This is a genomic window from Streptosporangium oxazolinicum (assembly GCF_039537505.1).
In the GTDB taxonomy this organism is placed as follows: domain Bacteria; phylum Actinomycetota; class Actinomycetes; order Streptosporangiales; family Streptosporangiaceae; genus Streptosporangium; species Streptosporangium oxazolinicum.
In genome coordinates, this window is the sequence record NZ_BAABAQ010000007.1 from 171,340 (window position 1) to 229,010 (window position 57,671).

Consider the following 57,671-nt stretch of genomic DNA (forward strand, 5'->3'; position numbering starts at 1 on the left):
TCGCCCATGTCGCCGCCGCTGTAGCTGCCCTCGTTGAGGTTCTGCAGCACTCGCGCGGTGTTGCGCGGGTTGGTGCGGTAGTTGTACCACTCGTCGCTTCTCGACCAGGTCGCCCCCAGGTGGGCGGTGGCCGCGTGCGCGCGGTCCTCGGTCCTGATCGTCGCCTGCTGGGGGGCCGGATGTCCCTTGAACCAGGCGCCCACCAGGGTGCCGTAGTACGGCCAGTCGTACTCGGTGTCGGCGGCGGCGTGGATGCCGACGTAGCCGCCGCCCCCGTTGACGTAGGACTCGAAGGCGGTCTGCTGGGTGCCGTTGAGCACGTCACCGGTGGTGCTGAGGAACACCACCGCCTTGAAGCGCGCCAGGTTGGCCGTGGTGAAGGCTCCCGCGTCCTCGGTGGCGGTGACGGTGAAGTTGTTGGCCGCGCCCAGGTCGCGGATCGCCTGGAGGCCCGCGGGGATCGAGTCGTGCCGGAAGCCTGCCGTCTTGGAGAAGACCAGCACCTGGTAGGCGGGGTCGGCGGCCTGGGCCGCCGTGGGGACGAACAGGGCCGCGCCGACCATCGCGGCCACGACGGCCGCCATACCGCGCCGGACGAGGTTCCGTACGCCTGTCCTCGCGGCGGGCGGCTCCGTGGTGAACGGCCTGCTCCGGGGCTGGGAACGTGGTGACATGAGATCCTTTTCCTGACTCGGAGGGGTTAAGTCAGGCAAGGCGCGCGCCGCCGCGCTTGTTGCCGTGGTGCTCAGTGCCGTGATGCTCGGTGCCATGGTGCTTGACGCCGTGGTGCTCGACGCCGTGGTGCTCTGTGCCGCTATCTGGCTCGAAGAACGATTAGTGGGGTTTGTAACACGCAGATGTCGTCCCGCGCACCCCCGCGGTAGGTAACGAATCGGTAACCGCCGAAGGCGCCGCAGGTCGGCGGGGAAACAACGGGCCACCGGATCGCCCCGTCGCCGCGTACCCCGGGACCGGCATGCTCGGCGCCATGCCGCGCTCCTTCCAGCGGATCCACATGCTCGCCACTCCTACCCTCGCCGTCGTGTTCGACACGACGGGATCGGCCACCGGGCAGAACCGGTCCGGCGGACCGGGTCAGGTGACGGCGACGATCCGCGCCTCGACGAGGCGGCCCTCCTCGACGCGCAGGACGCCCAGGGTGCCGTGGGGCTGACGGCGGCGGTCGGTGGGCGATCCCGGGTTGAAGACGCGGAACTCGTCGTCGCCCTGGACCAGCGGTATGTGGGAGTGCCCGAACACCACCAGGTCGGCCTCGGGAAACCGGCGCCGCATCCGGGCGAGCCGCCCTCGCGCCGGCCCGCTGTCGTGGATCATCGCCACCCGCAGCCCGCCGAGATCCAGCTCCAGCGTCTCGGGGGCCACCACGTCCGGCCCGTCGTTGTTGCCCTTGACCGCGCGCACCGGGGCGTAGCCGGCGAGCTCGTCCAGCACTTCGGCGACACAGACGTCACCCGCGTGCAGGATCAGGTCCGCGCCCCGCAGGTGCCCGGCCACGGCCGGCGGGCACGCCTTCCACCGCCGGGGCGCGTGGGTGTCGGACAGCACCACCACGTTCATGTCTCCATGCTCCCACCGGTGCCGAGGGGAACCCCCTTCCCCTCCGTCGATGCCCCGAGCGCCCGCCGGCGTGGTGCGCCGTCCGGCACGGAACCCGTGTCCCGGGACACGGGTTCCGTGCGGCCGTCAGGGAGGGCGCGTTCTCAGACGGCGCGGGCGACGGCGATCGTCGACCCGCTCCGCTGGCCCGCCTCGTAGAACATGTACTCCACGCCGCCGTCGGTGCCGAAGGAGGGCGCGGCGCTGCGACCGTTGTCGGGGGCCCCGGTCAGGGGCCGGTGGAGGACGCCGAGGTGGACCTCACGGTCGAAGGCGTTGCCCACCTCGGTGAGGAACATGTTCCCGCTGCCGCCGTGGTAGACGACGTACGTCGTGCCGTTGCGCTTGACCAGGGTCGGCCCGGAGAGATCTCTCTGGCCGTCGAGGCTCGGCGTGACCAGCGGGGTCGGGTCGAACTGCCAGTCCTTGCCGTTGGACGACCAGCCCCAGAAGATCTTGCGAGTGCCGCCGGTGACGCCCATGAAGACCATGACGTACTTGTTGCCGAGACCGGGGACGGCGTGTTCGAAGACCCGCGCGTACGAGGTCTCCGTCGCGCCGGGGATGAGCCCGGTGTGGAGCACCGTGCCGTGGTAGGTGAAGCGCACGCCGTCGGTCGACCAGGCCATCCTGGTGGTGTTGTTCTCGCCGTGGAAGTACATGTAGAACTGCCGGTTGGCGGGGTTCCAGAGCATGTGCGGCGATGAGACGTGGCTGACCGAGTAGTGCGGCGACCAGGTTCTGGAGATGACCGGGTTGTTCGGGTACTCGGTGAACGGGCCGCCGAGCGAGTTGCCGTAGGCCAGGCAGATGCCGCCGGGCGCGTCGTGCGGGGCGTAGTAGAGGTAGTAGCGCCCCAGCGGGCTCGCGATCTTGTCGTACATGCCCCGAATACAGGGGAAGATCAGTTCGTTGGTCGGGTTGTAGCGCAGGCTCGCCTTGTTGAACGGCGTGCCGACGTACTGGTACGTGGGGAATCCGGCGGGTCCCAGCGCGGAGGCGCCCGCGACCGTCGCCGTGGCCACCCCGGGGAGGGCGAGCCCGAGACCGCCGGCCACGCCGGCGCCGACCGCCGCGCGCAGGAGCCCGCGACGATCCAGGAGGGGTTCAGACATTGACCGTCCCTTCGCGACAACTTTCACCGTGAGTGATGGTGAGGGCATCTCTCTGATCGCAAAGGTTCAAGCAGGCGCGCCCGCCCGTCAAGGTGCTAATACGGATTATCACCGGCGGAATTTCCATGACGTGATCCCGGTGTCCGGCTCTTGACAGGGCCGCCGGTTGATTGCAGGATGACGTCCCAACTCCGCTAATGCGCATTATCACCAGACGGGACGCTACGGATCGTGATCTCCCCCGGCCGCCGGCTCACTCAGCAGGACATCGCCCGCATCGCGGGGGTGAGCCAGACGACGGTGTCGCTCGTCCTCAACAACCGGACCGACGCCGAGGTGCGCATCGCCCCGGAGACACGCGAGCGGGTGCTGAGGGTGATCAGGGAGACCGGATACGTCGCCGATCCGGTCGCCCGGCGGCTCGCCGAGCGGCGCAACCGCATCCTGGGAGTCTTCACCTACGAGGCGGTCTTCCCGACCGCGAGCGCCGACTTCTACCATCCCTTCCTGCTCGGCATCGAGGAGTGCGCCGAGGAGATGGGCTGCGACCTGCTGCTGTTCACCAGCGCCAGGGCGGCGGGGGAGCGGCGCCGGATCTTCAACGAGGACAGCCGGGTGCGGCTCGCCGACGGCTGCGTGCTCCTCGGGCGCGCCGTCGACCGCGACGACCTGGCCCGGCTGCTGGCGGAGGGCATCCCCTTCGTCTCCATCGGCCGCCGCGACGACGCGGGCGCCCCGGTGCCGTACGTGGGCGCCGACTACTCGCCCGCGGTGCGCGCCCTGGTCGACCGGGCGGCGGGGCTCGGCCATCGGAGGATGGCCTACGTCGGCACCGGGGCGGGTGCCGAGTCGCCGGCCGACCGCATGCGCGGCTTCCGCGAGGCGGTGGCCGCCGTCGGGGCGCGGGGGTCGCATGTGCCGGTCATCGGCAGGACCCCCGAGGAGCTGCTGGGGGAGCTGTCGGCCGCCGGGGTGACCGCGGCCTTCGTCGAGGAGCCCGCCGACGCCGTGGCGATCATGCATGCGGCGGGCGAGCGGGGTCTCGCGATCCCCGGCGACCTGTCGATCCTCGCGCTGGGCGCTCCGACCAGGCCCGTCCGCGTGGACGTCGATCTCACCGGGTTCCGCATCCCCCGGCGGGAGATGGGCCGCAGGGCCGTCGAGCTGCTGGCGGAGCTGCTGGAGAACGGCGGGGGGACGCCGCAGGAGCTGCTCGCCTGCGAGCTGGTCGAGGGATCCACGCTCGCACCGGCCCGGAGCTGATCACCCCGTAAGCACACCAAGGACACCAAAAGCGGTGAGAACGATGATGATGGGAGAGACCCCCGACGTGGTTGAGATATCGGCGGATGCGGTGGTCGTCGGCGGAGGGCTGGGCGGCGTCGCCGCCACCCTGGCGCTGTTGCGGGCCGGACGCACCGTGATCCTGACCGAGGAGTACGACTGGCTCGGCGGGCAGCTGACCAGCCAGGCCGTGCCGCCGGACGAACACTCCTGGGTGGAGCGGTTCGGCGTCACGGCCTCCTACCGGGCGCTGCGTGACGGCATCCGCCGCTACTACCGCGACCACTACCCGCTGACCGACCGGTCGCGGGCCTGGCGGGAGCTGAACCCGGGCGCCGGACACGTGAGCCGCCTCTGCCACGAGCCGCGCGTCGCGGTCGCGGTGATCGAGGCCATGCTCGCGCCGTACCGGGGTTCGGGGCGGCTGCGCGTGCTGCAGCCGTACCGACCGGTCGGCGCGGAGGTCGACGGTGACCGGGTGCGGGCCGTGCGCCTGGAGCACCGGAGCGGGGGAGGGGAGGTCACGGCCGTCGCGCCGTACGTGCTGGACGCCACCGAGACGGGTGAGCTGCTGCCGCTGACCGGCACCGAGTACGTGACGGGGTTCGAGTCGCAGGGCGACACCGGCGAGCCGAGCGCGCCCGCCGAGGCCCAGCCGATGAACATGCAGGCCGTCTCGGTGTGCTTCGCGATCGACCACGTCGACGGCGACCACACCGTCGACAAGCCCGCCGCCTACGAGTTCTGGAGGAGCTACCAGCCCGACTTCTGGGGTGACCGGCTGCTGTCCTGGCGCTGTCCGCACCCCAGGACCCTGGAGATCGTGGAACGTTCCTTCACCCCCAACCCGGACGACGACCCCCTGCTGGTGGAGGCCGACCAGCGGCTCAACCCCGGCGACGCGAACCTGTGGACGTTCCGCAGGATCGCCGCGCGGCGCAACTTCGCCGACGGCGCCTACGACAGCGACATCACCCTGGTCAACTGGCCGATGATCGACTATCTGGAGGGGCCGGTCATCGACGTGCCGGACGCCGCACGGCACCTGGCCGCCGCCCGCGAGCTGTCCCGCTCGGTGCTGTACTGGATGCAGACCGAGGCGCCACGCGCCGACGGCGGGACCGGCTTTCCCGGCCTGCGCCTGCGCGGCGACGTCACCGGCGGCGACGACGGGCTCGCCCAGGCCCCCTACATCCGCGAGTCGCGCCGGGTCCGCGCCCTGTACACCGTGGCCGAGCAGGACCTGTCGCTCGCGGTGCGCGGCGACAAGGGCGCGGTGAGCTACGCCGACTCCGTCGGGGTGGGGATGTACCGCATCGATCTGCACCCCTCCACCGGGGGCGACAACTACATCGACGTGGCGAGCTCGCCGTTCGAGATCCCACTCGGCGCGCTCGTCCCGCAGCGGATGACCAACCTGCTGCCCGCGTCCAAGAACATCGGCACCACCCACATCACCAACGGGGCCTACCGGCTGCACCCGGTGGAGTGGAACGTCGGCGAGGCCGCGGGTGCCCTCGCGGCCTTCTGCCTGGACAACGCCACCACCCCGCACGCCGTACGCGAGGACGAAGGCCTGCTCGCCGGCTTCCAGCGAAGGCTCACCCGCGACGGCGTCGAGCTGCGCTGGCCGCAGGTGACCGGTTACTGAGCCTCGTCCGACCGGCCGCCGACCGGTCACCCACCACGACCGCCGGGGGATTCCCAGCAAGGAGATCGGACCATGAAACCATTCGGAAAGCCCGCGGCCGTCGCGCTGGCGGCGCTGCTCACCCTGACGGCGTGCGGCGGGGGAGGCGAGGCCACCCCGGCCGCGCAGGGCCCGCAGCCGCTGCGCATGACGATCTGGACCTCCAACGAGGCACACCTGAAGCTGTTCAACGAGATCGCCGCCGAGTACAGGAAGACCCGTCCCGACATCGGCGAGATCAAATTCGACCCCATCCCGTTCGAGAACTACACCACGACCCTGACCACCCAGATCGCCGGGGGCAACGCCCCCGACCTGGCCTGGATCCTGGAGAGCTCCGCGCCCGACTTCGTCTCCTCCGGCGCGCTGGCGCCGCTCGACGACACGCTGAGCACGGCCCAGGGGTACGAGTTCGGCGACCTCACGCCGTCGGCCGTCAAGCTCTGGCAGAACGGGGGCAAGCTGTACGCCTACCCGTTCTCCACCTCGCCGTTCGGTGTCTTCGTCAACACCGACCTGCTCAAGAAGGCGGGCCAGAAGACTCCCGCCGAGATGATCGAGGACGGCACGTGGACCTGGGAGAAGGTCGCCGCCCAGAACGCCGCGGTCGCCTCCAAGACCGGCAAGGCGGGCATGGTCGTCCGTGACTTCGACTACAAGGGCTGGGACAACCTCGCCTCAGTGTGGGGCGGCTGGGGCGCCCGCGCGTGGAGCGAGGACGGCAGGACCTGCGGGTTCGACAGCCCCGAGATGGTCGAGGCCATGACGTTCCTGCACAGGTCGATCTTCACCGACAAGGCCTTTCCCGGCCCCGGTACCACGGCCGACTTCTTCGCGGGCGACTCGGCGATGACCATCACCCAGATCTCCCGCGCCTCGCTCCTGCAGGACGCGAAGTTCGGCTGGGACCTCGTGCCGCTGCCCGCCGGGCCCAGGGGCGAGTACTCGGTGATCGGCCAGGCGGGCCTGGGCGTCCTCAAGAAGTCCCCCAACGCGGCGGCGGCCACCGACTTCCTCGCCTTCTTCACCAACCCCGCCAACTCCGCCAAGCTCGCCGCCTACTTCCCGCCGCCCCGGGCCTCCCAGCTCACCGCGGACACCATGGCCAAGAGCAACCCGCTGCTCAAGCCCGGCCAGCTGCAGAAGGTCGTGATCAGCGGCATCGAGAAGGGCGTCGTCAAGCCCAACCACACCGGCCAGGCGGAGCTGTCGCAGACCGTACGGGCCGCGCTCGACCCGCTCTGGCAGCCCGGCGCCGACGTCAAGGCCGTGCTGGCCGGTGTGTGCGCCAAGATCCAGCCGATGCTGGGCGCGTGACGTGGCCTCGTCACACGTGGGATCCGCGGTGACCGGCCGGGCCGACGCCCGGCCGGCCCCCGGCGGGCGGGCCACGAGGGGCGGCGGGGCGGTTCGCCGGATTCCCGGCGGTGACGGAGGCCGGGTGTTCTGGACCGTGCGCCGCCGCGACAACCTGGTCGGATACCTGCTCGTCACCCCGCAGCTCCTCGGCAGCGTGCTGTTCGTGCTCCTGCCGCTCGGGCTCGTCCTCTGGTACAGCCTCCACGAGTGGAACGTGCTCGCCGGGACCTTCGAGTTCGTCGGCGGGGAGAACTACGACAGGCTGCTCGCCGACGCCAACCTGCGCGAGGTGCTGGCGGGAACCGCCCTGTTCTCCGTCGGCCTGGTCGTGCTCAACCTCGGCCTCGCCCTCGTCCTGGCGATCCTGCTCAACCAGCGGCTGCGCGGGACCACCTTCTTCCGTACGGTGTTCTTCTCGCCGGTGGTGGTCTCGCTGGTCGCCTGGACGATCGTGTGGCAGTTCCTGCTGCAGGACGACGGCGGTCTCAACGGCCTGCTCGCCGCCGCCGGGGTCGACGGCCCCAACTGGCTGCGCGGCGAGGGCACGGCGATGCTCTCGGTGGTCGTCGTCCAGGTCCTCAAGAACGTCGGCCTCAACATGGTGCTGTTCCTGGCCGCCCTCCAGGGGGTGCCGGCCCCGCTCTACGAGGCCGCCGAGCTGGACGGCGCCGGGGCGTGGACCCGCTTCCTGCGGATCACCGTTCCCCTGATCAGCCCGACCATCCTGCTCACCTCGATCATCACCGTGGTGGGGTCGCTGCAGGTGTTCGCGCAGATCGCGGTGCTCACCCAGGGCGGCCCGGGAATGTCGACGACCGTCCTCGTCTACTACCTGTACCAGCAGGCGTTCCAGTTCCATCACTTCGGGTACGGCGCGACGCTGTCGGTCCTGCTGTTCGCGATCGTGGCGCTGCTCACCGTCGTGCAGTGGCGGATGCGCAGAAGGTGGGTCTTCAATGAAACGTGAGACACCGGTGCGGCTGAAGACGCTCCTGTACGGCCTGCTGTGCGTGTTGTGCGTGCCGTTCGTCTTCCCGACGTGGTGGATGGTCACCTCGTCGCTCAAGCCGGTCAGCGAGATCTTCGCCTTCCCGCCGAGGCTGCTCCCCACCGACTGGGACCTCTCGGCCTACGGGCAGGTCTTCCGGCTGCAGCCCTTCGCGGGCCAGTATCTCAACAGCCTCTACATCGCCCTGATCGTCACGGCCGGGACGATGGCGGTGGCGGCCATGGCCGGCTACGCCTTCGCGCGCATCCGCTTTCCCGGCCAGAACGTCCTCTTCGTCGTCGTGCTGCTCGGGCTGCTCATCCCGAGCGAGGTCACGATCGTCCCGCTGTTCCAGATGTTCCACGGGCTCGGGCTGACCGACACCCACTGGCCGCTGATCCTGGTGCCGATCCTCGGCGCGCCCGGCGTGCTGGCCACCTTCATCATGAGGCAGTTCTTCGTCAGCCTGCCCGGCGAGCTGGAGGAGGCGGCCAGGGTGGACGGGCTCGGCCGGTTCGGCACCTTCTACCGGGTCGCGCTGCCGTTGGCCCGGCCCGCGCTCGGCGCCGTCGCGATCTTCACGTTCCTGCACAGCTGGAACCTCTACCTGGAGCCCATCGTGTACCTCTCCTCGCCGGAGAAGTTCACCCTTCCGCAGGCACTGACCCAGTTCGTCGACGCCTACGGCGGGCCGATGTGGAACGTCCAGCTCGCCGCCGCCTCGATGACCGCCCTGCCGGTGCTGGTGGTGTTCGTGCTCGCGCAACGGCAGTTCATCGAGGGCCTGGCCCACACCGGCCTGAAGGGCTGATCTCTGGACGCCCACCCGCCGATCGTGTCGAGCTCCTGGAGGACGTCGGCGGGCGGCTGCCCGGCCCCAAGCCCGGCCCAAGCGGCGGTTCAGGCGCCTGAACCGCTCGCTTTCCCGCGCACTGCCTGCTCGCCCCGCCGCACCCCGCCTAGAAGCCCGCGGGCTTGGTGACGGACCAGCCGATCGTCCGGAGCGAGGAGCCCTGCAGGTTCGGGTTGGTGTAGAGGTAGAGGTAGACGGAGGGCTGCTCGTGGGTCCTCAGGGTCCGGGTGGTCCACACTCCGTTGCACTCCTTCGCGGTCGGGTCGGCGTCCCCGAGGACGTCCGTGCTCAGCCTGGCGCAGTGGCCGTCGCCGGGACCGGTGTCGATGATCTGAGCCTTGATCGTCACCCAGCGGAACCCGTCGGCGGTGTTCTTGTGCCAGGTGACGACCCCGTTCCTCAGCCTGGCCCGCACCTGCCCGTTCACCGTGAAGGTCTTGGCGGGGAAGGCCACGCTCTTGGACACCACGGCGCTCCGCGCCGACGCGGCCGGAGCGGTCACCCCCATGGAAACGAGTACGGTCCCTGCGGCGAGCGCGACAGCCAATGTTCTCTTCACGGACTTCCTCCAGCGTGTTCACGTGTCGGACCCCGTCAGGCGGGCACCGCCGGCCGCTCTTCACCGTGGGACGAGCCGGATCGACACCCTCCAGGGGATCATGTTCCGCGTGATTAGATGCGGGGTGCCGCCCAAGAGTTCGCGATATTCATGATGATTTATGCGGGTAATTCAGGAGGCCCGGAACCGTGGCGTTTTCCGGGGCATCCGGTGACACCACTCCAGCCGGCACGTCCCGCGGGATCCGTCCGACGATGTGCCCGGTGAGCGGGGGCCGGTGTCACGTGGCGGCCGGTGCGCGCCCTCGTCCGGCCCGCCCGCGCCGGGCGGGGGAGCGGTCAGGCCCGGGGATCGACGTGGATCTTGGGGCCGGGACCCGCCCCCGCGGGACGGGAGCCGGAGAGGATCTCGCCCACCTCGCCGAGCCCGACGACGGCCGCCACCAGCGGGCGGGGGTCCACCGCGCCCGAGGCGTAGTGCTCGATCGCCCCGGCCAGGCCGGGTGAGGCGCTCAGGACGCCGACGGCCGTGACGTCCTTGAGCACCAGCACGCGGGTGTCAACGGCGCTGGGGGCCGGCGCCAGGCCGATGTAGACCACCCGCCTGCCGGGCTCCACCAGGTCGACGGCGAGGGAGGGCAGCCCGGGGGCGTTGGAGGCGTCGATGACGGCGTCGAACGGGAGATCGGGAAGCCGGTCGGAGGTCCACGCCCCGTGCACCCCGAGGGTGCGGGCGAACTCCAGCGACGGCTCCGACAGGCCCATGATGTGCACCTCCGCCCCGTGCGCCAGGGCGAACCGGGCGGCGAGCAGGCCGATCGTCCCCGGTCCCATCACCAGCAGCCGATCACCGGGGGCGAGGGCCGCGGCCTCGACGGCCCGCAGCGCGTTGCCGCCCGGCTCGACCATCGCCCCGGCCACCGCGTCGACCGTGTCCGGCAGGACGTGCAGCGCCGTGACCGGCACCGGGAGCCGCTCGGCGAGGGCACCGGGCCACCCGCCCCGGATGCCGATCTCGAAGCGGTCCTCGCACACGTGCTGCAGCCCGCCCAGGCAGCGGCGGCACCTGCCGCAGCCGAGCATGGTGTCGCCCGTGACGCGGGTGCCGACCCAGCCGCCGTCGACGCCCTCGCCGACTGAGGAGACCGTCCCGCACCACTCGTGGCCGAGCCGCATGGGATAGCGGGCGTTGTGCTCCTCCTCGAGATAGGCCATCTCGCCGCTGAAGAACTCCATGTCGGTGCCGCACACCCCGGCCCGCTCCACGTCGACCACGACCTGCCCGGGGCCGGGAACCGGCGGCTCGACGTCCAGCACGGCGAAGCGGCGAGGCCCGGTCACGACGAACGCTCTCACGGATGGAACCTTCCAGACGGCGCCGCCGGGCGGGGCCGGAGGTACAAGAATCGGGTTCCGTAGACTACCGTTCGGCAAATGAGGCTGAGAACGTGACGGCCGGGCGGCGCAGCGCGCAGTGGTACGCCGGAACCGACCGCAACGCCTACATCCACCGGGCCTGGATGCGGCGCGGGCTGCCCTCGCACGCCTTCGACGGCCGGCCGCACATCGCGATCGCCAACACCGCCTCCGACCTCACCCCGTGCAACTCCCATCTCGGCGAGGTGGCCGAGAGCGTCAAGCGGGGCGTCTGGGAGGCGGGCGGCGTCCCGATGAACCTGCCGGTCGTCTCGCTGGGCGAGACGCTGGTCAGGCCCACCGCGATGCTGTGGCGCAACATGGCCGCGATGGCGACCGAGGAGATGCTGCGGGCCAACCCGATCGACGGCGTGGTGCTGCTGGGCGGCTGCGACAAGACCATCCCGTCCCTGCTGATGGCCGCGGCCTCGGTCGACCTGCCCGCCGTGGTGGTCCCCGGGGGGCCCATGCTCACCGGCACCTTCCGCGGCGCGCAGCTGGGCTGCGGCACGGACGTGTGGCGGCTCAGCGAGGAGGTCCGCGCGGGCACCCTGAGCGAGCAGGCGTTCCTGCGCTCGGAGTCTTCGATGATCCGCAGCAGGGGTCACTGCAACACCATGGGCACCGCCTCCACCATGGCCTGTGTCGCCGAGGCGCTCGGCACCACCATCCCCGGCACGGCGTGCACGCCCGCCCCCGACAGCCGCCTGCTGGAGGGCGCCCACGAGGCCGGGCGGCTCGCCGTCGAGCTCGTCGAACGGGATCTGCGCCCCAGCACCCTGCTGACCAGGGGATCCTTCCTCAACGCGATCGTGGCGCTGGCCGCCATCGGCGGATCCACCAACGCGGTGGTGCACCTGCTGGCCATCGCGGGCCGGCTCGGTGTCGAGCTCTCCCTCGACGACTTCGACCGCACCGGCGCCGGGGTGCCGCTCCTGGCCGACCTGCAACCGGCGGGCCGCCACCTGATGGAGGACTTCCACCGCGCGGGCGGGCTGCTGGCCGTGCTGCGCGAGGTGCGCGACCTGCTGGACCCGGACGCGCTGACGGTGACCGGCAGGCCGCTGGCCGACCACCTGGACGACGCGGGGATCTGGGACCAGACCGTCATCCGCCCGCGTGACCAGCCGCTGCGGGAGGCCGCGGGCATCGCCGTCCTGTACGGCGATCTGGCGCCGTCCGGGGCCGTCATCAAGCCCGCGGCGGCCTCGCCCGAGCTGATGCGCCACCGGGGCCGGGCCCTGGTCTTCGACAGCGTCGAGGACATGCGCGCGCGGATCGACGACCCCGATCTCGACGTGGACCCCTCCTCGGTGCTCGTGTTGCGCGGGTGCGGTCCCAAGGGCTACCCGGGGATGCCGGAGGTGGCCAACGTGCCCCTGCCGGCCAGGCTCCTGGAGCGCGGGGTGCGTGACATGGTGCGGATCTGCGACGGCCGGATGAGCGGGACGGCGTACGGCACGGTGGTCCTGCACGTGGCGCCCGAGGCCGCGGCGGGTGGCCCGCTCGGCCTGGTGCGGACCGGTGACCCGATTATCCTGGACGTCGAGGCCAGGCGCCTGGACATCGACATCCCGCCTCGGGACCTGGCCGGGCGTCGCCCCTCGGACGCCATGCGGGCGGCCTTCGCCGCGCCGTCACGGGGCTGGGAACGCCTGTACGTCGACCACGTGATGCAGGCCCACCGGGGCGCCGACCTCGACTTCCTCGTCGGCTCCAGCGGTGACGCGGTCGCCCGCGAGTCCCACTGACGGCGCTGACGGCGCTGACGGCACCGACGTCGTCGACGGTGTCGACGGTGTCGACGCGGCGTGCCGGGCCGGGCGTGTCCGGTGCCGGGCGGCCGGTTCGGGCTCCGTATCGTTCCAGAACCCGTCGATCCCGGTCAGCCGCCGGTAGCGGGAGTAGGCGATCTCGTACGGTTCCCGCCGCCCGGCGGGCGGGAACGGCCGAGGCCTGAACGAGCGGCGGACCACCTCGCGCAGCTCGGTGAGGGAGCCGACGCGGCCGTCCGCCATCGCCTGGACGAGCAGGTTGCCCACGGCGGTCGCCTCCACGGGGCCCGCGAGCACCGGCCGCCCGGCGAAGTCGGCGACGAGCCGGCAGAGAGTGTCGCTGGAGGCCCCGCCCCCCACGAGGTGCACGGCCTCCACCCGCCGGTCGCTGAGGAACTCGGCACGCTCCAGGGCCCACCGGTAGGAGCAGGCGAGGCTCTCCAGGACGCAGCGCACCGTCCGCGCGCGGCCCTCGGGCGGCGCCTGGCCGGTCGAGCGGCAGTAGGCCGCGATCCTGGCCGGCACGTCGCCGGGTTCGAGGAACCACGGATGGCCGGGGTCGATCAGGGGGCCGAACGCGGGCGCCGAGGCGGCCTCGGCGACCAGATCCGCGTACGAGGCGCGCACCCCCCAGGCCCTGCGGCACTCCTGGAGCAGCCGCAGGCCGTTGAGCGCCCGGGTGAAGCGCACGGTCCCGGTGACGCCGCCCTCGTTGGTGAAGCCCGCCAGCCTGGCCTCCCGGCTCGTGACCGGCGCGTCGAGCTCCAGCCCCGCCAGCGAGCGGGGACCGATGGAGATGTAGCCGACCGAGCCGGACGAGACGGGAAGCGCCGCCGCGGCGGAGGCGGCGTCGTGGCCGGCCACCGCGACGACCATGGTCGGGCGGTGCCCCCTCCCGTTCCTTCCGCTCCTCCCGTTCCCGCGAGTCCCGCGGGTCCTGCCGTTTCCGCCGGTTCCACCGGTTCCGCCGCTTTCGCCGCGCAGCGGGCCGGCGACCGTGCCGGGCTCGGTGAGCCGGTCGGCGAACAGGTGGCGGGGCAGGCCCAGGCGGGTGACGAGGTTGCTCGCCCAGCGGCCGGTCCTGACGTCCAGCAGCTGGCTGGTGCTCGCGATCGTCCGCTCGGCGAGCATCTCGCCGCTCAGCCAGAACGTGAACAGGTCCGGCATCATCGCCAGGTGGTCGGCCGCCTCCAGGAGCGGGGACCCGGCGTGCGCCAGCAGCTGGCAGGCCGTGGTGCCCGGCCCCGGAAGGACCCCGGTCAGCTCGTAGTGGTCCTGCCAGGAGACGAGCCCCGCCAGGCCGGAGGTGTAGGGGTCAAGGTGGTGGCGGGGGTTGGCCAGCAGCCGTCCGTCGCGGTCGAGGAGCGCGAAGTCGCCGCCCCAGGCGTTCACGCCCACGCTGGTGAGGCGGCCTCGGGCGGCGGCCAGCGCGATGCCCCCGCGGGCCTGGGTGAGAAGTCCGAGCACGTCCCAGTAAAGGCCGTCGAGAACGCGGACGGGCCGGTTGGCGAAGCGGTGCACTTCGCGCACCGCGAGCCGTTCACCATCGAATTCGCCGGTCAATACCCGGCCGCTCTCAGGTCCGAGATCCACGGCCACGTAGACGGGCACGGCCCAAGAGTAACCACAAAGTATTTCCCGATACGGGAGATATATCAGAGACGATAGGTGAAACGAGTTGATGTCGCGGTGTCAGTCGCCCAGGAGGTTATGGCGCCCGGCGGCCGTCCGGTCTCCGGATTCAGCCGCGCGGGGCGTACATGATCAGGGCGACCCCCACCAGGCACACGCCCGCGCCGATCAGGTCCCAGCGGTCGGGGCGGAAGCCGTCGGCCAGCATCCCCCACAGCAGGGACCCGGCGATGAACACCCCGCCGTAGGCGGCCAGGACCCGGCCGAAGTTCGCGTCCGGCTGGAACGCGGCGACGAACCCGTACGCCCCCAGCGCGACGACCCCGGCGGCGATCCACAGCAGCCCCCGCTGCTCGCGGACCCCCTGCCAGACCAGCCAGGCGCCACCGATCTCGGCGACGGCGGCGAGAGCGAACAACAACAGTGAACGGGCGATCGTCATGCCCGGAAAAATAGCGGTCCCCGCGCCCCGGCCCCGCCCCGGCCCGCGTGTCATCGCCCCGGCCCCGCCCCGGCCCGCGTGTCATCGCCCCGGCCCCGCTCCGGTCCGCGTGTCATCGCCCCGGCCCCGCTCCGGTCCGCGTGTCATCGCGCCGGGCCGTCCCCCGGTGGGGTCCGTCACCCCTGTGCGGGGAAGGCGGGACGGCTTCCCAAGAGGTGATGGCACGAAGAACGCGCCGGTGTCCGGCGGATGTCGGACCGGGGCGGGCCGGGGAGGTCCCCGGCCCGCTCCGTGTCACCGAGGGCCGGGTGGCGGCACCCGCTACCCGGCCCCTACCCGGCCCCTCGCGTACCCGGACGGCCCGATGATCGTCCGGGCGCCTTTTCGCGCGCCGTACGGCCCGCCTCCTGGCGGACGACGGCCACCTGATGCACCGTTTACCTCGGCCGCCACGGGTAGGCGGGGGGCCACACACATCGTGAACGAGGAGAGCCCGCACATGACGAACGAAGGACTGTGGAGCTATCGCGAGGGCGTTTACGGTCCCGACGAGACGATGAGCGTCATCGGCTTCGACGTGGAGGCCGTCGACGGCAAGGTCGGCCTGGTGGAGGAGGAGAGCAACATGACCGACGACAGCTACGTCGTGGCCGACGTCGGCTCCTGGCTCTCCGGCAGGAAGGTCGTGCTCCCGGCCAGCACGGTGACCCGGATCGACCGGCACGAGCGCAAGATGTACATCTCGCGGACCAAGCAGGAGATCCAGGACGCGCCGGAGTACAACGCGGCGACCTACCGGCAGAGCGTCTACCGCCAGGAGCTGGGCGGTTACTACGGAAACTTCTCCGCCGCGCTCTGACCGGTACGGCGACGAGGCGGCGCGGCACAGGGACAACGGCGAACAGAGAGGCGTGGCGCGAGATGCCGACGATAGGCCTGGTGGGAACACTGGACACCAAGGGATGGGAGTACGCCTGGCTCCACGACCGGTTACTCGCCCTCGGCTGCGAGGTCGTCCTGGTCGACGCGGGCATCGGTGAGGCGCGGGTACCCGCCGACGTCGGGAACGACCGGGTCGCGCTGGCGGCCGGGGCCGACGTCGCGGTGCTGCGCGCGACCGGTGACCGGGGAGCGGCCGTCACGAAAATGGGGGAGGGCGCCGCAGCCGTCCTCGCCGAGTTGTACGCCCAGGGCCGTCTCGACGGCGTGCTCGCGGTGGGCGGCAGCGGCGGGTCCTCGATCGCGGCGCGGGCCGTCAGGGACCTGCCGATCGGCCTGCCCAAGCTCATCGTCTCCACCATGGCCTCCGGAGACGTGTCCCCCTACGTGGGGGCCAAGGACGTCACGCTGATGTACAGCGTCGTCGACCTCGCCGGGGTCAACCGCGTCTCCGTGCGCATCCTCGGCAACGCCGCGGCGGCGATGGCCGGCATGGTGAGCATCGCGTCCCCGGTCGTCGAGGACGACCGCCCGCTCGTGGCCGCGTCGGTGTTCGGGGTGACCACGCCCGCCGTCGACGCCGCCAGGGAACGGCTGGACGAGCTCGGATACGAGGTGCTGGTCTTCCACACCACCGGCTCCGGCGGACGGGCCCTGGAGTCGCTGGCCGGGAGTGGCCTGATCTCGGGCGTGCTCGACCTCACCACCACCGAACTCGCCGACGACCTGGTCGGCGGGGTCCTGTCGGCGGGCCCCGACCGGCTGACCAGGGCCGGAGCGCGCGGGGTGCCCCAGGTGGTCGCCCCCGGCGCGCTGGACACGGTCAACTTCGGTCCCCGCGACACCGTCCCCGAGCACTTCGGCGACCGCCTGCTGTACGTCCACAACCCGGCCCTGACCCTGATGCGGACCACGGCCGAGGAGATGGGCGAGCTCGGCCGCCGGATGGCCGCCAAGCTGAGCGCGGCCAACGGCCCGACCGCGCTGTTCGTCCCGCTCGGAGGCGTCTCCGCCCTCGACGCCGAGGGGGCGCCCTTCCACGACCCCAAGGCCGACGAGTCCTGCTTCGAGGCCCTGGCCGAGGGGCTGCGAGGCTCGGCCGTCGAGGTCGAGGAGCTGGACCTGCACGTCAACGACCCCGCCTTCGGCCGCGCCATGGCCGACCGGCTGCACCAGATGATCACCGCGAGGTACGCGACATGACCCACGACCATCGGCTTCGTCGGGATGCGTAACCGCCCGGCCGCCGGCGCGTACGACGGCGTCTTCCGAACCTGGTCGAGCGCCTGCCAGGGTGTTGTTCATGCGTCATGGTGGGGCGAGGCGGAGGATCTGCTCGCGGACGGGGGTGACCAGGTCGGCCTGGAGCAGGCCGTTGTTGATGGCGGGGGCGCAGTCCATCGAGATCGTCACCGCGGCGGCGGGTCCTTGCGGGTAGTCGAATACGAGCCGGATGCCGCGTTCGCCGGGGCCTCCGAGCCCTTGGCAGCTGTTCTGGCTCGGCACGGTGTCCAGGGAGTTCAGTGTCGCGGCCAGCGCGCGGGCGATGTCCCTGTTGTGTCGTTTGCGGTAGGGCGGTCTCGCGTACGTGGCGTCCCTGCACACGGTGAGGCGGCCGGGGCGCCCCGGAACCATCAGCTCCTCCTGACCCCGGCGGTCGCCGGGACCCCGGCAGGGGTCCTTCGGGGGTACGGGCCGCCAGACTCCGTTCTTGTAGGCGGCGGTGATGGCGGGCCCGGCATAGGAGTTGCTGACGGCCGTGCCGTTGGTGATCCTCCCGCAGCGGTTGACCTCCTCGGCGCCGCCCACCCACAGGGCGCGGCCGTCGGGGTAGGCGAACCGGATGAGGTAGTTGGTCATCGGTCCCCCCATCGCCGTGCATCCACGGCCGACGTCGGCGGTGGCCACCGGGAGGTAGGCGAGGTCACGGGCCATCACCGCCGCCTGGTCCGTCAGCGTTCGCGAACCGGCCAGCCGCTCACCCCCCGGATGCGCGTTGTCCCCGGGGTAGGCGCAGATGAGGGCACTCACCGGCGAGCCGGGGACGAGCGACTCCTCCACGCCGTCGATGTCGGCGGCGGCGGGCACCCAGCCGCCGATGTCGTTACCGTCCCAGCGTTGCGGGCAGGTGGCCGGTACCGGCGGTGACTCGCCGACCGTCCCTGAGAGCACCACGGCCGTCGCGCACACCCCGGCCGCCGCGAGGCCGAGACCGATCGAAGTGGAAAGCTTCACAGTTCATAGACGTTGATCCCGGTCGACCGGTTCGCTTCGCCCGTCGCCCGCGAACCCGGCCTCCCGGCAGGCGTGCCGGGCCTGTTCCGGGCGGGGGGCGGAGCCGGACTCCTCCTCGGAGCCCGCTGTGCCCGCCCCATCGCCGGACGGCTCGGCCACGGCCGCCCTCTCGGCCTCGTCGGCCTGTGCCCGGCGCCCGCGGGACTGCTCGTCCCGCTCGTCGACGTCGGTGTACTCCCTCGTCGATCTTCACATGCGGTGCGGTCAGGAGGATGATCGGGCCTTGCGGCACAATGGTCACTCCCGAACGCCCTCGTCGTGTTCGCGGGACCGAACGCCCGGAGGCGGCCGGGCCGAGGGGAAGACGATCGGTGATGATGCGGAGAACCGGGCGGCTGGTGCTACGCCGCTGGCGCGAGGAGGATCTGGAGGCGCTGGTCGCGATCCACGGAGACCCGGAGGTCATGCGCTTCATCGGTGATGGCTCGGTCCGCACCGGGGAGCAGACCGCGGACGCGCTCGCGTTCATGGAACGGGAGTGGGACGAGCGCGGTTTCGGGATGTTCGCCGTGGAGCTGTGCGAGACCGGGGAGCTCGCCGGCTGGACCGGGCTGACGATTCCCGGCTTCCTGCCCGAGTTGCTGCCGGCGGTGGAGATCGGCTGGCGGCTGGGACGGCGTTTCTGGGGCCGGGGCATCGCCACCGAGGCGGCCGGAGAGGCACTGCGCTTCGGCTTCACCGAGGCGGGCCTGGAACGGATCGTCAGCGTCTGTCACGTCGACAACCACGCCTCCGCCCGTGTCATGACGAAGCTGGGCATGCGCCAGGAGCGGGAGACGGTGGTCCCGGCCAACGGGCGGCCGGTGCGGGTTATGGCGATCACCCGTGGCGAATTCGACGCCGTCCACGGCGGCTGACCCGCGGGCCGGTGCCCGGCGAAAGCGGCTTTGATCCGCCGGCCGTTGCTGGCGGTGGCCTGACGCCGGACGTGGCGGTCCCGGCCGGGCACACCCGGGTGCCGGGCGCGTTGCGGGTCCGTGCCGAGGTCACCGTCGCACCGGCCGCGCCGGCCTCAGGTGTCGAGCCGGGCCGGTTCGTCGGTCCAGCTCGACAGCAGGCGCAGGGCGTGCTCGGAGGGGGAGCCGGGTTCGGCGGTGTGGACGGCGAGGGTCTGGTCGGGGTCGCCGTCGGGGGTGAGGGCCTCGTAGTCCAGGGTGAGCTCGCCGACCAGGGGATGGTGGTAGCGCTTGGTACCGAAGGTCCGGCGGTGCACGTCGTGCTCGGCCCACCAGCGGCGGAAGTCTCCGTCCCGCAGGGACAGCTCGCCGATCAGCTCGGCGAGGCGGGGGTCACGGGGGTGGCGCCCGGCGTAGAGGTGCAGCGCGGCGACGGTGCCGCGGGCGGACGCCTGCCAGTCGGCGTACAGGGCGCGGGCGGTCTCGTCGAGGAAGACGAAGCGGGCCATGTTGCGCTCCCGGTGCGGCAGCGCGTCGAAGTCGGTGTACAGGGCGCGGGCCATCCGGTTGGCGGCCAGCACGTCCGTACGGTGGCCGAGGATCAGGGCCGGGACGTCGCCGAGGGTCTCCAGCATCCGGTACAGGCCCGGCCGCACCCGCTGCGGCGGCATCGGCCTGCTCCGCCCGCGGGCGGGCCTGGCCACGGTGAACAGGTGGTCACGTTCCGTCTCGTCCAGGCGTAGCGCGCGGGCGAGAGCCTCCAGTACCGCCTCGGACACGTTGACGTCGCGGCCGCGCTCCAGGCGGATGTAGTAGTCCACGCTCACCCCGGCGAGCAGGGCGACCTCCTCCCGGCGCAGGCCCGGAACCCGGCGGGTTCCCGGCTGCGGGGGCAGGCCCGCCTCCCGTGGGCCGATCCGGGCCCGGCGCGAGCGCAGGAACTCCCGCAACTCGGCATTGCCCCCGGCGGAGGGGGAGTGGTCGCTCATCTCCCCAGGTTAGGCGAGGGGTGGTGGTGCGCCGCCGCCCGTGGGGGGTACCGCTGGACCCCCGGTCGGCCGGACCCCGGGTGGGAGGGGGCCCCTTCCCCGTACCGGGACCGGGGGCCGCCGGTGGTTGGTTGAAAGGGGGGCACCGGGCCCGGCGCCCCCGCTCCCGGAGCCTGGGCCGGGGTACGACAGAAAGGCAGTCCCATGATCGAACCAACGTCCCCCGTCACGCCGTTCACCGCCCGATCGACCGCCGCCGAGGTCGCGTCCGGCGTCGACCTCACCGGCCGCCGCGCCGTCGTCACCGGCGGGGCGTCCGGCATCGGGATCGAGACCGCCCGCGCGCTCGCCGGCGCGGGGGCGGAGGTGACCCTGGCGGTACGCGATCTCCTGGCCGGTGAGCGCGTCGCCGCGGAGATCGGCGGACGGGTCCGTGTCGCGCCGCTCGACCTCGCCGACCAGCGGTCCGTCGCGGCCTTCACCGCCGCCTGGGAGGGCCCCCTGCACATCCTGGTCAACAACGCCGGGGTGATGATGACCTCCGAGCTGCGGACGCCGCAGGGCTGGGAGGTGCAGTTCGCCACCAACCACCTCGGCCACTTCGCGCTGGCCACCGGACTGCACCGGGCGCTCGCGGCGGCCGGGCGGGCCCGCGTCGTGGCGCTCAGCTCGGTCGCGCACCTGCGCGAGCCGGTGAACTTCGACGACCTGCACTTCCGGGTGCGCGCCTACGACGCCAGGGCCGCCTACGCCCAGTCCAAGACGGCCAACGCGTTGTTCGCGGTCGAGGCGAACCGGCGCTGGGCCGATGACGGCATCACCGTCAACGCGGTGCATCCCGGGGCGATCCTCACCAACCTCACCCGGCACATGGATCAGGAGGCTCTCGACGCCTCCATCGCGGGCGGCGGCTACACCTTCAAGACGCCCGAGCAGGGCGCGGCTACGTCCGTGCTGGTCGCGGCCTCGCCGCTGCTGGAGGGTGTGGGCGGCCGCTACTTCGAGGACTGCGCCCCGGCCCGGCGCCACGTGCCGGGAACCCCCGGCGGCGTCGCGGACCACGCCCTCGACCCCGGCGCGGCCGACCGGCTCTGGCGGGTCTCCCTCGACACGCTCGGCGCGTGACACGGTGACGCTCGGCGCGTGACGCGGTGACGCGGTGACGCCGACGGCCCTTTGGTGAGAGCCCGCTGTCAGCGGCACCACGACCCGTGGGTACCGTTATTACCGGTATCGAGGCCGTATCCGGAATTACCTTGGTCCCTCAGGGCGACCGGGGGTGACGGCTCACCACCAGTGCTTGCCCACGGAGAGGAAACGACCGCTGTTGTCCGTCAGATAAGGCTCGTTAACCAAGAATTCGATGGATGGCGGAGCGTTCTCCAGTATGCGCAGGCATCCACTGTAGGAGCCCGCGACATACCAGCGCCAAGGCACCATGGTGCCGCCCAGCGTGCGACCGTCGGGAACGCTGCCATTGCTCTCCAGGCGCACCTGTCCCTGCCGGACGCGCATCAGCAGTGCGAACTGCCGCAGTCCCGGTGCCGGCCAGCCTCCCGTCGTGGGCGCGTTCACCGGATCGCCGTCAGGCCCCTTCACAGCGCCCGCTCCGGGTTGAACGTCAATCGACCCTGTCGTCCGGAAGCTGAGAAGGTCGTTCGGCAGATATCCCGGCGGGCTCGTATAGGGAAAAAGCCCAGTGCCGGGGATATTGAAAGTGTTCTGGTACGAGCTCAACTCGTGCAGGCATCTCTCCAGCGGGTTCACCGCTCCCGCGACGGCCGGAGCGGCGGGAACGACGGCCGGTGGCACGGTGGTGACCAGCGTGAATACCACGGTGGCCAATGACAGGCGCCAGCCACCAAAGAGCATCACCATATGCCATATACCTCACACCGGGAAAGGAATGTCAACGGCAGCGAGAAAGCGATATCCCCGGGACGCCGAGGCCATGGACGGCTGGAAGCCCTCTCGGGAGGATTACGGCGAAGGGGTGAGCCGCTTCGTCAAGTCCGTCGACGGGAGAGAGTCCGGCTTCTCCGCGTGGGTCGTGGAGGACGGGCGGTACGGCGACGAATACCACGTGGACGTGACCTCCTCCACGACCGGCGGCGGGGGCTGGTGCTGACCTCGAACGCTGAACCGGCCCGTACCCAGGTGCGTAGCTGGGGGTGTCAGAAGCGTGAACGTCCGCCAGGAGGAGGCCCCAGTTGACCGGTCCCACCGATCGCAGCCGAGTGCGCACCGCCGCGCACAGCCCGTCGTACTTCTCGCTCATCCGGGCCGCGCCGGAGGAGGGGGAGGAACCGATCGACTTCTGCATCCCCTGCAACCCGTACTTCCCCACCCCCGAGGCCTTCGCCGTCCTGGAGCACAACCTCGGCACGATCCTGAAGTTCTACCCCAGCGACGCCGACACGATCACCGCCGAACTCTGCGGGGTGCTGGGCCTCAACCCGCAGACCGTCGTCATGGGCAACGGGTCAACGGAACTGATCACCTGGATCGACCACCTGCTGGTCAGGGAGAGCCTCGCCGTGCCGATCCCCACGTTCGGCCGCTGGACCGACCAGCCGATGGAGACCGGCAAGCGCGTGGACATGTACCCGCTGCCGGAGAACCAGGGGTTCGCGCTGGACGTGGACGCCTTCGTCAACTTCGTCCGGCATCGCGGCTCCCGGGTGGCGGTCATCTGCAACCCGAACAACCCCGACGGGGGCTACCTGCGCCGCCACGAGGTCATCGCCCTGCTCGACAGGCTCGTCGATCTCGACCTGGTCGTGGTGGACGAGTCGTTCATCGACTTCGTCGACGCCGAGCCGTACCCGAGTGTCGCGAACGAGGCCGCCATCCGGCCCAACGTGGTCGTGCTGAAGAGCCTCGGCAAGAACTTCGGGCTGCACGGCATCCGCTTCGGCTACATGGTGGCCAACCCCGCACTGGCGGGCAGGGTGCGGCGCGCCCTGCCCAAATGGAACCTGAACTCCCTCGCCGAGACCGTGGTCTTCATGATCCGCCAGTACATGTCCGAGTATCTGGACAGTCTCCGCCTGGTCGCCCTGGACCGCGAGTCGATGCGCCACCAGCTGACCCGGGTCCCCGGCCTGACCGTCTTCCCCTCCCAGGGCAACTTCCTGCTGGTACGGCTCCCCGGGGGCAGGGACGGCGCCGCCCTGCGCGACCAGCTGCTCGACGAGCACCACTTGTTCGTCCGCGAGTGCGGCGACAAACTCGGCATGACCAGTCAGTTCATCCGCCTGGTGGTCCGGCCGGAGCGGGACGTGCGGCGCCTGATCAGCGGGCTGTACGCCGTCCTCTACGAGAGCGGGAACAGGTCGCTGAGCCCCGTACCCCCGCCACTCCCGATCCCTACGCCGATCCCGACGCCCACGCCGCTGTACGACCCCCTGCCCGCGTCCCTCTCGACGCCCACGCCCCTGTACGAGGGCGACCGCCGCTTCGACATGCTGTCGGCCCTGCCACCCTCTATCTGAGACGCCCGCGCTCACTTTCCCGAGGTGTCGGCGTACTGGGGGCCGCGATGGCGCGCCATCCGTTCTGGAGGATCGGTTCGAGGCGCTTTGACGGCATACTCTTCTTATTGTAGTAAGAAGCGGACAGCAGACGGATCTCGGCGAGGAGGCGCGCCCATGCCCGACACGGTATGGATCCTGGGCGGCTACCAGAGCGACTTCGCCCGCAACTGGTCGCGGGCCGGTCAGGGGTTCGCCGAACTCACCGGGGAGGTCGTGCGCGGCACCCTCGACGACGCCGGTCTCGCCCCCTCGGACATCGACGTCATCCACGTCGGCAACGCCTTCGGCCAGCTCTTCACCGGCCAGGGCCAGCTGGGCGGCATGCCCGCCACCGTCGAGCCCGAGCTGTGGGAGGTCCCCTCGGCCAGGCACGAGGCGGCCTGCGCCTCCGGCGGCGTCGCCGCGCTGGCCGCGATGGCCGACATCGAGTCCGGGCGCTACGACTGCGCCCTGGTCCTGGGCCTGGAGCTGGAGCGCACCGTACCCGGCGACCTCGCCGCCGGACACCTCGGCGCCGCCGCGTGGGTGGGCCACGAGGGACAGGACGCGAAGTTCATGTGGCCCCACATGTTCAGCGCCCTCGCCGACGAGTACGACCGGCGCTACGGCCTCGACGACGCCCACCTGCGGGCCGTCGCCGAGCTCAACTTCCGCAACGCCAGGGCCAACCCGAACGCGCAGACGCGCGGGTGGACGTTCACCGAGGCGAGCTTCGCCGCCGACGACGAGGCCAACCCGGTGGTGGAGGGCAGGCTGCGGCGTACGGACTGCAGCCAGATCACCGACGGCGGCGCCGGGGTGGTGCTGGCCGGGGAGCGCTTCCTGGCCCGCCACCCCGAACTCGCGCGCGACGGCCGTCTCGCCAGGGTGCTCGGCTGGGGGCATCGGACCGTCGGGCTCCCGCTGGCGATGAAACTGGAGCGCAGCCGCGACGAGCCGTACACGCTGCCGCACGTGCGCAACGCGGTGCTCGACGCGTTCTCCCGCGCGGGTGTCGACGGCGTCGACGACCTCGACGGCATCGAGACGCACGACTGCTTCACCATGTCGCAGTACGCCGCGATCGACCACTTCGGCATCACCGGACCCGGTGAGAGCTGGAAGGCCGTCGAGAACGGCGACCTGGAGATCGGCGGGCGCATCCCGGTCAACCCGAGCGGCGGTCTCATCGGCGGCGGCCACCCCGTCGGCGCCACCGGGGTCCGGATGCTCCTCGACGCCGCCCGCCAGGTCACCGGCCGGGCCGGTGACTACCAGGTCGAGGGGGCACGCCGGTTCGGCGCGCTCAACATCGGCGGCAGCACGACCACGACCGTCAGTTTCGTCGTCGGGTCCGGGTAGGTCCGAGGAGCGGTCACCTTCGCGCGGTCTGGTCACACAAGCGCCCGCATGGTCCGGTCACGCGAGTGCCCGCGCGGTCCGATCACACGCGTACCTGCGCGGTCCGGTCACACAAGCGCCCGCATGGTCCGGCCACGCGAGTGCCCGCGCGGTCCGGTCACCCGAGGAGAGGACCCATGGACGTCATGGACGTCGAAGTCGCCGGACGCTCGCCGTCACAGGAGACGCGCGTGCTCGTGCACCCCGTGGACCGTCCCACGCGGCTCCCCCCGGGGCACACCAACGCCGTCGGCCTCACCCTGGGACTGATCGGCGACGAGTGGAACCTGCTGATCCTGCGCCACGCCCTGCTCGGGGTGCGCCGCTACGGGGAGTGGCGGCAGGAGTTGCCCATCTCGCACGCCGTACTGACCAGGAGGCTGGCGTTCCTCACCGAGATGGGCGTCTTCGAGCGGGTCGAGTACCGGAGCGGAGCCAAGCGGTTCGAGTACCGGCTGACCAAGCGGGGACGGGACCTGTGGCCGACGCTGCTCTCGGTCTGGGCGTGGGAGTCGCGCTGGGTGCCCGAGCACCGGGAGTCGCTGCCCAGGATGGTCCACCGGAGCTGCGGCCGGGAGTTCCTGCCCATCCCCACCTGCGCGGCCTGCTCGCGTTCCGTACGGCCCCGCGACGTCGTCGGCGGTTTCGGGCCGAGCGGCACCTGGGAACGCTCGGTGCCCGCCGCCACGACCCGCCGCCGCTCCGGCTCCGGCGCCGACGGCGGCGCGGGCATGTTCCCCGAGACGATGGCGCTGGTGGGCAACCGCTGGTCGGCGGCAATCCTGGGCGCCGCCTTCCAGGGACTGCACCGCTTCCGCGACTTCGAGCAGCGCCTGGGTGCCCCGCCCACCATCGTCGCCGACCGGCTCCGAGTCTTCTGCGAGCTCGGCGTCTTCGAGCAGATGCCCGGCGCCGACCGGCCGGACTGGCTCAGCTACCACCTCACGGAGAAGGGCCGCGCCTTCTTCCCCGTGACGATGACCGGCATCACCTGGGGACAGCGATGGTTCCGGGCGGCCGAGGGACCCGCCCTGGTCTACACCCACCGGGCGTGCGGGCGCGACTTCCAGATCCAGCTGACCTGCGACGCCTGTACGACACCGCTGCGCGGGCACGAGATCGTGGCGCGCCCCCCGGCGTGAGACGCCCCGTCAACCCGACAGGTGTCCGGGCGGCGATGCCCGCTACATGTGCCCCGCCGCCGGTTTTTGGTTAACGCGCTGCCCCGCGCTCTCTCGGGCAAGGTCTTCAAACGCGAGCCGCGCACCTGGTGCGAGGGCACCGACCGCCAGATCGGCTACCCCCACGCGGCGACCGGCCCACCCCGGCCAGACGACACCGAGGCCGCCAGGCCGGGGGAGGACGCATCAGAGGTCGCCAGGTCCCTGGAGGCGCCTTGCGGCATAACCGCCCCGGGTGTTGAGCTGGATCTGCAGGCGGGTCATCGCGCCGTCGACCAGACGCGCGAGATTGCCCAGGTCGCTGAGCATCCGCTGGCGCTCGACAGCCTCGCGCGCCGCGATGGCCTCACGGATGTCGTCCGGCTTGGCCATGACGATGACATCCCTGCCGTTGATCGTCTTCATGGCCATCTCGCCCAGGACGATCCAGCCGTACGCGGTCACAGTTGGCGCCTTTTCGCGAGGATGACACCCAGGACCTTCTCCGGCTGATCACGGCGCACCATCTCAACAGCGGTGCCGTTGCCAACGGAGACGAGATAACAGCCGGAACGCTCCCCGATCGTCACCGTCACACCCGGCCAGCCATGGAGCCCGCGCACGGACAGCACAGGCGGATGCCGTTCTATCGACGACTTCACAGGGGGCTGATCGGGCCACTGAGCCGCGCGATCGGCGACCAGTCCGAGACTGATCGTGTGGTGACGGTGCGCGCGAATCCCATGCTGTCGCAACAGTCGCTGCACGACGGCCAGCGCCCTGTCATGGTTCTCCACCACCGCCTCGTCAACGAGGGATGGAACAGATTCAGGGTGATCCACGGATCGCACCTCCAGCGTGCGGGCTAGGACTCGCCCAGTGTTGGCGCACTGAAGCGGGTCCGCTATGTCGGTGTCGTGGCTTTCCCTCTGCTCGCGGGAGTGCGGGCTCGGGCCATGCCATCGGCCTATATCGCTTACCGTGCTGAACCCGTGTCTCTCTGTGCTCTCACTTCGGCCGAAGGGAGCACGGCTTCTCGGGTGCCTATCCAGACTCGCCGAGGGGCAAGGGTCTTCCCATGTCTCCTTGTGGCCCCAGCGCTGAACTCCCACTGCACTTCGGGCTGTCCCGCGATTGTCGCTGGTGTAAGAATCAAGGCATGACGGAACTCAACGGAACGCCGGTGACCTCAGAGGATTTGCAGGCGCTGGCCCTCATCAACTACGGCCACTTCACGTCTATGCGTGTTCACGGTCAGCGCATTAGGGGTTTTTCTCACCACTTGGACCGTCTTGTACGCGATTGTCAACGCTTGTTCGACGTGAGCCTAGACAGGGAGCGGGTCCGGGAGTTTGTTCGGCGTGCCGTCAGGGGAGAGTCGGGGGCGTTCGTCGTTCGCGTGACTGTTTTTGATCCCGCCCTTGATCTTGGGCACCCTGGATCGTCGGCGGAGCCGAGCATATTGGTTACCACTCGGCCCGCTATGTCATGGCCTCCTGCCCCGATCCGTGTGCAAACGGTTTGTTACCGCCGCGACCTGCCGGAAGTGAAACATGTGGGGTTGCTGGGATCCGTATGGCATCGGCGGCAGGCGCAGATGCAAGGATATGACGACACGCTTTTCGTTGACAACGCTTCCTTCGTGTCCGAAGGGGCAACGTGGAACATCGGGTTCTTCGATGGAGAGCGTGTCATCTGGCCAGACGCCGAGGTGCTCCCGGGGGTGACGATGAGGCTGCTGAACCAGGTTTACGACAATGCGATAACCGCTCCGGTGAATATTCGTGACGTTCCTGCCATGCATGCCGCCTTCGCCACAAACACCACGATAGGCGTGCGGCCGATTTCCACTATCGACCGGGTGCGACTGGTCGATGATCATCCCATTTTTGAGACACTCAGAAAAGAGTACGAGGAAATCCCGCCGGAACAGCTGTAGGTGAGGAAATGATGCCGATAGTTCGGATATGGTCCGGTGTGGAGATAAGGGCACTCCGTGAAGCGAAGCGAATGAGTATCCGGGCATTCGCCGCACATCTCGGAGTAAGCGAGCGCATGGTGTCAAAATGGGAGGCGGGAGCCGAGGGCATTCACCCGCGTCCCGTTAACCAGGCCGCTCTCGACTCATCGCTGTCCGCCTCAAGCTCCGACGTTCAGGCGAGATTTTCCGGCCTGATAACCGCTTCAGGTATTCAGTCGTCCGATGAGGCCACAGACGTGGTGCCTTCCGGCTCGGGGATCCCTCTGCCCGGCGGGCAGCATCAGGTGCGTCACCCCATTGACGGCAAGCTGATGACGCTCATTGACGCTGGGATCCACCTCCATGGCCCTGCCAACGAACCAGTCTATCTGCCAGCATTTTACAGCGATGTATTTCCCACAACCAATGCCGACTATGCGCGTTTCGTTGCGGCCACTGACCACAGAAGGCCGCAACACTGGGGCGGCGACGGCGGGCCTTCCGATGAGATTTTTGACCATCCGGTCGTGTTCGTCACATGGCGCGATGCCTCTGCTTATGCAGAGTGGACAGCCAAAGTGCTGCCGACCAGTGAGCAGTGGGAGAAGGTTGCGCGAGGCGTCAGAGGTGATGTCTATCCGTGGGGGAACCAGCTCACTCCCGCGAAGTGCAACGTCCGCGAAGCGGGAATCGGTAAGACCACGCCGGTAAGTCGTTACCACAGCGGCGCCAGCCCATATGGCGTGTACGACATGTGTGGCAATGCCTGGGAATGGTTGTCCACCAGCTCCGGTCAAGATCGATGCGAACTCAAGGGAAGCGCTTTTACGAGTCCCTTCGTTAGAGCTACTCCGTCCACATTCAATGACGCGTCGATCGACATGATGGACGATGACACCGGTTTTCGATGTGTTACGCCCGCCGAAACAATGCGCGCTCTACTAAAGATGGCGGGGTAGTCTCAGCCCCCGATCTCTCCGATACCGCCGCACTGGTCCGGGCTGTCGCCACGATCGAACAACCACTCGCCTGTTGACACAGAGGCGTCAGGCTGGGCGGAGTAGGTGTAAGCGAGGTCCCATCCGCTTTGACGGTCACTGGTGTCCGGATCTCATGATCTGGCGCTCTTTCCGCGCATGATGATGGCGAATGCCGGGACGCCGATCAGGGCGGTGAGTACCCCGACGGGTACCTCGCGCGGGGAGAACAGCGTGCGCGCGGCAGTGTCGGCCCACAGCAGGAAGATCGCCCCATACAGCGCGCAGGCCGGGAGCAGCACGCGGTGGCGGATGCCCACCAGGAAGCGGACGGCGTGCGGGACGACCAGGCCCACGAACCCGATGGCGCCGCTCGCGGCGACGAGGACCGCGGTGCTCAGCGCGGTGGTGACGAGCAGGACGAGCTGCGTTCTGCCCGGGGCGACGCCGAGCGAAGCGGCGACCTCGCGTCCGAAGGCCAGGGCGTCCAGGGCGGGGGAGGCGGCCCAGCACACCGCCAGGCCGACCACCGTCACCCCCGCGCAGAGAAGGGCGGTTCCCCAGGTCGCCGAGGCGAGGGAGCCCAGCAGCCAGAACGTCACGCCCCGGGTGCTCTGCGCGTCACCGGCCCAGATGACGACCAGGCTGGTCAGCGCGCCGAACAGCTGCGAGACCGCCACCCCCGCCAGCACGACGCGGAGGGAGCCGCCCGGTGTCGCACCGGCGAGGATGAGCACGCAGCAGAAGGCCGCCAGGCTTCCGGCGAAGGCGCCCGCCGTCAGGGCGGCCGCGGCCCCCGACCCCAGGCCGAGGATCAGGACGGCCACCGCCCCGGTGGACGCCCCGGAGGAGATGCCGAGCAGGTAGGGGTCGGCCAGCGGGTTGCGGGTCAACGTCTGCAGGACCGCCCCGCACATGGCCAGGCCGCCACCGACCAGCGTCGCCAGCAGCACCCGTGGCAGGCGCAGTTCCCAGACGATCGCGTCCCGCAGCGGGCTCGGGGACTCCACCGGGAGGCCGAGGTGCGCGGCGATGATCTGGCACACGTCGCCCACCGACAGGCCCGCCGCCCCGACGGTCACCGCGAGCGCCACCGACAGCGGCAGCAGCACCAGCCCCGCGCCGCCCGCCGAGAGAGCGCGTCGCCGCCGGGTCCGTGAAGCCGCGACGGTGCCCCGCCGCGCCGCTCGTGAAGGCGTGGCGGGTGCCTCGGGATCGGCGGGTACGGCCGTCGTGGTGGTACGCACGGAGTCGTCAGAGGTCACCGCTCACCCCGGCTCCCCACCGGGGCTTCGGGATCCGGTGTCTCGGTGGTACGCGAGAGGTCATCGGAGGTCACCGCCGGGCGAAGACGACGTAGTCGTCCAGGTACTGCCAGACGGTTCCCACCTCGGCGAAGCCCGCGGTGCGCAGCGCCGCGAGGTGGAACTCCAGCGGTGCCGGGGGCTGCGGCGGGCGGTCGGCGAATCGTCGCTCGCGTTCGGGCAGCAGGGGAGCCAGCTCGGGGTGGTGAGCCGTCATGGCCCACCACCGTTCCCACGTGGCGGCGCCGTCGGCGAAGGCCGCCCGCTGTACGGCGGCGTCGTGGGCGGCCGACAGATGCCGCAGCGTCGGATGCCCGTCGCCGAAGCGCAGGTGGTCGGCGTTGAGGAACACGGCACCGGGCGGCAGCAGCCGCGCCAGCTCGGCGTACACCTCCAGGAGCTGCCCGGGGGAGAGCCAGTGCAGCGCCGTGGAGGTCAGCACCACGTCGAAGCTCGATCCGGGCAGCGCCGACGACCAGCCCGCGTGCGCCAGGTCTGCCTCGACCACGGTGGCGCGATCGTCGTGGCGCGCCAGGACCGAGCGCGCGAGTTGTGTCAGTACGGGGTCGTAGTCGACGGCGACGGCGCGGGCCCGGGGAAAGCGGCTCAGTACGCGTTCGCTGATCGAGCCGGGCCCGCAGGCCAGGTCGAGCACGGTGGGCTCGTCGGGGCAGTGCAGATCGAGCACGTCGAGCATCACCTGGAAGCGGTTCTCGCGGTGGGCCACGTAGGCGGCCTGCTGCTCCTCCCAGGAGGAGAACAGGTCCCGCGAGGTCACGGGAGCGGCGGAGGGAATGGGGAGATCGGTGGGGGTGGTCATCATGCTCTCCGGGAAGGTCGGCGGTAGTGCGGCGGTGCGGTCGTGCGGCGGTGCGGTCACATGGTGTGCGGTCGTACGGTGGTGCGATCATGCGGCGGCATGGTCACACGGTGTGCGGTCGTGCGGTTCTGTGGTCCGCGAGGTGCGGTGTGCGGTGTACGGGGTCAGCCGTAGAGGTCCCGCAGGCCCTTGCCCACCTGCTCCACGGCGCTGACGCTTCTGATCGAGGGGTCCATGGCCGATCCGGGCACGACGATGAAGCGATTCTTCCTAACCGCCGTGAGCCGGGAGGCGACGGGGTCGGAGCGCAGGAAGCTCATCTTGGCCTCGGCGCTGTCGCCGTCACCGCCACGGGTGAGGTCGGCCAGCACGATCACGTCCGGGTCGCGCTCGGCGATCTTCTCCCAGCTTCCCTCGGACCACTGCTGGGTGATGTCGGAGAAGGCGTTTCCCGCGCCGAGGAACGTGCCGGTGGTGTCGGGCAGCCCGCCGCGGCCCGCGATGGCCGGGGTCTTCGTCCCGGAGTAGTACCACATCAGTTTCACGTCCGGGCTCGCGCCGGTCACGTCCTTGGCCATGGTCTTGGCCGTGTCGAGCCGCTTGCGCAGGTCGGCCACCACGCTCTCGCCACGCTCCGGGATACCGAAGATCTTCGCGATGTCGCCGATCTCACCGAAGATGGCGTCGAACGTGACGGAGGAGGGGATCAGGCCGGGGTCCTCGCAGTCGTTGGAGGAGAGGTAGGCCGGTATCCCGAGTCCGGCCAGATCCTTCCTGGCCCCACCGGCGTCCGGCGCGTAGGCGGAGGCGCGCATCGAGTAGACGAAGTCCGGCCCCGCGGCCAGCAGGGCCTCGCGGCCGGGGTACTGGGCCGCGAGGACGGGAACCTTGTCGTAGTCGGCCTTGAGGTCGGGGAGCACCGGGTCCGTCCGGTACGCCGTGCCCACCATCCGGTCGGCGAGTCCCAGCGTCAGCATGATCTCTGTCGCGTTCTGTTCCATGGAGACCGCCCGGCGCGGCGGTGCGGCGACCTTGAGGGGCAGGCCGCAACTCGTCAGCTCCGTGACGACGGGCGTGGGTGCGGATACGGGCGTGGGCGTGGCTTCGCCGACGGCACCGGTGGACGTGCCGCTCGCGCTCCCGCAGGCGGCGAGCACGAGGAGGAGGGGACCCACCATGAAAATGGGAACGGTTTTCATGGTGGGTGACTGTACAGCAGGGAGAGAAGGTGTCGAGAAGGAGGGGGCCTTCGTCCCCGCTTGCGGGTGGCATGGATCTCGGCAGGTCGCGGGCGGGAAGGACCCATCGCCGTGCCCGGAGACGCGGTCTTCGAGCCGTCGTGGCGTCCGGGTCTCTCGCTCGGTGCCGCGCCGGAGATGGCGCCTCCGGCAGAGACGGCCCGGACGGGTGCGCACCGATCACCTTCTTCGGCGCCGGGCGCGGGAGAACCGGCCCGCCGTCGGCGGTCTTTCCTCACGGGCGCTGTCGGAGATCGCCAGGATCGAGCGCGACAGGAACTGTCTGTGGCCGGGTGTCACGGCCGCCGTACGGCATTGGCGGAATTTCGTTCGTCATCCGTATCACCGGCTCCGGATCGACGAAGACGGTGGCTGCGGCATATGGGAGTGCTGCGGTGATCCTCGTCAGGCGCGGGAGTTCCTGGAAGCCGTGATGCTGCCCATGACCCGCCGTGCCGACCGCGAGCTTCGTACCCTCGTCGGGAAGCTCGACGAACTCCACTGAGTGAGCTACGCGGCGAGGACGAACCGCTCAGGTCTCGTCTCGCAGGCCCACGGTCAGGGTGAGGGTGCCCGGGATCGCGGTGAAGGCGTCGCGGACGTGGGCGGCCAGCTCGGCGCGGGTGCCCGAGCCGGGCCGGGCCGCCCACGTCTCCAGGGCGCGGTTGAACGCGGCGACGATCATGTCGAGGGCGAGCCGTGGGCGCAGGTCGTACGGGTCGGCCAGGGTGAGCCTGCGGTGCAGGATCGCGAGTGCGGCGCGGCTGGTGCGATCGCAGAAATGCAGGCCGTGCGCGCCCATCGAAGGGGTCTTCTCCGCGAGCCGGTGGCTGAGCCGGACACGGCGCGCCCAGTCCTCGGTCGTCATGCGATCAAGGGTGGCGAGCAGGGTGTCCTGCAGCATCTCCAGGACGGGACGGCCGCCGGGGTCGCAGGATTCGAGGTCGTCGAGGAGGGCCGTCCACATGTCGTGGAGGGGGGCCGTCGCCACGTCCTCCTTGCTGCTGAAGTTGCGGAAGAAGGTGCGTTTGGAGACCTCGACCGCCTCGCACAGGTCGTCGAGCGTCGTGCCGTCGAAACCCCGCTCGGTGAACAGCTCCAGGGCGGTGTCGATCAGTGCTTGGCGGGTGCGCAGCTTCTTGCGTTCGCGCAGTGGCAGCCGATCGGCCAGGGCGATCGGTGCGAGAGGCGCGGCTGCGGCGGCCGGTGAGGGCGGCGAGGGCTGGGTGGTCATCACGGCCAGTGTAGCGGAACGCAAATGCCTCTTGTAGGTTTATGCCACTCAGTGGCGTTATCGTGGTTGTCGATGTCCTCCGCGAAAGGTGTATGACCCATGCGTGCTCTGCTTGTCGATCGTTCCGCGCCCGGGGGGCTGCGGTCCGGTGAGGTCCCCGACCCCGATCCCGCCCCGAACCAGGCGCTGATCCGGGTGACGGCGACCTCCCTCAACTACGGCGAGGTGAAATCCGGTCTGGAGAACGCCCCCGAGGGCACGGTGCCGGGCTGGGACGCGGCCGGGGTGGTGGAGCGGGCCGCCGCCGACGGCTCCGGTCCGGCCAAGGGCACCCCGGTGGTGACACTCGCCGGTGACGGCGCGTGGGCGGAGTTCCGGGCCGTCGACACGGGGCTGATCGGTACGGTGCCGCGCGGCGCCGACCTCGGCACGGTCAGCACGGTCCCGGTGGCGGGCGCCAGCGCGCTGCGGGCCCTGCGACGGCTCGGTCCCATCCTCGGGAAGCGGGTGCTGGTCACCGGCGCCACCGGCGGGGTCGGGCGGTACGTCGTGCAACTCGCCCGGCTCGGCGGCGCGCACGTGACGGCATCCACCGGTGACCCGGCCGCGCACGGGGACGGCCTGCGGGCACTGGGCGCGCACGAGGTGGTGACCGAGCCCTCCGGGGTCGGCCACCCGGTGGACGGCGTCGTGGAACTGGTCGGCGGACCCCAGCTGGTGGACGCCTTCGGCAAGCTCGCCGCGGGTGGCACGCTGGTGTCCGTCGGGCACGTGACGGACGAGGCCGAGCACTTCCCGCCCGGGGCGCTGATCGGCGACCAGGGCCGCCACGACCGCTCGATCGTCACCTTCTACCTGCTGCCCGGCCCCGGGCTGGACACGGACCTGACCTGGCTGGCCGGGCAGGTGGCGACCGGCGACCTGGATCCGCAGGTCGCCTGGCGGGGTGGCTGGGATAGGGCCGCGGAGGCGATCGAGGCCCTCCTCGGCCGACGGCTGCACGGCAAGGCGGTCCTCGACATCGGCTGAGCCGGATCCGGTTCCCGCCCGGTCAGGAGGCGGGAGGCGGCGCGCTTCCGTTGTAGAACGGGTTCTCGGGCAGCCGCTCGGGCGTGACGAGCAGCCGGATCGTCCCGGCCTTCACCTGCCAGGCGTTCCAGACGGTCCAGTCACGTCCGACCCGATCGGCGGGGAGCGGCTCGAAGGACAGCCCGCCCGTCTTCGCGTCGATCCGGACGAGGCTGAACACCGTGGCCAGGTCGCGGTTCCGCGCCTCGGTCAGGATCTCGTCCAGCGGACGGCCGTTCCTCAGCCGGACCCCCGCGAACATCTCACCGGGGGCCATGGCCAGGTCGAAGTTCGCGTACTCCTCTCCCTGTCTCGCCTGGCGCCCCAGCCTGACGTCCACCCTGCCGGTGAAGCCGGAGGGAATCCGCATCACCATCACGCAACCGGCGTCCTTTCCCGGCTCGCATCCCTTGGGGGCCGTCTCCATGGTGAGGGGGACGCCGCCGAACCGGGGGCCGGAGGGATCCGGCGTCGCGCCCCTGTCGGGTTCGTCGTCACCCGTGATGATCATTCCCATGATCTCTCCCACGCTGCCCCGCGAGACGGGTACCGGGCGCAGCGTGATGTTCAGGCCGACCGCGCGGAACGCCTCGGTGTACCTGGCGTGGTCGGCGAACGGGTCCTTGATGCGGGCGACGTACTGCTCGCCGTCCAGCACGATGTCGACGGCGGAGTTCGCGTAGCTCGTGGCGCTCCCGTCGCGCAGCAGGCCGGGGCCTGCGACGACCCCGGCGACGAGCACCCCGGCGGTGAGTGCCCCGGCCACCAGGCGCGCTCGCCACGCCCGTCGGCGCGACGGCGAGGCCGCGGGGACCTCGGACCCGGATGACGGCGAGGCCGCGGAGATCTCGGACCCGGATTCGGACGTGATCGACGCCAGCAGCGCCCGCGCCCCTGCGGCGGACGCCTGTCCGGCCAGTTCGTCGTCGCGAACGCGGGCCGGCGGGATCACCGGCTCATCGGTGTGCTTCACGAGGACCTCCATGTCGGGACCCGCGCGGCCCGGCTCGTCGGGGTGAATTCGATCCCGGCCCTCGCCAGCCCGTGCGAGAAGCGCTTGCGGGCCCGGTGGAGCCGGATGCGTACGGCGTTGCGGGAGCGGCCCAGGGCGGACGCGATCTCCCCGGCGTCCAGGCCCTCCCAGGCCACGAGTGACAGCAGCTCGCGATCGTCGTCGGACAGTTCACGAAAGACCTGTCCTATCGCCCTGAGCTCCGACTCTTCCCCGGTCGGGGACGTGTGGGCGTAGAGATCGGCGATGTTCTCGCGTAGTGCCGTCTGGTGGGTGTGACGGCGTATCAGCCCCCGGCGGTGGTTGGCGAGGACGTTGCGCGCCACGCCGTACAGCCACAGCCTGGCCTGCTCGCCGGGCGGCAGGTCGTCCACCCGGCGCCACGCGATCTCGAACGTCTCGGCCACCACGTCGGCCGCGTCCTCCGGGGAGTCGCAGCGGCGCATCGCGTAGCCGAGGATCTGTTCGTACGTGTCGAGATAGACCTTCTCGAACCGGGTTCTTCGGTCGTCACGCACGGGCGGTTCCCATGGCAGGACGCCTCCTCTGATGGGGTTCGTGGACACCCGTCCATGTCGAAGGCGCCAGCATCATTTCTCCCAGACCCGGAAATTTCTGGAAATGCCTCTCCGGCGAGTGGCCCGGTGCCGGACCGCCGCCGGGAAGCGGGCGGTATCAGGACCCCGCGGTCCCGGCGTGGTCGGGGCTACTCCTTCGCTCCCCAGTCCCGCGACACGAGGATGCTTCGGTCCTGTGCCGCAGGAGCCGGGGCGGGATCTCCGCCCCGGGGTGATCGGCGTCCGCGCGAGAGTCGGACTTTAGGGGCTAAACGCCCCTTGTCGTTCTAAATGCCATCAAAGTTCCTAGGTTAAAGTGTGGCGCGCCTCGTACCGTGGCCGGGAAATCGCACACCGTATCCGTGGTGTGCTTCCCCGCGTAATGTGCGAGGTATTGGATACTTCGTGTCACCGCATACTTACCGAGCGCAGAAAACGCCGATCGCGCGAAATCCGCGTCGCGCGTGCGGTAATCAATGGTCGCGACCTCTTTGTGGTCGGCCGTATCCGTGAACCGCCGTTCCTTTCCAGGGGAAACCCGCATGGAACCCGGTGAATACCAGGTGGCGAGGGGCGCCGGAGATCTTCCGGGTGACGGATTCCCAGTGTGTCCGGGTGGTCGCAGCCTGTTTCCGAAGGCGTCCCGCACCCGCGAGGACAGGGGAATCCAGCGGGTGCGCGGACAATGTGAAATTCATTCGGATCCGTTTTGTGAAAAATCTTCAGATGAAATCCATGCCGACAGGTTGATTCCTGAACCATAATCGCCGTCAAGAACATGTGAATCGTGAAAAAGGGAGCGCTGCGTTGTACGGCAGAACCTCTCCGCTGTTCATCGGCCGGAAGCGGGAGCTCGACTTCCTCGGCGAGGCGTGGGGGGAGGCCAGACGCCGTGACGCGCGGATCGTGGGGATCCGGGGGACGTCGGGGATCGGCAAGACCGAGCTGGTCGAGCGCTTCCTGCGTACCGTGCCCGGCGTGCGGACCGTTCGCGCCTTCGGCGACGAGGACGCGCTCGCCCACCCCTGGGGTGTGCTGGAACAGATCGCCGAGCAGCTGCCGACCCCGGTGCTCGCCAGGACACTGGCGGGCCAGGCCGAGGCCGCCTTCATCGGCCAGGCCCTCGCGGCGGAGTTCGCCGCCGCGGACGCGCTGATCGTGGTCGTCGACGACGCGCACTGCGGCGACCGGCAGTCGATGGCCGCACTCCGCCTGGCGGCCCGGCGCCTGCGCAACGCCCAGGTCATGCTCCTGGTCGTCCACCAGGCTCCCGGGTACGCGACGGGAGCGGTGCCGGACGCGCCCCGCCTGGAGCTCCACGAGGGCTGGAGCCGCATCTTCGACTCGGCGCAGGGGCGCCTGCTCCAGGTCGAGGGGCTTCCCGCCGACGATCTCGTGAGGCTCGCCGTCGCGAGCGGCCACGACGGGCTCACCCCCTCCGGCGCGAGGAGGCTGCACGAGCACACCGACGGCAACGCGCTGCATTCGCTCCTCCTGCTGGACCAGGTGGAGATGCACTCGATCAACTTCGGCAACGGCCCGCTGCCCGCCCCCCGCGGCATGACGCAGGCCGTCGTGGCGCGGCTGGCGTCGTGTGAGCGCCGTACCCGCGAGGTCGTCGGCGCGGCGGCGGTGCTCGGCCGCCGCTTCGGCCTGGCCGACCTGCGCGCGCTCTCCGGCATCGCCGACGCCACGACGCCCCTCGCGGAGGCCGTCGGCGCCGGGCTGGTCAAGGAGATCCCCGGGACGGCGGGGCAGGAGTTCGCGTTCACCACCCTCCTCGTCTGGGACCGCATCTACTACGACTCCGGCGTCGAGCGCCGCCGCGCCCTGCATCGCAGCGCCGCACTGCTCGGCGGTCCCGGCGCGCTGTGGCACGGGATCGCGGCGTCCGGCGGCGGTACGGACGGCGAGCTCGCCGCGCTGGCCCAGGAGGAGGCCCAGTCCCTGCTGTCGCGGGGCAGGCTTCCCCTGGCGGCGGTGTACGCCCGCCACGCCGTGGAGCTGACCCCGCCCGGACCCGACCGGGTGGCCCGCCTGCTGACGGCGGTGGAGACCCTGCTCGTCTCCGGTGACGCCACCGTCGCCCGGCGCTACGAGAGCGAGGTCCTCGCCGCGCCGCGAGGTCCCTGGCGCGACTACGTCGCCGGTTACCAGGCCCTGATCTCCGGGCGCGTCGCGGAGGCCAAGCTGCTGCTGGTCCAGGCACTGGGCGCCGCCGGACGCGACAGCGAGGAGAACCCGCACGCGCCCGCGGACCTGCGGGCGCGCGTCGCGGCCCAGCTGGCGATCATCGGGGTGGTCGAGATCTCCTACCCCGAGATGGTCGAGTACGGTACGGCGGCCGTCGCGGCGGGCAGCCACGAGCCGTGGGTGCGCGCGTTCGCCTGGTTCGCCCAGTCCCTGGGCTGGACCCTGGCCGGGCGGGCGGAGGAGGCGCTGGCGTCCCTGACGGACGCCGACCTGCCGGGTTCGGTGGCCGGGCTGGACGGGCTGGTGGCCCGAGGGATGATCCGGCTGTGGACCGACGACCTCGAAGGCGCCTCCACCGACCTGCGCGACAGCGTCGCGCGGGCCACGCGCGGCGAGGCGCTGCGGGTCGGCCAGGCACTCGGCTTCCTGGGCGAGGTCGAGTACCGGCGGGGCAGGCTCGACGACGCCGTCCAGTTCACCCGGCTCGCCGTCGGCGACGCCGAGGAGAACGAGCGGGTCTGGGACTACGCGCTCCTGCACTCGCTGGCGTGCTTCCCCCGCGCGGCCCGGGGCGAGTGGGACCTGGCGCGCGCGCACGCCCGCCAGGCCGCGGAATGGGCGCCGATCGTCGAGAGCAGGGTGAGCCTCGCCTACGCGGCGGGCGCGCGCGCGTCGATCGCCCAGGCCCAGGGCGATGTCCGGCGGCTGCTCAGCGCGGCCGAGGCCATCGAGTCGCACTACGACTCCCTGGAACCGGGCACCCACCTGTTCGGCCCGATCGGCGCCGACGCGCTCTCCCAGCTCGGCCGGATCGAGGAGGCCGAGGACTCGCTGGGCGTCTTCAGCGACAGGGCCGCGTCGAGCGGGCGCCGCTCGACGCTGATGTCCATCGCCAGGGTGCGGGGCCAGATCGCCGCCGCCCGGGGAGACCACGCGGGCGCCGTACGGGAGTGCGAGGAGGCCCTCGCCCTGGCCCGCGAGGTGGGCCTGCCGATCGAGGCCGGAAGGATCGACCTGGTGATGACGCGCTCCCAGCACGCCCGGGGCCGCCACGCCGAGGCGGAACGGCTGCTGAGGCGGGCACTGGTCGCCTTCAACCGCACCGGCGCCGCGGCCTACGCCGCCCTCGCGCTGAAGACGGCCGAGGAGCTCAGGCTTTCCGTGGACGGCCCCAACGCCGCCTTCGGCAACCTCACCCGGGCGGAGCGCGAGGTCGTGGCGATGGTCTGCGAGGGGATGACCACCCGCCAGATCGCGCAGAAGCGCTCGGTGGTGATCAGCACCGTGGAGACGCAGCTGAACCGCATCTACGCGAAGCTGAACGTCACCAACCGGATCGAGCTCCGCGCCGTCCTGTCCGATCCGGAGGAATAACCGGCTCATGGGTCGCGGCTCATGGGTTGTGGCTTTTGGCACCAGGTTCGCGGCACTCGGTTCGCGATTCCTGGTTGGTTTCCGGCTTGCGGCCCCTGGGTTGCGGTTCCTGTTGCTGCTCCGGGCTCCCAGTACCCGGCTCCTGGCACCCGGTTCGCGGGTTTTGGTTCCCGGCATCCGGCTCGCGATTCCCGGCGTGCGGCTTGCGGTGTGCGGGGAACGGTGCCGCGCTCGGGAGGCGGGCGTGTCGAAGTCCGTCATGCCATCCGTAGGGGTGGTACCTGGACGCCTTCCCGGTTCCCGGCGACTACCGTGGGCGCCTGCCAGAGCGCCGGGAGAGCGGCGCCGCCGACAGGAGGCCGGAATGCGGTTGACCATCGACGTCCAGAGGACCGCCACCGGTCATATCGCCGGGACGGTCGAGTCCGACGACTCCGCGCCGCCTGTCCCCTTCCACGGCGTCATCGAGCTGGTCACCCTTCTGGAAACCCATCTGGACGGGTGACCGTACGAGGGGACGCCGTGCATCCTCCGGTGCCGGAGGCAGTCGTCCATGGAGTGTCACGCCAGGGGGGAGAGCATCAGATGGGCATCACATCCCACCTCGGGAGGGAACACCGTCGGCGTCGTCGACGCCACCACCACCGTGGACCGGCGTCGGGCCACGCGTACCGTCGGCCACCGGTCGTGGCGATCCCGCGGGCCGTACAGGCCGTGCGGGTTGTACAAGCCATGCGGGTCGTACAGGTTGTGCGGGTCCCGCGGACCGTGCGGGTCGTACAAGGCGCGACGGTCGTACGTGCCGGGGGGAACGGGCACGCCGGGTCGGCCGGGGCGGTCGTGTGAACGCCACCCTGACGGCCTTCGTGCCGCCGACCGAGAGCGGCCACGACCTGCTGGACAACTGGATACGGCCGATCTGCGCGAGGCTGGGGATCCGCCTGGCGGTCGCCCTCCCCGGCGCGGGCCAGGCCACCGCGATCGCGGCGCAGCGGGCGTCGACCTTCGTCGTGTGGGACTGCTCGGTCGAGGGACCCGAGGACGTCTACGGGGCCTTCAACACGCGCGCCAAACTCGACCCCGGCAGCATCATTCTCAGCCGTACCCCGCTGCCGCGCAATGTGCTGACCCGCGCCAGCCACGCCCCCGTCCACGGCGAGACCCTGAGCAACCCGGAGCTGGGCGTGTGGCTGGAGCGGCGTCTGCGCCGCGTGCTGGGCGTGGCCCGGACGCCCGCGCCGCGCCTGCCCGGCCCCGGGGGGCACTACTGGATGTTCGACGACCCGGCCGACTACTTCCTCAGCTTCCACGGCGAGCGCCGGCAGGAGGCCGGGGAGTGGCGCGCGGCCTTCGAGAAGGCCCACTCGGTCACCGTGCGGATGGTGCCGCCCCGCGAGTACTCCTATCCGGCCGAGGTGGTCACGCGGCAGCAGATGTGGGAGGGGGTGGCGCGGCTGATGTACGAGATCATCGCGACGGGCAGGGCCATCGTCCATCCCGCGCCGGACTACTTCGCGTCGTTCTGGACGGTGAGCGAGCTGCTGGCCACGCTGTGGCTGCTGCCGCGCGGCTCCACGCCACCCATGATCACCTCCGCGTACGCCGCCCGGCCCTCGGGGGGCATCCGGCGGCTGGAGCACCTCAGCGCCCGTGCCGTCCTGGGCGTCCCGCTCCTGGGCGACGCCCAGGCCGACCGCTTCGCCAGGCTCATCAACCACTCCGACCCGGTCACCACCGCCCCGCGGTTCCGGAGACCCCCGGAGGGCACGGGCAGGACCGGCGCCGGGACGATGAAGCACGTCGGCCACCACGATCCCGAACTGGCGGTCTCGCGGTTCTGGGATGAGATGCGGGTGCCGTGCCCGGTCTGCGCTCCCCGGGGCAGGGCACCCGCGAAGGTCGACTGGGACCGGCACATGAACCTGTCGTGGGACGAGCGGGGTGTGGACCACTACGGCTACTTCACCGCCCGGCGCGAGGACCTCGGCACGGGAGGGATCCGCTGCCCCGGGTGCCGTACCCACCTGAAACTCGTCAACGAGCACGGCGTCCGCACACTCTGGACACCGGTCCCGGAGGGGGAGTTCCAGCGGGACCTGCCGGTCATCCAGCGCGATCCCGTCTGGCAGGTGCTGCCGGACGGCCCGCGGGGCGCGGAACCGCTCCCCGGGAAGAAGGACGTCGACACCGCCTCCGGCCTCCGGGGCAGGGGGTCTCCCACCGGGAAGAGGTGGCTCTCGACGCGCTGTTTCGTATAGCGGGGCGAGGAGCCCCGGGGGTTCGCCACCCCGGGAATGGGAGCGTTCCAAAACGTTGGAGGACCTGGCCATCGCCGCAGATGGGCTCGGTTCGGTGAAAGGAAGCGAGACGGATCCCGTTGACACCGCTCAAGGAGAGTCCCCCACGCTCAAGGAGAACGGATGAACGCCACCCCTTTCCGGTCCGCGGACCGGAGCACCCGGGGGAGACCCCGGTGAAGGCGGAGGACGGCGGGGGAGCCGCGCGACTCCCCCGGGAACCGCGCGGGAAGCCAACCGGATCCCCGGCGGGGAAATCAGCCGGGTCCCCGCTTGGAAAACGGACCGGATCCCCGCTCGGGAAACCAGCCGGGAATCCAGCGGGGAAACCGGCCGGATCCCCGGCGGGGAAACCGGTCGGGGATCCGGATTCCGGCGACGCCGCCGGTGCCCCGGGTACCTCCGGTGAGCCCGGCGGGATCGCGGACCGCGAGCGCCGCCGGGCACTGTCGCTGAGCCGCCGCTCCAGCGCGCTCGGAGCCGCCGGACGCCACGGGGAGGCGCTCGCCGCGAGCGAGGAGGCCCTGGAGATCACCCGGCGGCTGGCCGAGGACGACCGTGGCACCTACCTCTCCGACCTGGCCCTGTGCCTGGCCGGTGCGGCGATGCGGTACGTCCGGCTGGGCCGTAGGCACGACGCGGTCGACGCGGGGCGCGAAGCGGTGGCCGTCAGGCGCGAACTGGCCAAGGCGCGTCCCGACGAGTACCTGCCCCACCTCGCGGGCTCGCTGAACGGCCTCGCCTGCGACCTGGGCCGGATCGGCGAACCGGAGGCCGCCCTGGACGCCGCACGCGAGGCGGTCGGCATCTACGAGGGGCTCGCCGTCCGGAACCCGGTGGCCCATGAGCCGAGTCTCGCGATGGCGCTGCACACCCTGGCTCAGCGGACGGCGTCGCTGGGGTGGCTGGAGGACGCCGTGCTCCACAGCACGAGAGCCGTCTCGATCCGGCGCAGGCTCGCCACGGAGAACCCGCCCGCCTACTCGGTGGCCTTCGCCACCGCGCTGCACGGCCTCGGCTGGCAACTGGCCGCGCTGGGACGCCGTGAGGAGGCCATCGCCGCCTACGCCGAGTCGGTGACGATCCGCCACCGGCTGGCCCGCTCGGAGAACGCCCAGGCCGCCGACCACGACTACCTGGCCGCCGTGGCGGGGGAGTGGGCGGACCTCCTCATGGACGCGGGCCGCCTCCCGGCGGCCATGGAGCCACTGGAGATCGCCAGAACCGCCTCCCTGCACGCCGGTGACACCGAACGGGCGGACCGCCTGGCCGCCCTGATGGAACGTGCCGGAAGCATCCGCGTCTGAACCACCGGTTCTCGTACGGGGATCCGGTTCCCGTACGGAGGAGGCGTGGGAGTGAGGACGGGATTCGTGCCCCGCGCGGGAGGAGGGGACTCGCGCGGGGCGGGGCCCGCGTGCGGGAGGGGAGACCCGCACGCGGGCCGGGGGATGAGCGCGGGCGGATCGATCCGCGTACAAGGTCCGCGTACAAGGTCCGCGTGCGGGGTTTGTGTGCACAAGGTCCGCGACATCCTGGAGTGGTGTGAGCGACACCGGTCCGGCGGGTGAGGGGGTTCACGACCCCGGCCCAGATGACCCCTCCATCACCCAGGCCGGGGTCCTACCCGGCGGTGGGCCGGGTGCTCTGGCGGTCGCGAGCTGGGATCGCCCTCGTCACGCGAAGCATCCCGCCACGCCCTGGCGCGCGCCCCGGTTGAAGGCGCCCAGGCGCTGCGCGGCGGTGCCGTGGTCGCTCACGTCGGTCCAGGGGGTGTCGTCGGCGTGTGCCCGCAGGGCCGCCGCGATCTCCTCGGTGTCGCCGGTCTCGAAGAACAGGACGCCGTCCTCGGCGGCTCCGAAAAGCGTCGCTCCGGCGAGGCAGTCGGCCTGGAGTTCGAGCTGCCGGGACAGCAGCCTTTCGGGAATGCGGGCTTGGACGGCGTGGGCCCATTCGTGCGCGATGATCAGGTAGACCCAGGCGTCCCCCTGCCGGTATCCCATTCGCATGAGGTCGACGTCCCACGCGACGAAGTCGTAGGGCGGCCAGCAGTACAGGGCGTTGTCATCGGGAAGGGGATATCCCCGGCACGTCACCGCGTTGCCCCACGCGCCGTCGTACGCGCCGAGAACGCGCGGGGGTGAATACCTGCCGGGAAAGAACTCCGACCAGTGCGTTGCCCAGAACCTGTTGATGATGTATTGGGCGCTGCGGATGTCCTCGTTGATGTCGTCGAGGCTCCTCGCGGTGGAGGCGCTCACCGGGGCGTTTCCGCTCGTCGTGGCGGTCGCGGTGCCCGTGGAGCCCGCGATCAGAACGCAGGTGAGCAGCACGGCGAGTGCGAGACGAGCTGTTCTCCATCGTGAAGCGGCCATGGGCTTCTCCCCTGTCGCTGGCGGCCACATACCGGATGCGATGGTTTATCGCAGGATGTTTTCGCAGGGCACGGTCACCATATGGGGAAAGGTAATACGAGAGAAGCGCTATCGCGAGATCGTATGCAATATCGCGTTAATTCGTCGCTGGATTCGGGGGATTAGAGGCACGTCGTAATCGGTGCGAAGCGGGAGCGGCCACCTCGGGGACTTTCCGGCACCAACACCAACACCAACATCAGCATCAGCACCGGCGACGCCGACGCTCCCGAGGAGCCTTTCCGGCACCAACATCAGCACCATCACCAGCACCAGCGACGTCGACGCCGACGCTCCCGAACGGGCCCGGTGCCCAGGTCGGCCTCCCGTTCCGTACCATCTCTGCGCCCGCCTCCGTGACCCCGGGGTCACGGAGGCGGGCAGGGGACTCAGCCGCAGTGTTCGAAGGGGCTGTCGTAGGTGGTGCTTCCTGCTTTGCCGCCCCATTTGACGCAGGTGCCGGGGGCGGCGGCGCGGACGGGGCCGGCGTAGTAGGCGAAGTTGCCGGTGTCGGTGATGCGGGTTTTGCCGTGGACTTCGAGGTAGGCGGTGGTGGCGGTGGCGGTGCCGAGGGAGGTGCGTTTGACGGTGGTGACGCAGTTGTTGCCGTTGGTGGTGTTGTAGAGCAGGTAGACGGTCGCGGCCGTGCCGAGGGCGGCGCTGTCGACGACGTCGTAGCCGCTGCCGCAGATCTCCTGCGGGGTGTACGGATTGGTGGGGCTGCCCGTGACCAGCTGCATGTACCTGGTCCAGTCCCAGTGCGGGCCCGGGTCGGTGTGGTCGGCGCCCGGCACCTCGGAGTGCCCGACGATGTGGGCGCGGTCCTTGGGGATGCCGTACCGGCCGGCGATGTCGCGGGTCAGCGCGGCCGAGGCGCGGTACATCGAGTCGGTGAACCATGAGGCGTTGTTGACGAAGCCCTCGTGCTCGATGCCGATCGACCGCCGGTTGTCGTTCCCGGCGTGGAAGGCCCGGTCCTTCTCGCGGACCGTCTGGGTGATGTCCCCGTCGGAGGAGCGGACGACGTAGTGCGCCGAGGTCGCGTTCGACCTGGGCCCGGTCTGGAACCAGGAGATGGTCCCCGCGTAGGAGCCCTGGGCGACGTGGATGACGATGCGGTCGATCCTGTCACTGGACGGGCGGTTGGAGACGGCGTAGTTGCTGGGGTGCGCCGGTGCCCAGTGGGCCTGCGGATAGTCGACGGCCGCGGCGGCGAAGGTCCTGTTCAGGTCCTCCACGCCGGCGTACGCGCCGAGGTCGGGCCGTACCGCCCGCGCCGTCACGGTGATGGTCTCGCCGCCCGGGGTGACGGCGCGGACCCCGTCGGTGAGCAGTTCGTAGACGGCGTCGGCGTACAGCCGGGCCAGCGTGGGCGAGGAGGCGTTGCTATATCCGGCCACGGCCGGGTACCAGCGTCCGATGTCCTTCCTGGCGGTCGCGTCCAGCCCGAGCGCGTCGGCGTGGGCACGCAGCACCGCGGCGCCACCCATGATGTTGGCCGAATCGTCCGACCTCAGCGTGGCGACCGGTAGCCCCGTCAGCTTCGCGGCCCGCTCCAGCGTACGGGCGGCGGGGCTGCTGACCAGGTGCATCATCCCGTACCCGCCGCTGGCGCTCGGCGCTCCCCCGTGGTTGTCGAGGCGGGTTTCCGCGTACCCGAGGGTGACGAGCAGGTCGCGCGGGACGTCGTGGGTCGCGGCGGCACGGGTGAACGCCTCCGCCACCGGGCTCGCGGGCGCGGCCGACGCGGCGGGAACGGCGGAGGCGCCCACCGGCTGCCCGGACAGGCAGACGAGGGGGATGAGCGAGCCCGCCAGCAGTACGGCGAGACGTCGGAGTCGGGCCATCGGGGATTCTCCTCGGGATATGGGGGTTCGCGGAAGGGTCTCGCGGGTTCGTGGGGTGGGCCGCCCCGGCGGTGGAGGGAGCGTCCCGCGCGCGCGTTTCTCCACCGGAGGGGTTCGGGGCGATGCGTGGGAGCGCGGCGGGGGAGGGGCCGCCGGTCGTCAGCCGCAGTGTTCGAAGGGGCTGTCGTAGGTGGCGTTTCCTGCTTTGCCGCCCCATTTGACGCAGGTGCCGGGGGCGGCGGCGCGTACGGGGCCGGCGTAGTAGGCGAAGTTGCCGGTGTCGGTGATGCGGGTTTTTCCTTGGACTTCGAGGTAGGCGGTGGTGGCGGTGGCGGTGCCGAGGGAGGTGCGTTTGACGGTGGTGACGCAGTTGTTGCCGTTGGCGGTGTTGTAGAGCAGGTAGACGGTCGCGGCCGTGCCGAGGGCGGCGCTGTCGACGACGTCGTAGCCGCTGCCGCAGATCTCCTGCGGGGTGTACGGATTCGCCGAGCCGCCGCCGCACGCGGTCAACGTCTGGGCCGGGTAGCCGAAGGTGACCCCGTCGAAGACGGCCTTCTGGATGTTGCCCGGGTAGCCGCTTCCCAGCCGCACCTCGTAGTGCAGGTGAGCGCTGATGTTGTTGCCCGGCGCGCTGGTCTTGCCGACCGTGCCGATCTGCTGTCCCTTGGCCACCTGGGCGCCCACGCTCACCGAGCGGGAGTTGAGGTGCGCGTAGTAGGTGGACCAGCCGCCTTCGTGGTCGATCCTGACCAGGTTGCCGAAGCGGTTGACCGACCCCTGGTGAGCGGAGATGCCGACCGTGCCCGCCGCCGCGGCGACGACGGTGTCCCCCAGGTCGGCGTCGGCCGAGTCGCCCCGGTTGAAGTCGATCTCCCACGAGCGGTGCGCGCTGCTCGCGCTGGAATTCCCCGCCCAGGCCTGGCCGCAGGGGAAGGGCAGCTGGAAGGCCGGAGCCATGCTCGCCGTGGCCGCCCGCGCCGGAGTCGCCTGTGCCGGGGCGACCGCGCCGCCGGTATGGGCCGGGCCCGCCGGAGCGGCCCCCGCCGGGCTCGCCGCGACGGCTCCGCCCGCCAGGGCCAGCAGCAGGGCGAACCCCGTTGTGAGCACCCCTGTGAGTCTCATGCGGATCCTTTCTCGCAGTACCGGTGGGCAAGGTATTGACCGCACCGTGCACTATCTGTTGGATCTCTCTGAAGAGATCTTGCCGAGGTCCAGGGTCCGGTCAGGCCGTATAAGAAACCTCCAAAACCGGCATAGAGCACCATCTGAAACCGGTACAAAGAGCTGCCTGCCTCGAACGACGCGGTCCGCTCGAACAGCACGACCCAACTGAACGACTGAACGGTTGCAACCCCTCCACAGCAGGAGTAGGTGCGGTCATAGTGGTTGATCAGCCCGTATTCAGCGTGCTCGGCCCGCTGGACGTCCGGATCGCGGGCCACCCGGCCCGCGTCGGCGGCACCAAGCCCCGCCAGCTGCTGGCGTCGCTGCTGCTCGACGCGGGCCGGACGGTCGGCGCGGAGCAGCTCGTCGAGGTGCTGTGGCCGCGGCGCCCGCCGAGGTCCGCCCATGCCAACATCCGCACCTACGTCAGCTCGTTGCGCGGCGGCCTCGGCGCGGCCGGTGTCGCGATCCTGGCCCGCCCGCACGGTTACGCGATCGAGGTACCGGTGGAGCGGCTCGACCTGCTCCTCTTCGAGGACCTGCTGGCCGGGGCGCGGGCCGCGGAGGACGCGGGGGACGCGCACGGGGCTCTCGGCTCGCTGCGCGCTGCGCTCGCGCTGTGGCGTGGCGTTCCGCTGGCCGACCTGCCGGGCAGTCCGCTCTGGGACGGCCGCCTGCGAGTCCTCGCCGAGGCGCGGCTCGCCGCCGCCGAACGGCTCGTCGACCTGGGCATGGCCCTGGGCCGGTACGCCACCGCGGCCGGTGAGCTGCGCGGGCTGCTCGCGGAGCATCCCTTCCGGGAGGATCTCTGGCAGCGCCTGATACTCGCCCTGCACCGGAGCGGCCGCCAGGCCGAGGCGCTCGGCGCCTACGCCGAGATCAGGCGGCGCCTGGTCGCCGAACTCGGCGTCGAACCCGGCACCGAACTCCAGCGGGCACACACGGCCGTCCTCTCGGGAAACCCGGCGCACCCGGCCGTCCTCTCAGGAGACCCCGCGCACCTGGCCGTTCCGACTGGAGAACTCGCGCACCTGGCCGTTCTCGCCGGAAACCCGGCGCACCCGGCCGTCCCCGCAGGAGTCCCGGTGACCGCGATGGCCGCGCCGACCGCCTTGCCGCCGTCGCCGACCGCCCTGCCGCCGTCGTCGGCCGGGGGAGGCCCCCCGCGCCAGCTGCCCGCGGACGTGCCGGACTTCACCGGGAGGGCCGGGGAGGTGGCGGCGCTCACCCGGGCGATCACCCCCGATAAGGGGCAGCCGGGCGGCCCGCCCGTCGTCGCCGTGGTGTCGGGACCGCCGGGGGTGGGCAAGTCGGTGCTGGCGGTGCGCTGCGCCCATGCCGTACGGGACGCCTATCCCGGCGGGCAGCTCTACCTGCGCCTCGGCGGCACCGACCGGGAGCCGGCCGATCCGGGTGAGCTGCTCGCCCAGGCGCTGCGGGCGCTGGGCGTCGGCGACGCGGCCCTGCCGCGCGGCACGGACGAGAGGTCCGCGCTCTACCGGTCCCTGCTGGCCGGGCGGCCGATGCTCGTACTCCTCGACGACGCCGAGGGAGCCGCCCAGGTGCGCCCGTTGCTGCCCGGCAGCGGCTGCGCGGTGCTCGTGACGAGCCGGCGCCGGATCGCGGAGCTGCCCGGCGCGCTACGGCTGCAGCTGGAGGTACCGCCGCCGGAGGAGGCCGAGGAGCTTCTGGGCAGGATCGCGGGCGCCGAGCGGGTGGCCGGGGAGAGGGAGGCGGCTTCGGCGATCGTGCGTCACTGCGGGTTCCTGCCGCTGGCCGTCAGGATCGCCGGGGCGCGGCTGGCCGGACGGCCCGGCCAGCCGCTCGACGTGCTGCGGCGGCGGCTGGCCGACGAGCCCGGCCGGCTCGACGAGCTGCGCGCCGGTGACCTGGAGGTGCGGGGCAGCGTCGAGCAGAGCTACCGGCTGCTGCCCGACGACGCCGCCAGGACGTTCCGCGCGCTCGGTCTCCTCGGTCCCGGCCCGCTGCCCGGGTGGGTGGCGGGCGCCGTGCTCGACCGGCGGCGGGCCGACGACGTGATGGACGTCCTGGTGGACGCGAACCTGGTGCAGCTCGCCGGGACCGGCCCGCTGGGCGAGCCCCGCTACCGGTTGCACGACCTGTTCCGCCGCACCGCGGAGGAGAAGGCCGCGGGCCCCGCCGAGCGGCACGCGCTCACCCGCGTGCTCGGAGCCTGGACGGCCACCGCGGAGACCGCCACGGCACGGCTGCCCACCACGATCTTCGGCATGACCGCGAAGAGCGCCGTCCGCTGGAACCTGCCGGACGACACCGCGGAGCGGCTCACCGCCGACCCGCTGTCGTGGCTCGACGCCGAGCACGACGCGCTGGTCGGCGCGGTGGGGCTGGCCGCCGACGCCGGGCTGGCCGGTTCGGCCTGGGGACTCGCCGCCGCCCTCGTCCCCTACTTCGACCTGCGCTGCCACTTCGACGCGTGGCAGCGCACCCACCGGACCGCGCTGGAGGCCGCGCGCCTGGCGGACGACCGCCAGGGCGAGGCGGCCATGCTCCGCGGCCTCGCCCAGGTGTGCCTCTACCAGGACCGCTACTCCGAGGCGGCCGGGATGTTCCGGCGCTCCCGGACGATCTTCCGCGAGCTGGGCGACGTACGGGGGGAGGCGATCTCGATCTGCGGGCTGGGAGCGGTGAACCAGTTCTGCGGCGAGTACGTCGCCGCCCTCGGCTACTTCCGGCGGGCCCTCGGGATGTTCCTCGCCATGGACGATCCGGGCGGTGAGGCCTACGCGCGGCAGGCGATGGGACGGGTCTGCCTGGAGTCGGGCGACCTGGAACGGGCCGCCAGCTGGCTCGGCGACGCACTCCAGCTGGCCGTGCGACTCGGTGACCCGCACCGGGAGGGAGCCGTCTCCCTGCAGTTCGGGCGCCTGCACGTCCTGTCGGCCGAACCCGACCGGGCGATGCGCTTCCAGGGGCAGGCACTGGACATCTTCGAGAACCTCGGCGACCGCCACTGCGGCGCGTACGCCATGCAGGGCCTGGGCGGCCTGCACGCGGTCCGCGGTGAGCGCGCGCACGCCTCGGACCGCCTGGAGCGATCTTTGGTGATCTTCCAGCAGCTCGGCGACCGCAGCGGAGAGGCCGCCGCCGCCCAGACACTCGGCGAACTACACCGCTCCGCCGGCCGCGCCGGACTGGCCCGCGACTACCTGCACCGCGCCCGCAGACTCCGCCAGGAGGTCATGGACTACACCGACCTCGCCGCCCCGGCCACGGCCGACGGCTGAACCAGGCGCGCTAGAAGTCCGCGGCAATCTGTGACGGGCGGTGCGGTCGCGCGTTAATTGGGACTGAACGGCGCTACGTCTGGGCGTTCTTGTCTGCCTTGGTGATGAGTTCGACGAGGCCGGCGAGGAGTTTTGGGCCGGCGGCGATGGTTGCTCCGGAGCTCATGGTGTGCGGGCTGCCGTCCTGGTCGACAACGGTGGCTCCGGCTTCGCGGGCGATGAGCACTCCCGCCGCGGTGTCCCACGGTTTGTTGCTGAACATGATGAGGGCATCTGTCTTGCCTTCCGCCACCCAGGCGAGGTCGACGGCGGCTGAACCGAACATCCGGACGCGTTGTACGCGGGCGGCGAGTTCGTGGGTGAGCGCCAGGCGAAGGCGATTCTTCCTCTCCGCGTCCCCGCCCACGGCATAGTCGCCGATGGAGACCGCAGCGGCGTGAAGGTCACCGGTCTGGCTCACGCGAATCTCCCGTCCCTCCGCCTGCGCTCCGTGACCTTGCGCCGCGCTGTAGCGGGAGCCGAGGAACGGCAGGTCGATGACGCCGAGGGTCGGCATGTCCCTGTCGACCAGGCCGAGGGAGATGCCGCACAGCGGGATGCCGCGCAGGAAGTTGGCGGTTCCGTCGACCGGGTCGAGTATCCACATGAGGCCGCCCTCGGCAGCGGTCGTGGGCCGTACGCCGACGGTCGTCGCGGCGTGTCAGCCGGTCGGGGGAGCGGAGCTCTCGCGGACGATGAGGTCGGTGGAGAGCTCGACCCGGCGCGGCTCGGGGGTCTCGCCGCGGGAGATGCCCAGGGCCATGCGGGTGGCGAGGAAGGCCATCTCCTCCAGGGGCTGGCGGACCGTGGTGAGCGGCGGCCAGGCGGACCTGGACAGGGGCAGGTCGTCGAAGCCGACGACGCTCAGATCGTCGGGGACGCGCAGCCCGCGCTGCCTCGCCGCCTCGAAGACGCCGAAGGCTTGCAGGTCGCTACCGGCGAAGATGGCGGTGGGCGGGTCGGGCAGCGAGAGCAGGGTGTGGCCGTGGTCGTGGCCGGAGCCGACGAGGAAGTCGCCGTGCAGGATCAGCGCGGGGTCGACCTCGACCCCCGCCGTCTCCAGCGCGGCCCGGTAGCCGTCTATGCGGGCGCGGCTGCACAGCACGTCGGGCGGGCCGCCGATCATGCCGATCCGGCGGTGGCCGAGCTCCAGGAGATGGCGGGTGGCGGTCAGGCCGCCCTGCCAGTTGGTCGCGCCCACCGAGGCCACGCCGGGGGCCGGCTCGCCCTCGGGGTCGACGACCACGAAGGGGATCGAGCGGGAGTTGAGCCGGTCGTACCGCTGCGCCGAGAGGCGGGAGCCGACGATGATCACACCGTCGGTGCGGCGGGCGGCCAGCCGGTCGAGCCAGTCGCGGCCGGGGCCCGCGCGGGTGTGCAGGACGGAGATCACGATGCTGGCCTCGGCCTCCGCGGCGGCCTTCTCTGCCCCGCGGACGAGCTCCATCGCCCACGGGCTCTCCAACTCGGCGAAGATCAGGTCGATCAGGCCCGCCGGACCGTCGGCGCCGGGCGTGCGCCGGATGTAACCGTGCTCGTGAAGGAGCCGCTCGACCCGCCTGCGGGTCTCCGGCGACACCTCGGACCTGCCGTTGATCACCTTGGAGACCGTGGGCGCGGAGACGCCCGCCTCCTCGGCGATACGGGCGATCGTCACCCGGGGCTTACCTGGCATGCCCGGCAGCATATCCGAAACCTTTCGGAGTGTGGCCGGTGGCCGGAGAGTGTGACTTTTCGCCCCCTCAAGGGCTCTCGTACGGTACGCCGCCCGCGCCGGGTGTGGAAAATTTTTGTGACTGACGGAAACGTTCGCCGGCTCGCCTCGCGATGACGAGGGACTCTCTACCGGTGAGGCGCGGCGGAGACAGGAGGTTCGGAAGCGGTGCCGGTCTCGCGCAGGGCGGTGAGGAGGGCGAGCGGTGTCGCGGCGGCCCAGGCCTGGGGGGAGGACGAGTGCGGGTAGGGAACCGGGTCCGGATGCTCGTCGCGCCCGTACCCGGCCATGACCTCCGGCAGCCGCCAGCCGTGCCCGGCCGCCGCCCGGACCAGGCCGTGGGTGACGGCCCTGGCCTGCTCGGTGAGACCGCGGCGCGCCAGGCCGAGCACGATGACGGCGTTGTCGTGCGGCCAGATGCTGCCCCGGTGGTAGGAGAGCGGGTGGTAGGGGACCTGGCCCGAGGCGAGCGTGCGGATGCCGAAGCCGGAGAAGAAGTCCGGCCGCAGCAGCCGACGGCCCACCGCCCGCTCCTCCTCCGGGGCGAGGATGCCGGACCACAGCAGGTGCCCGGCGTCCGAGGCGAGCGTGTCGACCCGCCGGTCCTCACCGTCCAGGGCGAGCGCGGGAAAGGCGTGTTCGGGCATCCAGAAGTCGCGGCGGAAGCGGTCTCGCAGATCCGTGGCGGCCTCCTCCAGCTGTCCGGCCCAGCGCGGGTCGCCCCACACCGCGCGGGCGAGCCGTGCGGTGCGGACCAGGGCGTCGTAGGCGTACCCCTGGACCTCGCAGACCGCCAGGGCGCCCTCGGCCCGCGTACCGTCGGAGAAGCGGATGGCGTCGGCGGAGTCCTTCCAGTTCTGGTTGACCAGGCCGCCGCCCTCGGCGTCGGAGGTGTAGCGGAGGTATCCGTGCCCGCCGAGGCCGCCGTCGCGGAACATCCACTCAACCGCCGCGCGCGCCTGCGGTTCGAGGCGCCCGGCCAGGCGCGGGTCGCCGGTGGCCGTGGCGTGGGCCTCCAGCAGCACCAGGAACAGCGGGGTGGCGTCGACGCTCCCGTAGTAGCGGCCGTAGGGGACCTGCCGGAAGTGCGCGAGCTCGCCGTGCCGCACCTCGTGCACGATCCTCCCCGGCTGCTCCAGACGCGCCGGATCGTCCCGCGTCCCCTGGACGGCGGCCAGGGCGAGCAGGGTGTCGGCGGCCAGAGCGGGCCGGTACGGCAGGGCGAAGAGGGAGGTCAGCAGGGAGTCGCGGCCGAACAGGCCGAGGAACCAGGGGATGCCCGCGGCGGGCACCCGAAGCGCCTCACCGCCGGGGCCCGAGACGGGGACACGCAGCCGCGCCAGGTCGGTCAGCCCCTGCTCGCAGGCGCGGACCAGTTCCGCCCAGGAGGTGAGGTCGCGGGGACGGGGCCGCGTGCCAGCGAACTCGCCGGTGTCGGCCTCCAGCCGTTCGCGTACGGTGTCGGGGGAGCCGGGCGGGGAGGGTTCCCCCGTACCGTGCGGGAAGGCCAGGGCGGTGAGCCTCAGGTCGGCCGTGCCGTGGGCGGGCAGTGCGAACCGCCAGGTCAGAACGCGCGAGGTGCCCTCGGTGCCCGCCGGGCGGGTCCGATGCGGCGGCGGGGCGGCGGTGACGGTGGTTCGCGAGGACCAGGTCTCACCGCGCCGGTAGTGGAAGGCGACCCCCGTCGCGGTGTCGTGCGCCGTACGGCGCGCGCCGGGTTTCTCGTAGGCGCGGTGGTCGGCGCGCAGCTCGAACTGGTCCGCGAAGTCGGCGTCCACGTGGAGTTCGAGCTCCACGACGGTGGGTTCGCCGCTGTTGCTCACCAGCCGGATGTGTTCGGTGAGGGCGCCCTCGGCCACCGCCTGCCGCCGGAAGACGGTGTAGGCGGGCGGGTGGTCGCGGGTGCCCGCCGGGGTGAGCACGCAGCCGTCGCCGGAGGAGGTCAGCAGGGTCAGCGGGACCGGTGCCGCGCCGCCTGCGGTCAGCAGCCACCGGCTCAGGTGCCGGGCGTCCCGGACGAACAGTCCGTCCGTCACGGTGCCCCGGGTGCCGTGGACGTCCCCGTGGGCGGTCAGGGCGGCGAAGGTACCGCTGTTGACCAGCAGCCGGCCGATGCTCATCGGGCGGATCCCCCCTCGCCGGCCCCGCCCTCGGGGGTGCCACCGGACCGGGCTTCGCGGGCGCCGCCGGGTACGTCGTCCCCGGGTACGTCGTCCTCGGAGGCGTTGTCAGAGGTGTTGTCGGGGGCGCCGGAGGTTTCGCCGGACGCGTGGAGCAGGTCCAGGGCCAGGGCGGCGGTCCAGCTGAAGCGGCGGATGCCGCGCCCCTCCCCGGTGTACGGCTCCAGATACTCGGCGAACGCCGTGCGGTCGGCCGCGTCCAGGGCCTGCGCGCGCAGCCGGTGGGCCGCTTCGGTCTCGCCGTGCCGCGCGAGGCCGCGGTGGACCAGCCAGGCCGTGTTGAACCAGCTGGGACCGCGCCAGTAGCGGTTGCCGTCGAACTCCTTCGCCGTGAGGTCGTAGCTGGGGACGAGGTGAACCTCCCCCAGGCGGAAGCGCGGTCCGCGGGCGGTTCGTACCAGGGCCGCGGCGACCTCCTCCGGCAGGCCGGGGACGATCAGGGGGACGAGCCCCGACACGCCGTACCCGGTGATGGGCTCGCCCGTCACCAGGTCGCGGGGGAGGAAGACGCCCGCGGCGGGGTCCCACAGCCGGTCGAGCAGGGCGCCGGTCGCCGCCCCGGCCCGCCGCCGGTGCGTCCCCTCGTCCGCGCCGACCTCCCGGGCGATCGCGGCGAGCGCGTGCTCGGAGGCGATGAGCAGGGCGTTGAAGCAGGGGTCCTCGATGGCGAAGGCGTGCGGGGTGCGCGCGTCGTCGTAGGAGTGGTCGCGGTACGTCGCGGCCAGGCGCACGTACCGCGCGTAGTCCAGGTCGGTGGGCCGGTCGGCGGGGGAGCCGTGATCGAGGTCGGCCCGGCGGAAGGATCCCCGGGGCGCGGGTTCGACCCTGGCCAGTGCCGCGTCCCAGCTCGGGCTGTTGTCCAGCCCCGGCTCCCACGGGTGCGTCACCGCGGCCAGCCCGCCGCCGCCCAGGTCCCTGGAGGTGGCCAGGTAGCGGTGCCAGGCGGCGAGCCCGGGGTAGACGCGCGGCAGGAAACCCCGGCGCCGCGACTCGGCGGGGTCGGCGAGGTGCACCAGCCAGGCGGCCAGGGCGTGGACGGGCGGCTGGACGATCCCGGAGGTCTCGACGGCGGAGGGCGCGCCCGCGTTCCGGTCCGTACCGGAGGAGCGCCAGAAGTCGGGGCTGGGGAAGTAGGCCCCGAGTGGCACGGAGGGGTTGAAGACGATGTGCGGGACGCGGCCGTCGCCCCACTGCGCGCCCAGCAGCGTCTCCAGCTCGCGCTGGGCCCGGCGCGGGGCGACGTGCCGCAGCCCGATGGCGACGAAGGCCGAGTCCCAGCTCCACTGGTGCGGGTACAGGGCGCGCGAGGGAACGGTCGCCGCCCCGGTCCAGTTGCCGAGCAGGACGCGGGTGGCGGCCCGGCGCAGGCGTGCCCGGCGGCCGGTGCCGGAGGTGGCGGCCGCTTCGAGGAGCGCGGTCATCCGGCCGGCCGATGCGAGAAGGACGGCCGATGCGAGGAGGACGGCCGGTGCGGGAGGGACGGCGGCGGCCCGCCGGGGAAGGAGGCGTGCCGCAGGAAGGGCGGGATGGACCGTACGGCTTGCACCGGGTCCCCGGTGAGCCTGCACTCGACCGCCAGGTAGCCGTCGTAGCCGACGGCGTCCAGGGCGCCCAGCCAGGCGGGCCAGTCCAGGTGGCCCGCGCCGGGCTGCATGCGATTGGAGTCGCTGACCTGGGCGTGGCCGATCAGGGGCGCGGTGGCGAGGAGGGCGGCCGCGGGGTCGCTCTCCTCGATGCTCATGTGGTAGCTGTCGACGCCGATGCGGACCGAGTCCAGGCCGACGGCGCGGATCAGGTCGGCGGCCTGCTCCAGCCGGTTGACCATGTGGTCCTCGTAGCGGTTGAGTGGTTCGAGGAAGAGCGTGACGCCCTCGGAGCGGGCGTGCTCGCCCAGCTCGGTGAGCCCCTCCAGCAGCACCTCGCGGTCCCGCTCCTCGTCGCGCGGTGGCTCGAACGGCGGCAGCCGTCGCGAGAACATGCCGTAGGAGGCGGGGGTCTGGGCGCCGAGGCCGCCGAGCTCGCCGATGACGGACAGCTGCGACCTCATCTGTTCGATCGCGTCGCGGCGCAGGTCGTCGTCGAAGGCGCCGAAGAAGTGGAGCATGTCCACGCACACGGTCGGCATGACGACGCCGTCGGCGAGGGCCCTGCGCAGCTCGGGCAGCCGGTCACGGAAGTGGAAGCCGCCCCTGGCGCGCAGCTCGACGGCGTCGTAGCCCGCGTCCAGCGCGAACTCCCACTTCTCCTGGAGCGTCTCGCCGGGGAGCAGCTGCTCCTGGCAGGCGATCTTGAACATGGTTCGTCGGCCCCCTCAGAATTCCAGGACGACCTGGAGCGCGTCGGCGGGACGCTCATCCAGGAGGACGTACGCCTCGGCCGCGTCGGCGACCGGTACGACATGGCTCACCAGCGACTTCACGTCGACGCGGCCGTCGGCGACGAGCCGCAGGAAGGTCCGCTGGAGGCGGTCCACGCTCCAGCGCCCGGCGAGGTGCGGGGGGACGCCGCCGATCTGGGAGGAGACGAGCTGCACCCGGTTGTGGTGGAACTCGTCGCCGAGCCGCAGCCCCGCGCCGTCGCCCTGGTAGAAGCCCGAGGCGACGACACGCCCGCCCACGGCGACCGAGCGGATGGCCTCGTGCAGGGCCGGATGGGCGCCGCTGATCTCGATGGCGACGTCGGCGCCGCGCCCGCCGGTGGCCTCGCGGATCCGCTCCGCGACGGCGTCGGTACGCGCGTTCAGGGTGCGGGCCGCGCCGTACTCCGTCGCCTTGGCGAGCCGGGAGCCGAGCGCGTCGACGGCGGTGACGCGGGCGCCGCCGAGGTCCGCCAGCCGGGTGGCGAGCAGGCCGAGCACGCCCTGGCCGAAGACGGCGACGTCCTCGCCGAGGTGGATGTCACCGGCGAGGACGGCGTTGTACGCGATGGCCCCGACCCTGGCGAAGGCGCCCGCGAGCGGGTCGAGCCCCTGGGGGAGCGTGTGGCCGGCCATCCGTTCGGCGGGGACGACGCCCTCGCCGCGGTGCCCCCAGACGCCCCACACCGTCTCGCCCACCGAGGGCAGTCCGGGCGTGCCCGTGAGCTCGGGG

The 57,671-nt window shown here is 71.5% G+C and carries 49 protein-coding genes and 1 pseudogene (2 of these 50 only partly in view); 22 read left to right on the forward strand and 28 right to left on the reverse strand.

From position 1 onward, the window contains the following. The 3 genes from ABD817_RS20305 to ABD817_RS20315 all read right to left on the reverse strand — a co-directional run. Window positions 1–674, reverse strand: the 5' end (the start) of a protein-coding gene (locus ABD817_RS20305) for a ThuA domain-containing protein (protein ID WP_344919596.1). 1,090 nt of this gene lie to the left of the window's left edge; 674 of the gene's 1,764 nt are visible here — the first part of the coding sequence; it begins with the start codon at window positions 672–674; the stop codon falls past the left edge of the window. A gap of 421 nt (window positions 675–1,095) precedes the next feature. Continuing rightward, a complete protein-coding gene (locus ABD817_RS20310; RefSeq protein WP_344919597.1) occupies window positions 1,096–1,578 on the reverse strand; it encodes a metallophosphoesterase family protein in 483 nt (160 codons plus the stop codon). A gap of 143 nt (window positions 1,579–1,721) precedes the next feature. Beyond that, window positions 1,722–2,732: a hypothetical protein gene (locus tag ABD817_RS20315; protein WP_344919598.1), complete on the reverse strand. Its 1,011-nt coding sequence runs from the start codon at window positions 2,730–2,732 to the stop codon at window positions 1,722–1,724. Between the two features lie 231 nt (window positions 2,733–2,963). Here ABD817_RS20315 and ABD817_RS20320 point away from each other — a divergent pair, with 231 nt between their 5' ends. The 5 genes from ABD817_RS20320 (at window position 2,964) to ABD817_RS20340 (ending at window position 8,864) form a co-directional block, all read left to right on the forward strand. Continuing rightward, window positions 2,964–3,995, forward strand: a complete 1,032-nt coding sequence (locus tag ABD817_RS20320) for a LacI family DNA-binding transcriptional regulator (RefSeq protein WP_344919599.1) — start codon at window positions 2,964–2,966, stop codon at window positions 3,993–3,995. Between the two features lie 43 nt (window positions 3,996–4,038). After that, window positions 4,039–5,667, forward strand: a complete 1,629-nt coding sequence (locus tag ABD817_RS20325; protein ID WP_344919823.1) for an FAD-dependent oxidoreductase — start codon at window positions 4,039–4,041, stop codon at window positions 5,665–5,667. 72 nt (window positions 5,668–5,739) lie between these two features. After that, complete coding sequence (locus ABD817_RS20330; protein WP_344919600.1) at window positions 5,740–7,023, forward strand: ABC transporter substrate-binding protein; 1,284 nt, start codon at window positions 5,740–5,742, stop codon at window positions 7,021–7,023. A gap of 124 nt (window positions 7,024–7,147) precedes the next feature. After that, entirely contained in the window at window positions 7,148–8,032 is an 885-nt protein-coding gene (locus tag ABD817_RS20335) for a carbohydrate ABC transporter permease (RefSeq protein ID WP_344919601.1), read from the forward strand. After that, window positions 8,022–8,864, forward strand: coding sequence for a carbohydrate ABC transporter permease (locus tag ABD817_RS20340; RefSeq protein WP_344919603.1), 843 nt, complete (start codon window positions 8,022–8,024; stop codon window positions 8,862–8,864). Before ABD817_RS20335 ends, ABD817_RS20340 begins: the two co-directional genes overlap by 11 nt. Window positions 8,865–9,012: 148 nt before the next feature. On the opposite strand, the gene ABD817_RS20345 is transcribed toward ABD817_RS20340, so the two are convergent. Beyond that, window positions 9,013–9,465, reverse strand: coding sequence for a hypothetical protein (locus ABD817_RS20345; protein ID WP_344919604.1), 453 nt, complete (start codon window positions 9,463–9,465; stop codon window positions 9,013–9,015). A 338-nt stretch (window positions 9,466–9,803) separates the two neighbouring features. Beyond that, on the reverse strand, window positions 9,804–10,820 hold the full coding sequence (locus tag ABD817_RS20350; RefSeq protein WP_344919605.1) for a zinc-dependent alcohol dehydrogenase: 1,017 nt from the start codon (window positions 10,818–10,820) through the stop codon (window positions 9,804–9,806). Window positions 10,821–10,912: 92 nt separating this feature from the next. On the opposite strand from ABD817_RS20350, the gene ABD817_RS20355 reads away from it, so the two are divergent. Next, complete coding sequence (locus ABD817_RS20355; protein ID WP_344919606.1) at window positions 10,913–12,631, forward strand: IlvD/Edd family dehydratase; 1,719 nt, start codon at window positions 10,913–10,915, stop codon at window positions 12,629–12,631. Here the strand turns inward: ABD817_RS20355 and ABD817_RS20360 are convergent. Beyond that, window positions 12,518–14,266, reverse strand: coding sequence for a rhamnulokinase (locus ABD817_RS20360; protein ID WP_344919607.1), 1,749 nt, complete (start codon window positions 14,264–14,266; stop codon window positions 12,518–12,520). The two genes, ABD817_RS20355 and ABD817_RS20360, sit on opposite strands and share 114 nt — an antisense overlap. 130 nt (window positions 14,267–14,396) lie before the next feature. Next, window positions 14,397–14,729, reverse strand: a complete 333-nt coding sequence (locus tag ABD817_RS20365) for a YnfA family protein (protein ID WP_344919608.1) — start codon at window positions 14,727–14,729, stop codon at window positions 14,397–14,399. A 499-nt stretch (window positions 14,730–15,228) separates the two neighbouring features. Between ABD817_RS20365 and ABD817_RS20370 the strand changes: the two genes are divergently transcribed. Next, on the forward strand, window positions 15,229–15,588 hold the full coding sequence (locus tag ABD817_RS20370; RefSeq protein WP_344919609.1) for a PRC-barrel domain containing protein: 360 nt from the start codon (window positions 15,229–15,231) through the stop codon (window positions 15,586–15,588). 62 nt (window positions 15,589–15,650) lie between these two features. Beyond that, window positions 15,651–16,871: a Tm-1-like ATP-binding domain-containing protein gene (locus tag ABD817_RS20375; protein WP_344919610.1), complete on the forward strand. Its 1,221-nt coding sequence runs from the start codon at window positions 15,651–15,653 to the stop codon at window positions 16,869–16,871. A gap of 105 nt (window positions 16,872–16,976) precedes the next feature. On the opposite strand, the gene ABD817_RS20380 is transcribed toward ABD817_RS20375, so the two are convergent. Then, window positions 16,977–17,903 (reverse strand): hypothetical protein, encoded by a 927-nt coding sequence (locus tag ABD817_RS20380; protein WP_344919611.1) that lies wholly within the window; start codon window positions 17,901–17,903, stop codon window positions 16,977–16,979. Window positions 17,904–18,277: 374 nt separating this feature from the next. Between ABD817_RS20380 and ABD817_RS20385 the strand changes: the two genes are divergently transcribed. Further along, window positions 18,278–18,820 carry a GNAT family N-acetyltransferase gene (locus ABD817_RS20385; protein ID WP_344919824.1) on the forward strand — a complete coding sequence of 181 codons (543 nt, stop codon included), beginning with the start codon at window positions 18,278–18,280 and terminating at the stop codon, window positions 18,818–18,820. 155 nt (window positions 18,821–18,975) lie between these two features. Here ABD817_RS20385 and ABD817_RS20390 read toward each other — a convergent pair whose 3' ends face one another. Continuing rightward, a complete protein-coding gene (locus tag ABD817_RS20390) occupies window positions 18,976–19,848 on the reverse strand; it encodes a helix-turn-helix transcriptional regulator (RefSeq protein WP_344919612.1) in 873 nt (290 codons plus the stop codon). A 204-nt stretch (window positions 19,849–20,052) separates the two neighbouring features. On the opposite strand from ABD817_RS20390, the gene ABD817_RS20395 reads away from it, so the two are divergent. Next, window positions 20,053–20,973, forward strand: a complete 921-nt coding sequence (locus ABD817_RS20395) for an SDR family NAD(P)-dependent oxidoreductase (RefSeq protein ID WP_344919613.1) — start codon at window positions 20,053–20,055, stop codon at window positions 20,971–20,973. A 162-nt stretch (window positions 20,974–21,135) separates the two neighbouring features. Here the strand turns inward: ABD817_RS20395 and ABD817_RS20400 are convergent, their stop codons facing one another. After that, entirely contained in the window at window positions 21,136–21,726 is a 591-nt protein-coding gene (locus ABD817_RS20400; RefSeq protein WP_344919614.1) for a hypothetical protein, read from the reverse strand. A gap of 115 nt (window positions 21,727–21,841) precedes the next feature. Between ABD817_RS20400 and ABD817_RS20405 the strand changes: the two genes are divergently transcribed. From ABD817_RS20405 to ABD817_RS20420, 4 genes are all read left to right on the forward strand, one after another. Beyond that, entirely contained in the window at window positions 21,842–21,976 is a 135-nt protein-coding gene (locus ABD817_RS20405) for a hypothetical protein (protein ID WP_344919615.1), read from the forward strand. An 82-nt stretch (window positions 21,977–22,058) separates the two neighbouring features. Next, window positions 22,059–23,342: a pyridoxal phosphate-dependent aminotransferase gene (locus ABD817_RS20410; RefSeq protein ID WP_344919616.1), complete on the forward strand. Its 1,284-nt coding sequence runs from the start codon at window positions 22,059–22,061 to the stop codon at window positions 23,340–23,342. Between the two features lie 156 nt (window positions 23,343–23,498). Further along, entirely contained in the window at window positions 23,499–24,725 is a 1,227-nt protein-coding gene (locus ABD817_RS20415; protein ID WP_344919617.1) for an acetyl-CoA acetyltransferase, read from the forward strand. Window positions 24,726–24,901: 176 nt separating this feature from the next. After that, window positions 24,902–25,906 (forward strand): winged helix-turn-helix transcriptional regulator, encoded by a 1,005-nt coding sequence (locus tag ABD817_RS20420; protein ID WP_344919618.1) that lies wholly within the window; start codon window positions 24,902–24,904, stop codon window positions 25,904–25,906. 225 nt (window positions 25,907–26,131) lie between these two features. Here the strand turns inward: ABD817_RS20420 and ABD817_RS20425 are convergent, their stop codons facing one another. Both ABD817_RS20425 and ABD817_RS20430 read right to left on the reverse strand, forming a co-directional pair. After that, window positions 26,132–26,389 carry a hypothetical protein gene (locus tag ABD817_RS20425; RefSeq protein ID WP_344919619.1) on the reverse strand — a complete coding sequence of 86 codons (258 nt, stop codon included), beginning with the start codon at window positions 26,387–26,389 and terminating at the stop codon, window positions 26,132–26,134. Next, a complete protein-coding gene (locus ABD817_RS20430) occupies window positions 26,386–26,766 on the reverse strand; it encodes a hypothetical protein (RefSeq protein ID WP_344919620.1) in 381 nt (126 codons plus the stop codon). The genes ABD817_RS20425 and ABD817_RS20430 overlap by 4 nt, the downstream gene beginning before the upstream one ends. A gap of 317 nt (window positions 26,767–27,083) precedes the next feature. Here ABD817_RS20430 and ABD817_RS20435 point away from each other — a divergent pair, with 317 nt between their 5' ends. Both ABD817_RS20435 and ABD817_RS20440 read left to right on the forward strand, forming a co-directional pair. After that, a complete protein-coding gene (locus ABD817_RS20435) occupies window positions 27,084–27,863 on the forward strand; it encodes an aminotransferase class IV family protein (protein WP_344919621.1) in 780 nt (259 codons plus the stop codon). Window positions 27,864–27,934: 71 nt separating this feature from the next. Beyond that, window positions 27,935–28,843, forward strand: a complete 909-nt coding sequence (locus tag ABD817_RS20440; RefSeq protein WP_425583392.1) for an SUMF1/EgtB/PvdO family nonheme iron enzyme — start codon at window positions 27,935–27,937, stop codon at window positions 28,841–28,843. A gap of 152 nt (window positions 28,844–28,995) precedes the next feature. On the opposite strand, the gene ABD817_RS20445 is transcribed toward ABD817_RS20440, so the two are convergent. The 5 genes from ABD817_RS20445 to ABD817_RS20465 form a co-directional block, all read right to left on the reverse strand. Further along, on the reverse strand, window positions 28,996–30,126 hold the full coding sequence (locus ABD817_RS20445; RefSeq protein ID WP_344919622.1) for a FecCD family ABC transporter permease: 1,131 nt from the start codon (window positions 30,124–30,126) through the stop codon (window positions 28,996–28,998). A 70-nt stretch (window positions 30,127–30,196) separates the two neighbouring features. Next, window positions 30,197–31,045, reverse strand: a complete 849-nt coding sequence (locus ABD817_RS20450) for a class I SAM-dependent methyltransferase (protein WP_344919623.1) — start codon at window positions 31,043–31,045, stop codon at window positions 30,197–30,199. Between the two features lie 104 nt (window positions 31,046–31,149). Then, the gene (locus ABD817_RS20455; RefSeq protein WP_344919625.1) at window positions 31,150–32,184 is read right to left on the reverse strand and encodes an ABC transporter substrate-binding protein; all 1,035 of its coding nucleotides are present in this window, start codon (window positions 32,182–32,184) and stop codon (window positions 31,150–31,152) included. Window positions 32,185–32,458: 274 nt separating this feature from the next. Further along, complete coding sequence (locus ABD817_RS20460; protein WP_344919626.1) at window positions 32,459–32,725, reverse strand: hypothetical protein; 267 nt, start codon at window positions 32,723–32,725, stop codon at window positions 32,459–32,461. Between the two features lie 30 nt (window positions 32,726–32,755). Beyond that, a complete protein-coding gene (locus ABD817_RS20465) occupies window positions 32,756–33,457 on the reverse strand; it encodes a TetR/AcrR family transcriptional regulator (protein ID WP_344919627.1) in 702 nt (233 codons plus the stop codon). Window positions 33,458–33,556: 99 nt separating this feature from the next. Between ABD817_RS20465 and ABD817_RS20470 the strand changes: the two genes are divergently transcribed. Further along, entirely contained in the window at window positions 33,557–34,486 is a 930-nt protein-coding gene (locus ABD817_RS20470) for a zinc-binding dehydrogenase (RefSeq protein WP_344919628.1), read from the forward strand. 22 nt (window positions 34,487–34,508) lie between these two features. Here ABD817_RS20470 and ABD817_RS20475 read toward each other — a convergent pair whose 3' ends face one another. Continuing rightward, entirely contained in the window at window positions 34,509–35,498 is a 990-nt protein-coding gene (locus ABD817_RS20475) for a hypothetical protein (RefSeq protein ID WP_344919629.1), read from the reverse strand. After that, window positions 35,495–36,055 (reverse strand): RNA polymerase sigma factor, encoded by a 561-nt coding sequence (locus ABD817_RS20480; protein ID WP_344919630.1) that lies wholly within the window; start codon window positions 36,053–36,055, stop codon window positions 35,495–35,497. The genes ABD817_RS20475 and ABD817_RS20480 overlap by 4 nt, the downstream gene beginning before the upstream one ends. An 846-nt stretch (window positions 36,056–36,901) precedes the next feature. Here ABD817_RS20480 and ABD817_RS20485 point away from each other — a divergent pair. The 4 genes from ABD817_RS20485 (at window position 36,902) to ABD817_RS20500 (ending at window position 43,265) form a co-directional block, all read left to right on the forward strand. Further along, window positions 36,902–39,661 (forward strand): helix-turn-helix transcriptional regulator, encoded by a 2,760-nt coding sequence (locus ABD817_RS20485; protein ID WP_344919631.1) that lies wholly within the window; start codon window positions 36,902–36,904, stop codon window positions 39,659–39,661. A gap of 364 nt (window positions 39,662–40,025) precedes the next feature. Continuing rightward, window positions 40,026–40,166: a hypothetical protein gene (locus ABD817_RS20490; RefSeq protein ID WP_329082214.1), complete on the forward strand. Its 141-nt coding sequence runs from the start codon at window positions 40,026–40,028 to the stop codon at window positions 40,164–40,166. A 337-nt stretch (window positions 40,167–40,503) separates the two neighbouring features. Continuing rightward, a complete protein-coding gene (locus ABD817_RS20495; RefSeq protein WP_344919632.1) occupies window positions 40,504–41,919 on the forward strand; it encodes a hypothetical protein in 1,416 nt (471 codons plus the stop codon). Between the two features lie 215 nt (window positions 41,920–42,134). Then, a complete protein-coding gene (locus ABD817_RS20500) occupies window positions 42,135–43,265 on the forward strand; it encodes a tetratricopeptide repeat protein (RefSeq protein WP_344919633.1) in 1,131 nt (376 codons plus the stop codon). Window positions 43,266–43,634: 369 nt separating this feature from the next. Here ABD817_RS20500 and ABD817_RS20505 read toward each other — a convergent pair whose 3' ends face one another. The 3 genes from ABD817_RS20505 to ABD817_RS20515 all read right to left on the reverse strand — a co-directional run bounded on the left by ABD817_RS20505 (window position 43,635) and on the right by ABD817_RS20515 (window position 47,341). Then, window positions 43,635–44,333 (reverse strand): neutral zinc metallopeptidase, encoded by a 699-nt coding sequence (locus ABD817_RS20505; protein ID WP_344919634.1) that lies wholly within the window; start codon window positions 44,331–44,333, stop codon window positions 43,635–43,637. 428 nt (window positions 44,334–44,761) lie between these two features. After that, the gene (locus ABD817_RS20510; RefSeq protein ID WP_344919635.1) at window positions 44,762–46,219 is read right to left on the reverse strand and encodes an N-acetylmuramoyl-L-alanine amidase; all 1,458 of its coding nucleotides are present in this window, start codon (window positions 46,217–46,219) and stop codon (window positions 44,762–44,764) included. A gap of 159 nt (window positions 46,220–46,378) precedes the next feature. Then, window positions 46,379–47,341, reverse strand: coding sequence for a M23 family metallopeptidase (locus tag ABD817_RS20515; RefSeq protein WP_344919636.1), 963 nt, complete (start codon window positions 47,339–47,341; stop codon window positions 46,379–46,381). Between the two features lie 260 nt (window positions 47,342–47,601). Here ABD817_RS20515 and ABD817_RS20520 point away from each other — a divergent pair, with 260 nt between their 5' ends. Then, window positions 47,602–50,649 carry an AfsR/SARP family transcriptional regulator gene (locus tag ABD817_RS20520; RefSeq protein ID WP_344919637.1) on the forward strand — a complete coding sequence of 1,016 codons (3,048 nt, stop codon included), beginning with the start codon at window positions 47,602–47,604 and terminating at the stop codon, window positions 50,647–50,649. A gap of 73 nt (window positions 50,650–50,722) precedes the next feature. Here the strand turns inward: ABD817_RS20520 and ABD817_RS20525 are convergent. The 6 genes and pseudogenes from ABD817_RS20525 to ABD817_RS20550 form a co-directional block, all read right to left on the reverse strand. Further along, a pseudogene (locus ABD817_RS20525) lies at window positions 50,723–51,298 on the reverse strand (inositol monophosphatase family protein); the annotation flags it as partial. Between the two features lie 51 nt (window positions 51,299–51,349). Then, window positions 51,350–52,363, reverse strand: a complete 1,014-nt coding sequence (locus ABD817_RS20530; protein ID WP_344919638.1) for a LacI family DNA-binding transcriptional regulator — start codon at window positions 52,361–52,363, stop codon at window positions 51,350–51,352. Window positions 52,364–52,530: 167 nt separating this feature from the next. After that, window positions 52,531–54,522 (reverse strand): amylo-alpha-1,6-glucosidase, encoded by a 1,992-nt coding sequence (locus tag ABD817_RS20535; RefSeq protein ID WP_344919639.1) that lies wholly within the window; start codon window positions 54,520–54,522, stop codon window positions 52,531–52,533. Continuing rightward, on the reverse strand, window positions 54,519–56,003 hold the full coding sequence (locus ABD817_RS20540) for an MGH1-like glycoside hydrolase domain-containing protein (protein ID WP_344919641.1): 1,485 nt from the start codon (window positions 56,001–56,003) through the stop codon (window positions 54,519–54,521). Before ABD817_RS20540 ends, ABD817_RS20535 begins: the two co-directional genes overlap by 4 nt. Continuing rightward, on the reverse strand, window positions 56,000–56,878 hold the full coding sequence (locus ABD817_RS20545; protein ID WP_344919642.1) for a sugar phosphate isomerase/epimerase family protein: 879 nt from the start codon (window positions 56,876–56,878) through the stop codon (window positions 56,000–56,002). Before ABD817_RS20545 ends, ABD817_RS20540 begins: the two co-directional genes overlap by 4 nt. Window positions 56,879–56,893: 15 nt before the next feature. Then, window positions 56,894–57,671 carry the 3' portion of a zinc-dependent alcohol dehydrogenase gene (locus ABD817_RS20550; protein ID WP_344919644.1) on the reverse strand. Its footprint extends 269 nt past the window's final position, so 778 of the gene's 1,047 nt are visible here — the last part of the coding sequence; the start codon falls outside the window, past its right edge; it ends in the stop codon at window positions 56,894–56,896.

Bases quoted from the DNA above. Each gene is read 5' to 3' on its own strand.
- ABD817_RS20505 (WP_344919634.1), bottom strand. From the start codon at position 44,333: ATGGCCGCTTCACGATGGAGAACAGCTCGTCTCGCACTCGCCGTGCTG.
- ABD817_RS20370 (WP_344919609.1), top strand. From the start codon at position 15,229: ATGACGAACGAAGGACTGTGGAGCTATCGCGAGGGCGTTTACGGTCCC.
- ABD817_RS20535 (WP_344919639.1), bottom strand. From the start codon at position 54,522: ATGAGCATCGGCCGGCTGCTGGTCAACAGCGGTACCTTCGCCGCCCTG.
- ABD817_RS20530 (WP_344919638.1), bottom strand. From the start codon at position 52,363: ATGCCAGGTAAGCCCCGGGTGACGATCGCCCGTATCGCCGAGGAGGCG.
- ABD817_RS20510 (WP_344919635.1), bottom strand. From the start codon at position 46,219: ATGGCCCGACTCCGACGTCTCGCCGTACTGCTGGCGGGCTCGCTCATC.
- ABD817_RS20340 (WP_344919603.1), top strand. From the start codon at position 8,022: ATGAAACGTGAGACACCGGTGCGGCTGAAGACGCTCCTGTACGGCCTG.
- ABD817_RS20490 (WP_329082214.1), top strand. From the start codon at position 40,026: ATGCGGTTGACCATCGACGTCCAGAGGACCGCCACCGGTCATATCGCC.
- ABD817_RS20515 (WP_344919636.1), bottom strand. From the start codon at position 47,341: ATGAGACTCACAGGGGTGCTCACAACGGGGTTCGCCCTGCTGCTGGCC.
- ABD817_RS20330 (WP_344919600.1), top strand. From the start codon at position 5,740: ATGAAACCATTCGGAAAGCCCGCGGCCGTCGCGCTGGCGGCGCTGCTC.
- ABD817_RS20390 (WP_344919612.1), bottom strand. From the start codon at position 19,848: ATGAGCGACCACTCCCCCTCCGCCGGGGGCAATGCCGAGTTGCGGGAG.
- ABD817_RS20545 (WP_344919642.1), bottom strand. From the start codon at position 56,878: ATGTTCAAGATCGCCTGCCAGGAGCAGCTGCTCCCCGGCGAGACGCTC.
- ABD817_RS20440 (WP_425583392.1), top strand. From the start codon at position 27,935: ATGAGTATCCGGGCATTCGCCGCACATCTCGGAGTAAGCGAGCGCATG.
- ABD817_RS20395 (WP_344919613.1), top strand. From the start codon at position 20,053: ATGATCGAACCAACGTCCCCCGTCACGCCGTTCACCGCCCGATCGACC.
- ABD817_RS20435 (WP_344919621.1), top strand. From the start codon at position 27,084: ATGACGGAACTCAACGGAACGCCGGTGACCTCAGAGGATTTGCAGGCG.
- ABD817_RS20310 (WP_344919597.1), bottom strand. From the start codon at position 1,578: ATGAACGTGGTGGTGCTGTCCGACACCCACGCGCCCCGGCGGTGGAAG.
- ABD817_RS20415 (WP_344919617.1), top strand. From the start codon at position 23,499: ATGCCCGACACGGTATGGATCCTGGGCGGCTACCAGAGCGACTTCGCC.
- ABD817_RS20400 (WP_344919614.1), bottom strand. From the start codon at position 21,726: ATGGTGATGCTCTTTGGTGGCTGGCGCCTGTCATTGGCCACCGTGGTA.
- ABD817_RS20385 (WP_344919824.1), top strand. From the start codon at position 18,278: ATGATGCGGAGAACCGGGCGGCTGGTGCTACGCCGCTGGCGCGAGGAG.
- ABD817_RS20465 (WP_344919627.1), bottom strand. From the start codon at position 33,457: ATGACCACCCAGCCCTCGCCGCCCTCACCGGCCGCCGCAGCCGCGCCT.
- ABD817_RS20375 (WP_344919610.1), top strand. From the start codon at position 15,651: ATGCCGACGATAGGCCTGGTGGGAACACTGGACACCAAGGGATGGGAG.
- ABD817_RS20470 (WP_344919628.1), top strand. From the start codon at position 33,557: ATGCGTGCTCTGCTTGTCGATCGTTCCGCGCCCGGGGGGCTGCGGTCC.
- ABD817_RS20365 (WP_344919608.1), bottom strand. From the start codon at position 14,729: ATGACGATCGCCCGTTCACTGTTGTTGTTCGCTCTCGCCGCCGTCGCC.
- ABD817_RS20455 (WP_344919625.1), bottom strand. From the start codon at position 32,184: ATGAAAACCGTTCCCATTTTCATGGTGGGTCCCCTCCTCCTCGTGCTC.
- ABD817_RS20540 (WP_344919641.1), bottom strand. From the start codon at position 56,003: ATGACCGCGCTCCTCGAAGCGGCCGCCACCTCCGGCACCGGCCGCCGG.
- ABD817_RS20420 (WP_344919618.1), top strand. From the start codon at position 24,902: ATGGACGTCATGGACGTCGAAGTCGCCGGACGCTCGCCGTCACAGGAG.
- ABD817_RS20315 (WP_344919598.1), bottom strand. From the start codon at position 2,732: ATGTCTGAACCCCTCCTGGATCGTCGCGGGCTCCTGCGCGCGGCGGTC.
- ABD817_RS20325 (WP_344919823.1), top strand. From the start codon at position 4,039: ATGATGATGGGAGAGACCCCCGACGTGGTTGAGATATCGGCGGATGCG.